The following is a 57,492-nucleotide window of genomic DNA, read 5'->3' as shown; positions in this document are numbered from 1 at the left end:
AGGGTGAAGGCGATGTGACCGTAGCGGGGGGAGACGATAAGTTCGCGGGCGAGCAGGTGGGCGCGCCGCACCGATATCGCGTTCGGTTTCACGCCGAGGGCCTTGGCGAGCTCGCCGGTGGATACGGGATTGTCGCCGTCCATAAGGGTGGCCATGGTTTTGAGCATGGCCACTTGGCTATCGGGCGCATTGGCTATCGCGGGCCGGTGCACTTGGGCACCCATGCGTCGAATGACTTGGGGGCGGGCTTCGCGCACATCGCTCAGGGTGATCTCGTCTCGGTGTTCGAGGGTGGCGTAGGTCCAGATCACGGAACCGACGAGCTGGATGAGGTACGGATACCCTTGGCTGAGCTCGGCGGCGGCGTCCGCGGCGTCGTCAGTAATGCTTTTGCCGCCCTCGTGGACGGTATGCACGATCGCCTGGCGGGCCTCGGGAATGGTCACGGGCGCGAGTTCCACGCGTTCGGCGCGGCGCAGAAAGGTGGTGCCATCGTGTTGGAGGAGTTGCTGAATGCCCAGCGGCAAGCCGGCGGCCACGAACGCAATATCGAACTCGTCGCGGATTAGGTCTTGGACGGCGGTGGCCAGCTGATGCATGAGTTCGGGGTCGGCGCTTTGCACCTCATCCACGGTAACGAGCACCCCGGCCTCGTACTTGCGTACGAATGTGGCGAGTTCGCGGAGCCGGGAAATCAGGGTGGGCGCGGGCTGCTCGGCGGCTTGGACAGAGGTAGAAATTGAACCGATGCCCGCGATGGAGGCGCCGGTAAAGCTGTGCTTGCTGCCGGTTTCCCCAAGACTTTTCATGATTTTGGGAATGGTGGAGTCCACTAGGGTATCCACGAGGTGAGCGTCGGGGTAGGCGCGGGCCACCACCCATCCGGCTTGGGTGGCTACGTCTTCAACCTCATTGAGGAACACAGTTTTGCCGATGCCGCGAGCTCCGGAAACAAGGAGCGCGCGATAGGGGCTGCCGAGGCCCTCTGCCAATCCGAGGCGAAAGTCCTGCAGGGATTCCTCGCGGCCAGCCAAATACAGGGGCGAAACGCCGAAACTCGGTCGGAAGGGGTTGCGTTGGGTCATACAAACTCCTTTCGGTGGAGCAGATCCTATAGAACTCCACCCGGAGCTAAGAACTTATAGATCTCTCTGAATTAGGTTGAATTCTTCGATTGTGGCCAATGACTCTAGCGCAGACGCTTCATCCATAATAGACATCGCAAAGCCGTTCTGAATGAGGACATAGTCCCCGACCTGAGCCTCGGGGACATACGCCAAGGAACAGGCGCGGTTTTGGCCTGCGAAATCGAGCACCGCATGAGGCAGCGGTCCGGACGTAATTTCGATAATCTTCGCGGGGATTCCTAGGCACATGGGACGGTCCTAACGTTCATTTGGCCCTCCGGGGCCGAGGTGCAGGGCAGGCACGGATCGGCGGCGCGAATCGCCGCCTCGGGATCAAGGGCACCGAGCATAGCCGCCAACCAGGGTTCGTTTTGCGCGGTCGGCGTCAGGATTTGGCAAGAAACCAGCACCCCATCGGCGGCCGTATATACGTGGGCGAGGATGCCACGGGGGCCGTCGACAAGCCCCACGCCGGTGCCGTCGCGCAAGCTGCCGGGGGTGACCCACGGGCCGGAATAATCGGCGCGGAGAAGGCGTTTGACCTGGGCTAATGCGTGATTAAGCTGGGTGGCTTGCGCGGCCAGGGGGTGCATGGAACCGAATTGCGCCAGCGGGCCCACGCGGTACGGGCGACCCCGGTAGAGCGGGCGCGGGGCGGGCTGGTCGGGGTCGGTCTCGGTAATCAGCTGCGGCCATTCGGCGACGGGTTCGCCCGTGGACAACCAGCCACCGAGCGGGTCGAACTCACCTTCGGTTTCCAGGCGGAGGGAAAGGCCCGTAAAACCATCCTCCCAATCCAAATCAGGAACGAACACAGGTTCGGGAACCTCGAGCGACCCAAGACGCGGCTCCCGCACGCCGCCGGGGATCGCCACGTCCGGGAAATGCCCCGGGCAGCCCGCTAACGCCAACACCGCCTTGCCAAAGCGCTTGAGCTCCACGGCGCGCTCCGGCGCGTGGCCAAATAGCTTAGGGGCCACGGCGTCCAGCACCGAGCCATAATGCAGCAGCGCGCGCACGTTCCGGGCGGCCGGCGGGGGCGGGGCATCGAACAAGCTATCTAGGGCGCGCATGCCCGCCAAGTGATGCGTCACCGGGCAAATCCCGCACAGGCGCTTCACTATATCGGGCACCTCAAGCACATTGCGGCCAAGCAGCATATGGTCCAGCCGCGGCAGGGCGGAAAGGTCGAACCTAGGTCCGTGCTCGGTGACCACGACGCGGGCCTCGAACGGGTCCAGAAAGTGGTCGAGCCGCAAGGTTGTACTCATGGCTAAAGCCTTTCCATAATGAGAGTGTGCATGAACTTGGCCTGCTCACTGGTGTCATCGGCGCCGCAAAGAAAGCCGCTGGTGACCGCCCCATTCTACGCGTCGCACTGCGGGTAGGCACCCGCTCGGGCGTGGTCGAAGACGCCCTCTACGCCGCCTGGCAGGTGGTCGGCGAAGGCGAACTCGTATTAGAGCTCATCCCCGCCACCGTGTTCTGCCCCAGCTGTGCCTGCGAGCAGGAAATCGATGAATTTTTCGCATTGACCTGTCCGGCGTGTGGCACCCCGACCGCGGACCTGCGCCACGGGCGGGAATTCGAGATCACCTATGTGGATCTCGCCACCGATCCATAACCTCCCGCGCGGCCGCAACCGCGTTCGGGAGGGCGTTTTGCGCGGCGTCGCTAAGCCCGACGTGGAGCTCGGCAGAGGCGGGCACAATACCCACCACCGCAACCCGGCGCGGCTCGTGGCCCAATAACTTCGCCGTGGCCAGCAGGTCCAGCAGGCCGACCTGGTGCGGCGACAACTTGGAATTAAGCAGGCGCGGCACCTGATCGCCCTCGAGCACCACCACCGTACCGGGGGCGGCACCGGGGGCGGCAACGGCGTCCAAAACGATCAAATCTTCGGCCTGTTGGATCACCGGAAGCAGCTCTATGCCGCTCGTGCCGCCATCGATGAATTCGACAGTATCTTCGGCTGCGACGCTGTGCCGGCTGGGCACCCAATCAAGGTCATCCACCGGCGCATCCGCGGCCGCGCGCAACCGCCGCATAATGGCCAGGCCGATGCCGTCATCGCCCATGATCGGGTTGCCAATGCCAAGGACAATCATCCGATCTCCGGGGCATCCACGGGGCGGGCGCCGCGGCGCAACCACACGCCACCGTTAAACATGGAGGACACGCCGCCGTGGCGCTCCAAGGCGTCCGCACGAATGGCCAAATATACGTGCAGCCACACGAACGCCCACAAGATAAACATGATCAGCGAGTGAATCAGCCGGATCACCGGAATGCCAAACCAGTGCACCGGGTAAGAAACCAGCATCCAGAACATATTGTCCTGGTGATACAGGCCGTACAGCATCAACCCGGTAAGCATTTGAATAAAGCACATCGCATAGATGCCCGTATAGGACAATTGCTGCAGCGGGTTATGCGCCAAGTACAGCGGGCCGTGTTTGCGCAGGAACATGTAGTACTGCATGGTCCCCCACAGGTTCTTCACGTCCTCCTTGGAATTCAGCGGCCACAGCGAACGCCACCGCAGCTGCCGGTCCTTCGCCGTAAAGCTCAACACCAGCCGGGAAAACCCGAGCCCCAGCCACAAAAACGCCGACACATAGTGGATCATCCGGATCCACCCCATGAGATAGCCAACGTCCGGGCCGGCCTCCGCCGCCGGGCCGAAGAACGGGCGCATGATGTAGTACCCGGAAAGGCTCATCAGCACGATCAGCACCATGTTCGCCCAGTGCTGGAAGCGCAGCGTGGCGGACCAGATATTTACGCGCACCCATTCATTGGGGTTCGCGGCAACATTGGAGGCCAGCTCCTGCGGGTTTTCCAGCGAAAGCGCCACAAACCCTTCCATGTAGTACTCCCCCACCGTGCCATCGGGGGCGATATCCGCGCGCGCCACGGCGAGGCAACGGCGCCCCGCCTTGTCCTGGATATCGGCGTTGCGGACGATCAAGGCGCGCTCCTCGCGCGTCATATTCGCCTGCTCCATGACGGCCTGCAGGTCGCCCCGCATCACCATCACGTGCCCCACCTGGGGCAGCTCCACCTGCGCCAGCGAATATTTCCGCTGCGGCCTGGCCGGGCTAAAATCGCTGGTAAACGTCGGCGTAATATCGGGGCGGTTCACTTTCAGCGAGGCGTCCAGCGCCATATCCACCGGATCCTGGGACCCTTCCGGCGATACCGCCGCCATGGCCAGCAGCCGCCCCGGGCTGAGCTTGCGCACGGGGTAACTGGTGGCCACGCGAATCACTTTGGTGCTCATGGCGTGACCACCTGCACCTGGATATTTCCGTCCTCGTCCATGATGTGCACTGCGCAGGACATGCACGGGTCGAAGCTGTGAATGGTGCGCAGCGCCTCCAATGGCTGTTCGGGGTCCACCAGCGGGTGCTTTCCATTGCCCGCCAATGATTCCTCGTACGGCCCCATATTGCCCTGCGGGTCGCGCCCGCCGGCCAGCCAGGTAGTTGGCACCACCGCCTGGTAGTTGCGCACCCTGCCGTCTTCGATGCTCACCCAGTGGCTCAGGCAACCGCGCGCCACCTCCTGCAGGGCGAAACCATCCGCCTTGTGCGGCCACGAGGAGGGCTCCCATTTGGTGGGGTCGAACACGTTGTAGTCGCCGTGCCGCAGGCCCTCAATAAACTTTGGCAGCAACTCTTCCGAAAGGTGGTGCGCATTGGTCATCGCCTCGACAGCGCGTGCGAAGGTTCGGCCGCCCGTGGAATTCAGCTGCTCCACCTTGATGCCCAGCTTCGCCGCCGCCTCGTCGACGAGTTTTTTGGTCAGTTCCTCGCCCTGGATATAGGCGGAGAGCACGCGAGCGATCGGGCCGACCTGCATCGGGCGGCCGTCGTAACGCGGGGCCTTCGACCACGTGTACTTATCGTTGTCGGCGAGCCACGTGTATGGCGGCTGCGGGCCCGTGTACTTCACCTTCGTCTCGCCGACCGCGGGGTGCACGCCAGCGGAATCGCCGTCGCGGTAGACGTACCAGGCGGAGGAAATGTATTCGCGGATTTTGGATATTTCCAGCGGGTGCACCTTGGTGTAGTCGCCGTCCAAAATAACGCCCGGCTTCACCGACCTGTTTGTGTTAGACACGGGCTGCTTATCGACGTCCCCCGCATACCGCGTCCCAGACATGCCCACCGCCAAGAAATTCGGCGAGGAGGCCCCGATATCAAAATAATCCTTGTACACGGACATAATGGCCACCGCGTCCGGATAGTAGCAGTGCTCCACAAAGTCCACGATCTCATCGACCCACGAGCCGATCTGGTCCAGCTGCACCTGGTTCACCGTCTCCGACTTATTCGGATCGATGGAGCACGCCATGCCGCCGACCAGGAAGTTCGGGTGCGGGTTCTTGCCGCCAAACACGGTGTTCACCCGGATAATTGAACGCTGGAATTCCAGCGCATCCAGGTAGTGCGAAACCGCCATCAGGTTCGCCTCCGGGGGCAGCCGGTAATCCGGGTGATCCCAATACCCGCCGGTGAAAATGGAAAGCTGCCCGGACGCGAGCACGCCCTGCAGCGTCTCCTTCACGCGGGCGAACTTTTCTTCGGAATTGCCCACCCACTTGGATCCGATAGACTTTGCGAATTCCACGGCCTTTGCCGGGTCCGCCTCCGCCGCCGATACCACGTTCACCCAGTCCAGCGCGTGCAGGTGGTAGAAGTGCACCACATGGTCGTGCACCTCCTGGCTGGCCATCACCAGATCCCGGATCAGCTGCGCCTGCACCGGCGGCTTCGACCCGATGGCATCCTCCACCGCGGTGATCGAGGCGACGGAGTGGGTGCCGGTGCACACGCCGCAGATACGTCCGACGAACGCCCACACATCGCGCGGGTCGCGCCCCTCAACAATGGTTTCGATGCCGCGGAATTGGGTGGTTTCGCTCCACGCCTTCGCAATGGAATCGCCTTCGCGTTCCAATTCGATGCGCAGGTGCCCCTCGATCCGGGTCAACGGGTCAATGACAACGCGTTCGGCCATTATTGCTCAGTTTCCTTTCCAGGCACGGTGGGCATGGGCAGCGGCACGGGTTCGCCGAAGGCCGCCAAAAGTTCTTCATCCTCGCGGTGCCGCGACTTCCGCACGGCCGTAATGCCCGCGTGGACAGCCGCACCCGCAGCAGCGGCACCAACAAGACCCCACCCCAGCTTTTCGACGCTCGCTTCTACCCCCACGCCCACAACATGCGGCAACGTGGCATAGAACGGGGTGAACTTATCAAAGAAATCCTTCTCCGTGCACCCGATGCACGGGTGCCCCGCCCCGATCGGCCAGCCAGACTTCAAATTCCACTGGATGATCGGGCAGGGGCTAAACGTGGACGGTCCCTTGCACCCAACCTCATAGAGGCACCACCCGTTGCGCGCGCCCGCATCGTCGAAGGAACGGACGAATTGCCCGGCGTCGAAATGCGCACGCCGCGGGCAGGAATCGTGGATGCGCTGATCGTAGGCAAACAACGGACGCCCCTCCGCATCCACCTTCGGCGCCGTGCCATGCGTGAGCACATACGTAATGGTGGCGGTGATCACCTCGCCGATCGGCGGGCAGCCGGACACATTGATCACCGGCTTATCCCGAATAATCTCATCCACCCCCACCGCGCCCGTCGGATTCGGACGCGCAGCCTGCACCGAACCATACACCGCGCAGGCGCCCACCGCGAGGATCACAGTGGCGTTGGCCGCGGCGTCGCGAAGCACCTGCTCAGCCGTTTTGCCGCCAATCATGCAAAACACGCCGTTCTCGTCCACCGGCACAGAACCGTTGACCACCAAAATATGCGGCTGTTCGTTCAGGTCATGCAACGCCTTCTCCGCCGCCTCCCCGGAAGCCGCCATCACCAGCTCGTTATAGTTCATGCTCAGCATGCCCAGCACCAAATCCTCCACGGTGGTGCCGCCCGAACGCAACACGGACTCCATGCAGCCCGTGCACTCCTGCAATTGCAGCCACGCCACGTTCGGCTTCTCCACCGCGCCGAGCTTATCGGCGATCTCCTGGGCCTGGGTGGATATCTCTTCCGCATGGGCTTTCGGAACCTCCGGAACACCGTACGCGAACAAAGCTGCGAGCCCGCCGCAGAGCTTCATAAAATCACGGCGCGATACCCCCCGCCGCTCCAGGTTTTCGCGCAAGGAAGAACCCTGCCAACTTGTGCCGAAATCCATTGCGATCCATCCTTATGCCTACCAATAAGACGTCTGATTGCAGACTATCGCCCCCAGAACAGAACAGCCACCCACGAATGTCAGCTAGCGCTCCTCCTTATTTCTGCACTTCCCCCGCCCCGAACTGCACGAATATTATTCCCATCACTGCAGGTCAGCTCGTCCCCGCTCAGCACAATGCAACAAATCTCACAGGATAGGTTCACCCCCGCAGCACCCCTTTGCTCAGGATAGGGGTACTCGGGGGTGCAAATTCACTATAAAAACACCTGGGCCAGCAGGCTGCCGACCACGCAGGAGGTGATCACGCCGATCAAACCCGGAATGATAAAGGAGTGGTTGATAATAAACCGGCCGATGCGGGTCGTGCCGGTGCGGTCGAACCCAATACACGCCAGATCCGACGGGTACGTGGGCAGGATAAAGTAGCCATACGCCGCGCCATAGAACCCGACCAGCACCTCCGGCGCCACGCCTAGCTGCAGGCCGATCGGGGCGATAGCCACCAACGCCGCCGCCTGCGAATTCACCAGCTTGGACACCACGAACAGCACCAGCGCATATGCCCACGGTGCCTGCTGCACCACGGAACCAAGGCTGCCCTCCAGCGCCTCCACGTGGGTTTGGAAAAACGTATCCGCCATCCAGGCGACGCCGAACACGGAAAACACCGCGGTCATGCCCGCCTTAAACACGGCGGTGGATGCGATCTTGCTATTGTCCACGTGGCAGAAGATCAGGATGGTCGCGCCGGCGACCAGCATCAGCATCTGGATCACCAGGTTCATGGAAAGCGGCTCCATGCCGCCGTCTTTGCCGGGGAATTCTGGGCGGAGCATTTCAAAGGCGCCGAGAATAACAACGAGGCCAATGGCAACAAAGAATATAATCACCGCATTATAGGCAGAGCGGGGAAATACTTTGTCCAAAAGCGTTTCGCCGGAACCGTATACGGCGTCCCGGAACGTCTGATCTTTAAGCCGTTCCTGAAACTCTTCGTCTTTGTCCAAATCCTTGCCGCGGCGCATGGACCATAATGCAGCCAAGAGAACACCGCACAAGGAAGCCGGAATTGCCACGGTAAGAATTTGCGGAATTGAAAACGCCTTTCCCGTGATCCCCGCATTTTCGGCCAGGATAGAAGCCAACGATACCGTAGCCACCGAGACGGGCGAGGCCGTAATGCCCATCTGCGATGCCGTAGACGCCACCGCCATGGGGCGCTCGGGACGGATATTCTTCTTAATCGCAATGTCCTCGATGATCGGGAACATCGTGTACACCACATGGCCGGTGCCGCAGAGCACGGTCAGCGTCCACGTGGTCAACGGCGCCATGATCGTAATCATCTCCGGCTTCTTGCGCAGGAGTCTTTCCGCAAATTGCATCATCACGTCGAGCCCTTGTGATTGCTGCAGCGCGGATGCGCAGCCGATCACCGCGATAATGGTCAACATGACCGATACAGGCGGTTCGCCCGGCTCCAAGCCGAAGATGAACACCATGATCAGCAGACCAAAACCGGATATTAACCCAAGTCCGATTCCACCGTAGTGAGTTCCACGAAGCAGGCAGGCCAAAATGACCACAACTTGTAGAACAATCGCAACTGTGGAAGTGGGTTCCAAAACCGAAGCCAGCATTTCGCTTGCCTTCCACTAGAAAATAAAAACGCGAATTAGTTAGACGGATATTTGCCTCAATGCTAGCAGTCGGTCCCGAAACGGTCTATGGGATCACAACGGGGTACCCTTTGTGAGAAGCGCCACTAATTGGGGCATTGCGGGAGGGGTGCAATCGACCGCGACTAAGTTTCGGAAGATATGAATTAAAATGCCCCGTGGTGGGCACTTAGCGTTGAATAATGCAGGCCGAATAAAAATGAATCTGCTACAAAACAAACCTGCAAATCGGGCGAATGATTAAACCCTCTCGGGTAGGCCGTGGGTGCGCGGTCGGAGGGGGCTGCCGGCAAGGCCGTGGGTGCGCGGTCGGAGGGGGCTGCCGGCAAGGCCGAGAAGCACGTTGCAGTTCGAAGTTTTTCGAACCATCGGCCGTGTCGAATCTGCCTGAGGCAGATCTAACGGGGCAAGTTCGGCGTCCTGCGGAAACACCACCGCGCGGCGGCCCGCATGTCGAATCTGCCTGAGTACAGAAAATCGTCGGCTGATTTCGGCCCCCAAACCACCTCGGCGCCGATGGGTTGCACACGACCGCCTAGGTCGCCGATGGGTTGCACACGACCGCCTAGGTCGCCGATGGGTTGCACACGACCGCCTAGGTCGCCGATGGGTTGTGCGCAACCGCCGACCTGGGCTGGTCTTTCTATTCTTCATTCGGGGGTCTCACGAAGAAATTCCGGACGAATCTGGGCCGAAAACGCTGCAAATCGTCTTTTTATTCTTCGTTGAGCGCTCCAAAGAAGAAATTCAGGACGATCGCAGGTCAGCCATTGTGCGCAACCTGTCGACCCTAGCTCGGCCCTCCCCAGGCCCCGTCGATCCCGGCCTCGGCCGAGCCCTGGCCCAGCCCAGGCCGCTCCCCCATCGGCCCGGGCCAACAATTGCTCACAACCTATCCGCCCTGGTCCTAGCGGCAGCTACTCCTTTTCGCCAGCGAGCTTAGGAGATAGCCAGTTCAGCCACTGCTCCATGCCTTGGGAGGTCTTCGCGGAGACTTCGAACACCGGTACGCCGGGGTTGACCTTCTCTAGGTTCGCGCGGAACAAGGCCATATCGAAATCCAGGTACGGCAGCAGGTCAATCTTGTTCACCACGACGGCATCCACGGAACGGAACATCACTGGGTACTTGAGCGGCTTGTCCTCACCCTCGGTCACGGAAAAGACCATCGCTTTGCGGTGCTCGCCTACCTCGAATTCGGCGGGGCACACCAAATTACCCACGTTTTCGATCAATACGAGGTCCAGCTCGTGCAGATCCAAACCCTGCAGCGCCCGGGACACCATCGGCGCATCCAGATGGCACTCCCCGCCGAATCCATTGCCGGTGTTCAGCAGTGAAATCTGCGCCCCGAAGCCAGCGAGCCTGTCGGCATCCAAGGAGGTTTCGATATCACCTTCGATCACGCCGATGCGCACCTTGCCCTCCGCCGCGCGCAAAACGTGCTGCAGCACGGCGGTTTTTCCGGCACCCGGCGAGCTCATCACATTTACGGCCTGCACCTGGTGGGCGTCGAAGGCCTCCCGATTGTGCGCCGCGCAATGATCGTTCTCCGTAAAAATATCCTCCAGCACGGAAATTCGTTCGCGCCCGGTGGCGTACCCCGAATGATCACCGTGCTCATGCTCATGCTCATGAACGTGCTCGTGCCCATGATGATGGTGATGGTCATCACCGTCGTGGCGATGGAAGCGACCCATTGTTCTTGTTACCTTTCAGTCGACGTCGATGTCTACGACGCGGAACTCTTCGCCCGAAACAATGTGCGTCGGGGCGTCGCAACGCGGGCAAGAAAAATCTAACTCCCCGGAAACCTCCGTGAGATGGCCGGCCACGCATTGCAGGCGCAACGGAACCGGCAAAATCTGCAGGCGTGCGGTATGCAGCGGAGTGTCCTGGATCACGAATCGCCAAGCGTACGCGAGGGTTTCCGGCACGACCTGACGCAAAGCGCCGACCTCGACACGCACCTGGCGAACGGTACGCCCCGCGGCGGCACGCGAAACCACCTGCGCCAACTGGGTACTCAACGCCACTTCATGCACAATTCGAACGTAACAAGGTTCGCGCCCAACGCCCAATCAGCGTTTCCGGCGGACGAGCGCGACCAGCCCGAAGCCGAGGCCGATGATAAAGCCCAGCGCCATGATGCCAAGGAGCACTTTGACCACCAAGCTGACCACGCCTTGATTTTCCCCGGCGCCGCGCAAGCTCGGCATGTCTTCGAACATTTGTCCGTAAGCAAAGCTGGGGCTTTCCTGCGCCTGGCCCTGGGTCTCCACGGCGACCTTGAAACGCAACGGCAGCGGCGGCCCGTCCTCGGTAGCAAAACCGTTGTAGCGGATGGCCACGTATTGTTCGCCGGAAAGGAAACCCTTAGCGTACTTCCCAACCTCGGCGTTGTCCCACGTCAGCGGCGGCGTCACGGAGACGGCCTGTTTCGGCTGTTCCGCATTGGCAAAGAGTGCGGTGATGTGCTGCCATTGATTGTCGGTAAAGGTTTCGGCGTCCACCGGCGCGTACACCGGATTCAGGAACACCCATTCTAAGAATCCGCCAGCTGTTCGAATACCTTCCGGCTCCAGGGGCACCGGCTCCTCGGCCTCCACCGGGGGCGTGTCGGCGGCCACGGGCGGGGTTTCCAGCTTCATCTGCACGCGCTGCCCTTCCTTGGCGGGCACCTTAAACCACAGCGTGTCGCCCGATGCGAGTTCCGCGTCGTACACCCCGGGCTGCACCACCGGCGCCTCGCTTGGCCCGGCCGCAGCGGCGATTGGCCCGACGGAATTGCCGATTTCCAGGTTCGGCACCGTAGTTTCGCTTGTCGACGCCCCACCAGCCCCCGGCGTTTCCGATAAACTCAGCTGCGCGGTATCCGAAGTGCTCTGCGCACTTTCCGCGCTGGTCTGCGGCATCACGGTTTTTTGCTCCGCATGGGGCAACCGCCAGAGCTTAAATTCCACCGGCAATTCGGTTTCCGCGCCGAGCGCCCCCTCGCGGGACATGACCACATCCAGCTCGCCGGGTTTGCAGGCGAACAGGTCCTTTTCATCCACATCCTTGGACACGGTAAACCCGGCGGAGGGTTTGCTAAAGCCGTCCGCGATGGAGGAAACCCACTGGTCCTCGGCGCAGGCGCGGCCGGTGGAATCGAAGATATCTATCTTTTGGTTCATGTAAATGCCCACGTCATTGCCCGCGATTGCCGGCGGCGGGGTGATAAACCCGACGATAAAACGCTCGCCGGGCTCCACCTTCACCTTGTAATGCAGGGGCTCGTTGCGCGGGAGCACGTCCTGGTAGTGCGTGGGCTGCGGGTTGCCGCCGCCGTCCAAACCCCCAAGGTCCAGCCGGGGCGCATCCTTGGCTTCCCGGGTGCCTTTCACCGGCACGCCGCCGACCTTGTATTTCTGTTGCACGCGGCTGGATTTCAGCACGAGTTGCTTGCGCAGCGACTCCGCATCGCTCGCATCTGCGTACGAACCTCCGCCCTCCTGTGCGATGCATTGCAGCTCCCCGCGCGCCTGCTCATCCACGTTCAGGCCGATCACATTGATCACCAGGTCCCCGCCGCGGCCGCGGATCTCCTTGGCCACCTCGCACGCCGGCGGCGGGGCGCAGGTATCCGCGCCGTTTGCCACCAGCACAATATGGCGCGGCCCATCCGGGGGTAGCTCCCGTTCGGCCGCGAGCAAGGCCTCCCCTAGGGGCCGGTACCCGCGCGGATTCAGCTCCCGCACCTGGTCGCTGGCGGCCACACGATCACCCCCGAGGGGCATCACGATGCGGGTATCGCGGCAGCCGGCCTCCCGTTCCTCCGGGGCGGTGCCGGTTTCCGTGCCGTATGCCACCAAGGCGAGCTGCTGTTCCGGGGGTAGTTCCTCAAGTAACCCCGTTATAGCCTGCCGTTCGGCGTCGATGGGGTCGGGGCCGCCGAGGTTGTTTACGAGCAGTGAGGCGGAGGCGTCGATAATCACCGCGGTAGCGGGGGCAACGTCCTGGGCAACGGCGGGCGGCGCTATGGTCAGCGCACACACGGAGCCCACGGATGCCGCCAACGCCACAGATTGGCGCGCCCAAAACGCGCCTTTCGAACTCAGCATGTGTACAGCGTAACAAAGTAGAAGTCCTACCTCGCGCGCAAAACAACATTAATGTTTACGCCGCAATAACAGGAATGCGCCAAGCACAATAGCGGCGAAAATACCCACGCCCAGCAAACCCAATAACACCTTTGAAATTAAGCTATAACTGGGGTTGGTTTGCGTGCTTGCTGCCGTACTCGCATGCTCCGTGCTTGTCGACGCCGCCGTGCCCGACGAGTGCGAATACGTAAACGCCGGCCGCTCCCTGGCCTCGCCCAAAGTTTCAATTCCCAGCTTGAATTTCACGGGGAAGGATTGTGTGCTTTCATCTGCGGATCGATAGAAGGTGTTATAGCGAATACCCACGTATTGTTCCCCGGATAAACCATTGCCATGGAACTCGTGCGCGCCCGAAGTTCGGCCCCACAATAGCGGCGGCGTTTGCATCATCGCCTTCACTTCTTCGGTTGGGCTCAAAGTTACCGTCTCTATATCGGACCAAGTTTCGCCGCCTTTATTCCCGCGAACAGCAACCTCGGAATACACCGGGCTTAACACCGTGGTTTTCAAATCCCGCAACAGGCCGGCGGTGACGTTATTGCGGGTCGGCTCAATATCAATCGGCGGGGCCTGCACCTTTAATTGCAATTGCTGCCCCTCCTGAACATCCACCTTAAACCACAGCGTTTCCCCGGGGACGATCTCAGCGTCATACACCCCGGGCTGGACCAGCTGCGCATGACTCGGGCCGCGGGCACTGGGCACGCTACCTGCGGCATCGGAGAGATCGAAATCCAATGCGGGGGCGGTGGTGTTGGTGGCGGTGGTGGTGTCTGGGGTGGCGTCGGTGGTGGCCTCGGGGATCTTCCACAGCATAAATTCCATGGGCAATTCCGCCGCGTTTTCGAAATGATTTTCGCGCGTAATATTGATGTAAAAATCCCCCGGCTCGCAATTCTTGGACGTGGCCGAGTTGCCTGGGGCGGCGGAAATTGCAAAGCCAGTCATCGGCTTATCAAACGAATTCGATGCGTTGTTGTGGTCCCTATCGTCCGTGCAGAGATTGCCGTTCGCATCGCGGATTTCCACTCGCGAAATGGACCACGAGCCGACGTTATTGCCTGCTACGTCCGGCGGGAAGATCACATAATTCAGCATGACCCGTTCGCCGGCCTGCAGGTTTATCTTGTACGTCAGCGGCTTATCCGCAACGCTGGTATCCAGGTAATGCGTGGGGTCCGGTTTCCCGTCCTGCAGCCCGCCAACCTCAAGCAGCGGCGCATTTTCCGGGGTTTCCGTGCCCTTAACCGGGGTGCCGCCGGGCTCGTATTTCAGCAGGCTACGCGTGGATTTCAACACCAGCTGTTCTGTTAACGACGCCGCGTCCTTCGCGTCCGCGTACGTCCCGCCGCCCGCTTGGGCCACGCATTGCAATTCCGCGCGGGCCTGCTCATCCACATTCAGGCCGATCACATTGATCACCACGTCGACGCCGCGGGCGCGGATCTGTTTGGCCACCTCGCACACCGGCGGCGGCGCGCAGGTATCAATGCCGTCCGAGACCAGCACGATTTGCCGCGGCCCTTCCTTGGGCAGTTCCCGTTCTGCCTGCAATAACGACGCCCCGATGGGCGTGTAGCCGCGCGGGTTCAGGCCGCCTATCTGGTTCGCCATGTCCTCGCGGCTGCCGCCTAATGGAACTAGCGTACGAACGTCCCGACAGCCCGCTTCCTTTTCCTCATCGCCGCTGCCGGTTTCCGTCCCATAGGTGAGCAATGCGAGCTTCTGTTCGGATGGAAGCTCGCGGATCAGGGCTTGGGTCGCCTCCTTAGCGGCATCCATGCGCGTCTGCCCGCCCGCATCTTCGGCCAGCATGGAACCGGATGCGTCGATAATCACGGCGGTGGCGGGCTGTTCGGCCGCATTCGCGAACGGCGTTGGGCACAACACAAACGCTACGCAGAGCGAAATTAGCAGCGCCAAGGCCTGCCGAAAACGTGGCATGGTTTTGGGTTTCAACATAAACCATACGCTATCAATAGTGTGGCCTTAATAACTGTGTAAGTTATCACAATGACTCTGGCAAGGTCAGCGGGCGGCCTTTTGCGTGGTCGCGGGGCGGGCAGCGATTACGATTGGTGAATATGGGAATCATTCGAATGCGCTTTGTGCTGCGAGGCGTTGTGCAAGGCGTGGGGTTCCGCCCGCACGTTGCGCAAACAGCCGCGCGCTTCGACGTCTCCGGATTTTGCGGAAACGATGATTCCAGCGTGTTTATCGAGGTTCAAGGCAGCGCCGAAACAATCGATGAATTCGTGGATACATTGCTAGCCACATTGCCGCCGCTTGCGCACGTCATTGAAATTACGAAAGACCAGATTGCGTGCAAAGAGGAGGACAATTTTCGCATTGTCGCCTCCGAACGCAGCGATACCTCGCGTACCTTTATTCCACCGGATGTGGGCATGTGCGCGGATTGCCGGCGTGAAATGTTGGACCCTAATAACCGGCGCTTTGGGTACCCCTTTATTACCTGCACAAATTGCGGCCCGCGGCTCAGCATTATCACCGACCTCCCCTACGACCGGCCGCACACAACCATGCGGAAATTCCCGATGTGCCCCGCGTGTGCCGCCGAATATTCCGACCCCACAGACCGGCGCTTTCACGCACAACCGATCAGCTGTTGGGATTGCGGGCCCAAGCTATGGCTCGAATACGCTGGCGAACTGCTTTTCGACGCCCCGATCGGCACCGCACAGCAGCTCCTTGCGGCGGGCAAAATTCTGGCGGTGAAAGGGCTCGGCGGATTCCACCTGATGTGCGATGCCTCGAACCCCGCTGCCGTCGCCGAGCTGCGGGCTCGGAAGCGACGCCCCGCAAAACCCTTCGCACTGATGGTCCCCTTTGACGGGAGCGAGGACCCCGTGCGGCCAATTCGCATCGCCCCCGGCGAGGTCCCCGAAGGGATCGCCCCTGGCCTGCGGGAAGTGGGCACGATGTTGCCCTATACGCCGCTGCACGAGCTTTTGGTCACCATGCCGCTGGTGGCCACTTCCGGCAATGCACCCGGCGAACCACTGTGCTACACAAACGAGGATGCGCGGGCGAAGCTCGGCCACCTTGCGGACGCGTTTCTGATGCACGATCGGGATATCCATATCCCCGTCGAGGATTCTGTGCTGCGCGGGGACACGCCAGTTCGCCGCAGCCGGGGGCTGGCTCCCCTGCCGATCCCGATCGGCGATGGCCCGACCGTCTTAGCGGTTGGCGGTGAACTCAAAAATACATTCGCCTTGGCGGTGGAAGGTTTCGCCCATATCTCAGCCCACGTCGGGGAAATGGCCTCGCTGGCTTCCCAACAAGCTTTCGAGCGCGCCGTCGCACAGCTGCTGAGCATGCACCGCAGCGCGCCCAAGCTCGTGGTGTGCGATCTGCACCCGAACTACGCCACCACCGCATGGGCCGAACGCTATTGCGATGCCCACGATGTGCCCCTACTCCAAGTGCAGCATCACGCGGCGCACGCCTATTCCCTACTTGCGGAACACGGTCTGACCAGCGGTGTCGTGGCAACTCTCGACGGCACGGGCTATGGCACCGACGGCACCATTTGGGGCGGCGAAATCCTGCGGGTTTCCGGCGCGACCTGGGAGCGCCTCTGGCACGTGCCAAAGTTTCCGCTGGTAGGCGGGGATCTCGCCGTCACCGAGCCGGGGCGGGTACTGCACGGATTGGCGCACGCATGGGGGCTGGATCTACCCCACCACAGCCCACTGGTTGAATCGCAATTACGTTCAGGTTTCGGTGTGGTGGAATCGACTTCCTTGGGGCGGATTTTCGACGCCGCCGCGATACTGCTCAACCCCGAGCTCGAAGTGACCTACGAGGCTCAGGCAGCGATGTGGTTCGAGCAACAGGCGACCTCCGGAATACCCAGCGGCGCGCACACATTCGCAGCGGCCTTTACGGAGCTTGCACAGACCCAAGATGCGTTCCGCTTTCACCACGCTATCGCCCGCATCATCGCCCGTGAACTGCGCAAATCAGGGGAATCCGTGGTGGGCGTGAGCGGCGGCTGCGCGCTAAATCAGGTGCTGGTCACGCTGCTGCGGGAAGAACTCCAAGGAATCGAACTGCTCACCCATCGCGTGGTGCCGCCGAACGATGGCGGGTTGAGCCTTGGGCAGGTCGTCGCGGGGCGCCTCGCATGGGCAACCGAGATGGGCGAAAACACCCCCGACGCGATCAACAACTAACGGTACTCTCGCGGCCGTACGAATCGCCTTTGTGGGGATTTTATGCGATTCGAAAAGAGTTTGCGAGCGGGCGAGGGCGACCCAATATCCACCACAATGAGTACCGAACGCGTGAGCTGTATAAACAAAGACTGCTTATTGGATTGCGCTATTCCTCGCGCTAGCACATATGTAAAAATCGGCCGGTAGCGTCAAATTCACCATCTGCTTAATCATTGCAGCTAGGGCACTGTATTGCGAACGTACCCCCGCCTATTGATTGCTATGTAACATTGCTTCGCGAACGCTTCGATCGAGCCCACAGCCATTTTGGTGTTCCGCGCAGCGAAAGGCACTTTACCGATGACAATGAGTTATTCTCGCACCAAATGCATCGCGAACAGACACGTTAATACCCATGCCACGTTCTGATCCATGTAACTGACCCCTTGATTGGAAGTATGTGAATGTGTAGCGAGTCTGTAGCGGCGATTCGTGTTTTGGTGGTAGACAACGATCCCCTCGCAATCTCAACGATTAAACGCTATCTATCCTGCGAAAACGACATCAGCATCATCGACGAAGCCCAAGACGGTTTCGATGCATTGGACAAACTCAAACAAAAGGCCGTCGATATAGTCCTCGCGGCAATTCGAATGCCCGCCATGAGTGGCGTATCCCTGCTCCAAGAAATGCGGCTGCGAAATATTCCAGCCAACTTTATCGCCATGACCGCGCTGGATAGCGACAACACCATGATCGAAGTGCTTACCGGAGGTGGCTCCGGCTACCTAGTAAAAAGCTCTACCCCACGAGAATTAGTCACCGCCATCAGGAGCGTTGCCGCAGGTGGTGTGGCGGTTTCCCCGAAACCACTCAGCCGACTCGTGTCATATATTTCCGATAAGCAGCCCCAGCCGAAAAACGCCTCCCCCGTTGCCAGCACCTACGAAAACCTCAATGCGATGGAGAAAAAGGTGCTAGACAATTTGTGTTGCGGCAAATCCAATGCGGATATCGCCCGCACTTTGCAATATTCCGAGGCCACCGTAAAGAAATACATTTCTTCGCTGATTGCCCAATTTCACGCGAGTTCCCGGCTGGACCTCGCCATACTGGTCATCGAATCAGGGGTAATAACCAAATGAGAGCCCACATTTTCTGGGTCGGCGGCGTATTGCTGCTCGTCGGCACGCTGGCGGCCTGCAGCGCGGATAGTACCTCGCTGCCGAACCCAGACGACCTATTCCTGGGCCGGAACCCTGACGAGCCGGTGATCAAGGAAGTTGACCATACGGGGCATTGCGCCTCCACCGTAATTAAGTTCGAAGAAGCCGGCGACGGCGCGAACCTTACGTATTACGGCCAGCCCGGCGATCGCGTCACCTACACCTTCCAGTACGCGGACGGAACGGAAACCGAACGCGGAGCCGAAAACAATGACGCGATGACCAAGATCGTGCAACTTAGCGCCGAGGAGATCCGAGACCTGACACGCATTACCGCCGCCGCCACGGGCCAAGTGGGTATTGCGAACTCTTGTGTGATCGAGGTCGCGGGCAGCGACTAAGCTCCACTACTCATTACGGCGATGCCTCCGCAACGAAGCACCCAGCAGGTAGCTACTGACCACGCATGCGGCCGCCGCGAGCGGCAACGCGATCAGGAATCGACCAGGTGTGCTAGCCAATTGTGGCCACACGGGGAATGCCACGATCCAAAGGAAGGTATCCGCCAACACATCTCCGCCCAGCGTCATGCCGATAATCGTCCAGAGGATCATCGCCGAGATCGCCCCGCCTGCGCCGTAGCGAACCATCAGCGCCAAGGCCGTAAATAGCAGACATGTTCCAACGATGATCCAGAGGACGCTGAGCCCGAGGACCCGCACCACATCTTCCCCACCCGCCAGCAGCGCTAGGGCCATAACCATCACCAGAACGGCCAATACCAACACATGCACGACCCCAAACGCCACGCTAATCCGCGGGTTTTCCGTATATGTTTGCGTATGTGTCTCGGCGTTTGCGCGCCAGGTAAGTACCGGCAGGATTCCCACGCCGATCGGGAAAATGGCAAACCCAAAGAAACTCGTCACAATGCTTGGCGAATACATGATCGAAGCGAAAGCAATCGCCACCACCGATAGCACCACGGCCGTCAGCACGCCGCTACCCCGCAGCGAGGAGAGCGCCGCGCCAATCGGCACTGTTTTCGGATTACGATGCGCCTGGGAAACCGCCGACGCCAACGCGAACGGGGCCGCCAACTCCACCCGCTGATCAACTCTTTGAACTGCTTTTCGACGCCGCGACGGCTGGCGTTCCTGAACACGTGTGGCCACTGCGAACATAACGAAAGCAAAGAATGTGCAAAGTACGAGCCCAAGCATCGGGGATTCCTGCGCCGCCGGATAATCCGGTGTGATCGGCACCCCATTAACCTGCACACCCACCGGGACCAGCATGATTCGGATCGGCCACGCCGGTGGGAACAGCCACCAAAGGGAAAACTCGGCACTCATCACTCCGATAAACTGCCACACGATCCCCACCAATAAGGCCGCGATCGTGCCGAATTTACGAGCCACAATAGCCCCTAAACCCAAGAGGCCGAGCGAACCCAAGAGTGCGTACAAACCTGCGATTGTCGCGGTAGCCGCATGGGATCCGATCAACAGGGCTACCCCACCGAAACTCAACGCCTGAAACGCCGCCGACACAGCCGCCACGCCGCACAGCCGAGCCAAGCGATCGGCAGGTTCGGAAGCACCTCGCCAACTGATGCCGCCGTTTCGGGCCGCGCGTTCCCGCTGCTCAGACAGCGCAGCCAAGAGCATCATGAGCGGCGCCGCCATACCTGTCACATACATCACCTGCCACGAGAAGGGCATCGAATCGTACCCCGCGCCGCGCGCCCCGGTAGAAAGCACCACGCTCAATACACTGAGAAGCAGGCCAATCAGCGAAAAGTACAAAACCGACGAAGATTTCAACCGTATCGCTTCCGCACGGAGATACCTTGGGAAAGCGATTACTGCGGTATTCATAGCAACCCCTCCTGGGCTTGTGGCACGCCGAACATGCTTTCGGCCGTTGGGGTTGGCGACGTCGCTAAGCGAGTTGGTGCGTTTGACATTGCGGTGGCGTCGAGGAAGCGCGCCTCCAAATCGCCGCCCTGACGGAACTCGTCCGCGGTGCCCGAAAACACGGTCGTACCGCCGTTAATGACGGTGATATCGTCCGCGAGCCGGGAAACCTCGCCCAGCTGGTGGGAACTGACGAGGACCGTGCCGCCCGCGTGCGCCCACTGCTTAAGAAACTGGCGGAGATCCGAAATCCCTTGCGGATCAAGGCCGTTTTGGGGCTCGTCAAGGATCAGAATCGGCGGCGAGCCAAGCATCGCAATCGCCAACGCCAGGCGAGCGCGCATACCTGTGGAAAACGAACGCGCTTTCTTCTTCCCCGTTTGGGACAATCCCACCAAAGTAAGCACACGATCAATCTCCGACTTTGGCAGACCGAGAAGCGACGCATGAATCTTTAAATTGTCGCGAGCGGAAAGATGATCGTACAAAGCCGGACCATTAATTGAGGAACCAATTTGCTTCAAGCTTTCCTGGCTGACCGGCCCACCAAACACTGAAATTGTGCCCGATTGGACTGGGATCAGGCCGAGAAGCGCCTTGAAAGTAGTGGATTTACCCGCACCGTTGCGCCCTAGCAAGGCATGCACCCGTCCTGGATAGACGCGCAACGAAAGGTCTTCAAGAATCGTGGTTCCGCCGAGTGCAACGGAAATTCCCTGGATTTCAATTGCTGCTTGCATACTTTTAGTATTGGTTATATGCGAGCAAATGTAATCCGACCGTAGTGCCAACTTTGATCTCATACCGTGGTAGGAGAAACTATCTTAAAATCCAAGGTTGATTGGTACTCGACTGCTGCGGATTATTGTTGGCGAATGTTTATTCGCTATGAAGCCCGGCTTCACGAGCCAGAATAACCAATGCGATGCGATCTCTGCAATGCAATTTCGATAATAGATGCGAGACGTGGGTTTTTACGGTAGTGCCGGATATAACTAATTGTTTTGCTATCTCGGGATTAGTTTTGCCCTGCGCGATTAAGGTAAGGATTTCGGCTTCGCGGGGCGTGAGCAGGCTTAATCCTTGTTGCACCTCGGCCGCCAAAGGCTGGGCGGGGTTATTGAGTTTGCGGCGCCACGCTTCGATCACATGTCCGGTAACGCCAGAACTCAAAACGGATTCCCCGCGATACACCGAACGTACCGCCGATAGCAGCACCTCCGGCTCGGCGTCTTTTAACAAAAATCCGTGCGCACCAGCAGCCAACGCACGTTCGATGAGATCCGGGACATTAAAGGTTGTGAGCATCAATACGCGGACTTGCGGGGCAATGCGCCTGATCTCCTGTAGCGCACCGATTCCATCTAGCACGGGCATTCGGATATCGAGGATCGCAATATCAATCGGCTCACTCCGAATGGCGGAAACGGCCGCATGGCCATCGGCGCAGGTAGCCGCGACCTCGATATCTGGTTGGCTATTCAGTATGGTAGCGAGCGCGGAAAGAAGCAGCGGTTGGTCATCGGCAAGCAACACGCGAATTGTCATTGGGGGTCCTTTGGCAGCCAAGCATAGGTGGAAGCGGTGTTTTGATCGAGCTTGAATTCGAAATCCCCACCGAGCGCCGTGCACCGTTCCTTGATGCCTTCAAGCCCAAAACCGCCTGATGAGGCGAAACGCTGCCCAGAGTTTGCGGAAACCCTACTGGTTGCCCGCAATTCGATACGATCTTCGAGTTCATTAATGCGCAAGGTCACGCGCGTGCCCACGCCCTGATGCTTCAATGCATTGGTCAAAGTTTCGGTAAGCACGCGATGCAGCGCAAGCTGGACAATCGGCGAATATCCATGGGTATCGGCATCGAACTCACAGTCGATATACAACCCCGCTTCGCGGAATCGCTCGACCACGTCATGCAGACGCATCGTCTGGGGCACATCAACATTCCCGGAACGCAGGGCGTTTACAATCATGCGCACCTCCGCGATGCCCTCGCCCGACACCTTGTGGATCGTCTCTAGGCTCGCCTTCGCCGACGCCTCATCGAACATACCTGCGGCGGCCTGCATGCGAATCAGCGTGAGTGAATGCGCCAACACATCATGAATCTCGGAGGCTATTCGCAAATGTTCTCGCTCGCGGCTGCGCTGAATCGCATCGTGGCGCGCGGCTTCCAGCGCTTTCCGCCGCAGCCCAAGGAGCACCAACGCCAAAATCGTGATCCAATGCAACGCCAACCACGTGAAGCGGTCCTCACCGCTGCGATACTCAATCCCACCGCTATCGGACAAACGCCACATAAAAGGCGAAATAACGGAACCAATTGCCGCAAGAACGGACACCACAATGATCGCCCGTTGTTGGACTTTGTGGGATCTGGCCAGGCAATACAGCGCCCATGGAGCCAGCAGCAACGCCAGTGGATACCCCATATTCGTGGGCAGCACGCTTATCGACGCCGCAGACCACACCCCCAACAACACCAGCGTAGCGCTCGCACAAAACAGCGGATTTGTCCGCAAATACAATGCGACACCAATTAGCAACACAGAAATAACGGCGTGCAACCACGCTACAGCGATCACGGTTGGATCCGGTATTTCTTCACTAACGCTCGCGGAATACGCAATCAGTATTTGAAACGCTGCCGCAATAGCGGCCACCACAGCAATTGCTATGTCTCCGCGGAGAGGTCGTTTCATAAACACGCAATCCAGTCTAACTACCGGCCCGCAGAAGCGCCTTTTAGCGATCTCCACAGGCCGGCAGTTCGAAATCAGTTTCTTACTTAAATGTAGAGGTGGGCCGCCTGCAATCGTCTTCGTATTTGACGGCCTCGCAGCAATCGCACCGCTCCAAAATGCGCTCCGCAATGGATGAAACGGGCTGCACGATCACATCGCGTGACTTTTTAGATACCCCGACAACGATGCCCGCCAACAGATAGTCCCCATGCTCATTCTTTCGAAACACCGGGGAGCCGGAATCGCCCGGCCGCGTTGGGGAACCGTCAAGCGCCGTCGCCCGAATCAGATCGTAGGAAATGATCCCCAAATCAGGATTCCTTCCCGCATAGTCCAGTTGTTCGACGCGCAGCTGCTCTTCTTGGACCCCGCCGGTGGCAAGGTCAACGGTATATAGATCCAGCTCTTCACCCTGATCCGCCTGCTCGTCAGAGATCCGGGCACAAGGTGCGTGGAACGAATCTCGGTCCATTGTCACAACGGCGGCGTCCATGCCTGGAATCTCGTCCACGCGTTCGACTTCGGCCTCGGCGTTATCACCGGCCAACGTGATATCCGCGAGCGAGTCAACCGCCTTTGTGCAGTGCTGGGAGGTAAGGAATTGATTCGCACTTAAAGACACACCGCTGCAATGTACATTGCCCGATTCCGTCTTTAATTGATATAGCACGAATTGCGAACCATTTGATTCGGCACTTTCAAGAGTTAACTGATCCGCCCCCTGCTGGAATACCTGCAGCGGAAATTCCTCCAGCCCGCCGACGATATCATTTGCAGCTTCTTGCGCGCTCGCGCTTGCAGTACCAAGCACGATCATTGCCACGGCACTTACCGCCATCTTTGCAAATGAATTCAATACCCTCATGAGCGCACACCTTCCTGACCAAACAGCAAGTCATGCAGGCCCGTGCTCGAGGAATACTGCTGATTAAAGCACGTGATCCCTTGCTCCGATTCTGGGTCCAAATGCACACAAGCATTGTTAACATTGCCCATCATCAACAGTGTGGCAGCACCCGCAAAGGCAACACCAACGACGTTTAACGCCAGCGCACCAAAGGCCAATTTCCGACGCCCCGACTTCCGCTCGTTCATGGCCGCAACAACGCTTGGAGCAAACAATACAACGACGACTACTCCAGCTAAGATCGCAAACCAGCAAGCGATGGTTGAAATCAATGAGACAACAAACAGGATCGGAGTCAAAAGTGACACAATACGACTCAATGCAAACACTCCTTTGTACGGTGATTTTGGTTTAGTATCCGCCGATGGTCCCATTCACCCGGCACCGCCGCATTCCCCAATAGAAAACGTAAATGCTTAATGGTGCGAGGAAAAGAATCCACATCAGGGCGGGCAGCAATACGGTAAAGGTTTCTGAAAACCTTGAGCCCGTGAGCGTCGATAAACGCAATGCAGACATGACGGAAGTAGTGGGGACGTAGAAAGCGAGCTCTTGAATCCACCTCGGGTAAAACTCGACCGGAAACATGACGCCGGAAAACAATCCGACTACCACGGTAACTGCCCAGGTAAACGGCTCGCCGGACTTGGAATTCAGGATGTAACCTGCGGCGCAGAGGCCGATCGAGGACATCAACACGAATCCGATAATGATCGTGACAACCAGGTTGAGCCAGTTCACGCTCGATGACACATTGAACACAACGAAGAAGCACGTCATGATCAAAGAAGTGCTTATCAGCGTGGATAGTAAGCTCACAAATAACCGCGCCATGATAATGGTTGGCAATCCGAGCTTGGACATAATGATCAATTCCAGCGTGCCCGTGCGCTGCTCTTCGCGGATCGTCTCTTTGGGTACATTCATCAGCATAAATAAGATGGAAGAACCCATAGCGCCAGTGACCATGAACCCAATAACGTTTCCCCCATAGGCTTCCAGTCCGGGGAGCGAGCCACCTTGAGAGAGGAAGAGCCCGAGCAATCCGAATTGGATCAGCCCGACTATGGAGGACAACGAAGTCAAGACGAGTTGCGTCTTATAGGTTCGCTTCTCACGCCAAAACCGCCTCATTTGCGGGATGATTAGGAATACGGCGTCGGAGATCATTGCAGGAACTCCTCGGACGTGATCACATAGTCACTCACCTCGGCTAACTCCATGTCGTGCGTAGAGACGATCACAATGTGGCCACCTGCCGTCAATGCGCTGATCATGGCGTACACGACTCGACGGTTTTTGGCGTCCAACGTGCTGGTTGGCTCGTCAAGAATCACAATGCCGTGTGAGGTCAGCGCGGCCACGAGCAACCCATAAATGCTGCGCTGGCCGAGAGACAGGTCGCTGAAGCGGCATTCGAAAAACCGAGCGGCGTCAAAACGGGAGAATAATTCCTCGATCCGCTCGTGCACCTCGTGTTTATGCAGGCCGTTGAGGGCGCCGATAAACTCCGCGTTCTGATACCCGTCGAGCCGGAAATTAAAGCTCCGCTCGGAATACAAACTAAGACCGATTTTGGAACGAAATTTCTTCCAATCATCGGCGGTGTTCCAGCGTCCGAAATAGACACGGCCGCTCGAAGGGATCACCAAGCCGGTGAGCAATTTAAGCAGCGTTGTCTTGCCAGAACCATTTGGGCCAATGATTGCCGATGATGTCCCCGGCGGAAAATCTTTGGTCCAGTGGTATAGCACTGGGCGGTCTGGGTAGGAAAAGCTCACGTCATCACAGCGCAATGTTTCCACAAGGCACCCCCAAAATCAGCAATTGTTTCGGCAAAGGTTGCGCGGTAGCAATCGCATGCATAACGATGTGCAAACCATGAATGCCATCCCAAAAGCCGAATTCCGCCTCGGGAATGGCCCCATCGCTCACTTCGAACTCACGGGCTAGTGCACCCATAACGTTTTCTGCGTGTTCCCACCAACTACCCGGGATCGGTTTGCCCATAAGGTAGTTCAGTGCCATGCGCCCAGCCAATCCATGGCAAAGCCCGGGCCCGTCGAACGCGCCGCTTGCCGGATCGAGGTAGCTCGGGGCGTCGAAACTCATTTTGATTCGGTCTGGGATCTCGAGGCCGTAGATGCGCCAATAGACTTCGAGCATCGGCAGGCCGTAGCACCAACCGTTGCGGGCGAGCGGTCCCGGAACAAAGTGTTCGATATCTTGTTCGGAATCGCCGTCGCTGGACGGGTGTCCACACAAGTAGTACGGGAGGCTCGGCACGATGGCGGCATCGTAGCCGCTTTGAATTGCTGAAATCAGCGGCGCGATCGCCGGTTCGACTCGTGATCGATCATCCGTTCCAAGTTTGGCGAGCATCAGACCGAGCACTCCGGTGATACCGTGCGCCTGACCGAAATCAAGGATTCCGAACGCGGCTCGCGGCTCTTGTTGGATCACCTCCGCAGGCACGGCGATCGATGGCGTCCAGAAAAAGTCTTCGAAATCGGAGGTAGCCACTTGCGCCAAAAACTCGGTGGCTTCACGCACGAGCTGCTGGCAAGGCGCGGCGGCGGGCGGATACAACGTGAAGTAGTAGAGGCCCCCGGTGAGCCCGATGGCGAAGTCGTAATCAAAGCGCGACATGCCCACATTCTGTTGCAATTGCTCGAGGTTGCGGCGTACATGGCGCAGCATGCGATGCTCGAGTTTATCCAACGCACCTGCGAATTGCTCCGGTGAAGTCTTGACCGATTGCAATAACAATGCAAGCCCGGTCAAACCACCGAGAATGCCCGCATGCACGTAGTTATTGGTGCCGAGGCTGCTGAACACGCGATTGAGGTGCAAGTCAGTGAGACGCATCCAATCGTACGAATCATCGATAGCCGCCATCGCGGCGGCGGAATAGGCCTTGCCCAAATTGCCATCATTGATGCCCAACGGGTCCTGCGAAGCACTTTCCGCGCGCAGCGCTTGATATAGCGCGGCCGCGCATTGCTCTTGAACCCGATAGGCGGGGATATTGAGTGTCTTCATTCCAGCTCACGCCCTTTCCAACGCTGGCGCGGTTTTCGCCAATGCTTTCCAGACTTGTCGCTCATCGTCGGTGGAGATTCCCAAGCGATTGCAGAACAAGTGCGCCGCCACGGCCCACGGTTCGGCATGATCCTGCGTTACCGGCGCAATTGTCCCCATCGCACCGGATATCGCTTCGAAATATTGATCGATCTGACCGTTGTACGGGCGAAGCAATTCTGGAAGTTCCCCCGGAATTTCCACTCGCTGCTTCCCACCGCGCCTCATCTGCCTTTCTGCCTGCTGTTCTGCAGCCTGAATCTGGGTGCCGTAACTCAGGGGACTTGCATGAAGCCACCGACGCAAGAGAAATGCACGCTCCCCCGCGGACAAAGGTTCGAGTAGCTTCTTGGCGGACAGCCAGCTGACCAAAGCAGATTCTGCGATAAACAGTTCGGTAAACGCGGCGAATGCGGCGCTGCCACCGTAGCGTTCCACTTCGAGGCGATGCTGCTGCTCGCTGATCGTGCTCACCCAGCCGTCCCACACCAATTTGCCAAAGAAGTCTCGAACGTCGTTCCGCATAATGTGTTCGCGTAACAGCCGCAGCCGGAGGCAAGTCTTGCCAGCCTGGGTCGTATAGCGCACAAAGTAGAACGGTATTGGCAATTTCGCCAACAGCGCGATCAGCGGATTCACATCCCCTCCCCTAGGCACAATCTCTAGGTTGCACCACTCGCTGATCGCGGGGATCAATTGCTCGAAGCCATATGTATTCACATCGCCAAACTTCGGCCGTTCCACTGGACCACCCACAGCGTTGTCCTGCACATGAGAGTTCGCAGCATTGCCCGCCGCACGCTCGCGATGCACGCATTGAAACGACACCACCAATTCGCTATGCACCGCGAACCCATCGGAATCAGTACACAATGGAATTCCAGAATCGGCGCCTGCGTCTTCCACCCAGTTATCGCCCGAGCCCAAGAGCCGTCGCAGCGTAGAAATATCGGAAATCGTATTCCGATTCACCAACACTTTGCGGTCGCTAGTACCCAAGCGGAGCTCGATCGAAATGCCGAGTTTATCGCACCACGCATTAAATACCTCCAGCGTCTTTTCGCCGCGATAACGGTACTTGGGGCGTTGCAGAATAACGTTGTCAAAACGAATTCCAGGCAAGAAATCGTGATAGCGCTCCATGGTTCCCCAATGCCATTGCATCGCCGGCCAATTTGCGGTGGACACAAGGTACAAGAGCCGCACCCAATCGGGATACAAATGAATAGACACCATGGAAGCGGGTTCGAAGTTTAACCTCGTACCGTCTGCATGCTCGAGGAACACTCGCTCGCCATCCGACCAAAGGTACAGATCCTGGCACACCATTTCCTCACCGGCGGTGGCAAATGCATTGACGTTTAACATGCATTCCTGCCCCTGTTTGAATTCGCGGATCGCGTTTACCTTGCGGTCATTGCTCATCCAATCAAGCCCAACCGTCATGCTGTCTAAGGAGCCGTGGTGCATCGCTGCATCCGCACCCGAGTTATCCAACAAACGGTACCTTGCGGTCAGCGTATTGCTCGGCGTAGCAACAACCCCATCGCACACAATGAATTGAACGGTGCCGCCATTGTGTGATCCCTCGTTATAGCTGGTCGCCCCAACCACCTGCGGCACCACCGGCACCGCGAATGACTCAAATTGATCCGAGTATTCAACATCAAATGCGCGATCACCGCGCGCCACAATGTCCCTCACCTCGGGTGCATTGAGATCAATCCAGCGCTTGTCGTTTCCAACCGCCCACGCGCACAATTCGACGAATACAGGAGACACTTCCGCGCGACGCCTAGCGCTAAACTCATCGATCACATCCTGATACGAAACACCGAATGCGGGGTGAATAAGATCCACGAAAGAAATACGGCTGTACCCGTAGCGCTCATGTAACATTTCCGCGAAATGCTTGGCCACACCCTGATCAGAAGTATCCACAAGCCGATGGCGCAATATATACGCAAAGCATTTCTCTAAGCTGTCCAATGCTTGCGCACCCACATAGCCCCAGGCATCGCGCCTAGTTTCGAACTCAGCGTCGCGGTTCTCCACAACCCACTGCCGCACACTTCCGTCCAGCCGATCCCACGGACGCACCCGCTTGTCTACGCCCTGCTCACTGCAGTTTTCCACGTACCCAACGCTGTGAGTGGAAAGCAAGAATTCTTTCTTGACCAGCTGCAATACCGCCTTTTCCACCACCCGAACCTCACCCACGTGAAACTCTTCAGCAAGCCTTCCAACAAGCCGATCCCACAGGATGGGTTGTTGCGCAAGCGCCACGATTCGATCGATGACATCGTTTTTCCCCACCGATTCGAACACTTCTTTGCGTGTTCGCGGGGCGGTAACAAAGTACCGCGCCCCAACAGCGATCACACTGGGGTTCCAACGCACCGCCGACGGCGCGCCGCCCACAGGATTCTCCACGGTGATTGGCGTCGCACAGCCAATCTCCAGCTCGTCCCGAAGCACAATCTCCAACAGACGTTCGGTTGAATCTCCTGATTCGGCTTTCGAACCCAATGTTTCATAGACCTGCCCAACTCGGCCAACCAAGCGCGACGGAGTTGCACGGCTAGCCGCCCGCGCCATGAGCGTAGACACGTGGCGCAGGGTTTTGCGCCCTTTCTTGGAATCCAATCGCAATTCCCCGGCTAGAACCGCACGCACATTCGCATCAATGATTGGGCTAAACGCCGCCAACATCGTGCGAATCGTCGGATTTTCATACGCCAACCGAATCTGCGCCAAACCATCCTGCTCGCCGAGAAACCGCTGATATTCCTCCCACCGAACGGCGGCCGATCGAATTCCCTGCACCGTTGCCTGCAATTGATACGTCACAGTACGACGCCCCGTTCCTCAAGGTTAGCCGCGATGATCTGCTGCTCCTCGGGGTCGGCGGCGGCCATTACTTCCGCCAAGCACTCATTTAGTGCGGTACGCATATTATCCGCAAACCAATCTTGACACCCAGGCAGCACGGGCCCGCGCAAGAAAAACAAGGCCCGCCAGATATCACCCTGACCAAGGCTGGTAAAAACCTTGCCGAGATCGCTCGTGATTTGAGCCGTGGTGGAATATTCACGGCTCTCGGCGTTGTACTCGACATCAACCCCCAGTGAACTGCACCCTTTCACCGGGTACCATAGTGCATTCTTTGAACAGAAATTGTTGTACAGCTCGCAAAGCACCTTTTTCTTTGCGATCTTCCCATCGTTTTCAGAAAGCAAATACGCAAGCTCCAGGGCCTTAATATTGCTTACTGAGTTACCATTGACACTCGGTTTACCGGTCAAAGTGATGGTCAGCAACACGTTCTCCCTTCCATAACGGCCGATCACGAACATCGAATTACCACAAGCCTGAGGCGCCTTATGGCTTGGGTAAGTAGTTGATCAATCGATCGGAACCGACTTTATAAAGGGCGTTACATCGGAACAAGGATTTTACACAGGAATATTCTTAAGTCTACGCACGTATACACTAAAGTACATTTCCATCTACTTTTTGCGAATTTCGTCATCGGCTTTCGAACAAAAGTCTTTTCAAAACTCGACAACGACCATCGCAATCAACCCCCACTCGATAATGCGTTTGCCATTATTTCACCCCCTAAACCCCACGTAATCCCACCCCACTCGCCCACCAACAGCAGCTCGGAGCCCCAAAAGAAACTGACCCCAGCATCAAGACTTAAACACGTTTAGGGGCGCGGACCTTGCGTTGGTCCGCGCCCCTAAAAGCAACGTATTACTTGGAGATGTTCACATTGCACGTAATGGACCGCAATGCGCATCCCTGCAGCACGCCGGTAATGCAACCGGGCGTGCACATGACCACCGAAGTGATCTGGGGTTCGATGTCGCCCTGTGCGTCACCTTCAGCAAAATCGAATTCGTAATCAGCCATGACAATCAACCTTTCAAATACCAGAAATGAAATCGAGGAGGAAAATACTTCATCGCATTCGCCGTTGCGTTGCTTGCGACAATTTCAAATATAGCGGGATTTCTACGGTTGAAAAGGGCAACTGGAAGCAAACAGTTTAAAGCGAATACAGCACCTTTCAACCGTGCACAATCTGCGGCAATTAAAAACAAGTGGCTTGCAATTTTCCCCGAAATATGACAACTACACACCCATCAATTCCCCTACCCCCAAATCCCGCCTGTATCCATAATCAGCACCGCAATCACCGGCACCACCAAAACCCAAAGGGGTCGCAGCACAAAAGTGCCACGACCCCTTTGGGTACGTAAAGTTCACCCCCGAGAAAAGAACCCCGACCTAGACGCGCTCGACCTAGATATGAATCGTATACACCGGCGGCGTCGGCCTAATGCAATTCGCGGTGCTCGGGCAACAAATAACACTCGTAAAGTCGAAAACTCCGGGCGGGAACTGGTCACCTTCGGCGAAATCAAATTCGTAATTGGGCATTGCTCTTGCTCCTCCAATACTCTTCGGGCAGAGCGCTTCCGCACTCCTTGGACGATTTGGCAGGCCCCAATCTATCCAAGGGGAAAAGGACCATGCAGCACAATGCGGCGCAAATCGGCACAAATCAAGTAAAACCACCCGCGTCAAAAGGCCCCGCCTCTCCCGCATATGCTTTCGCGATGGCCCCTGCGCTGCTCCCCCAGGCTCCTTGGGTTTCGCGCCCGCGAAAGTACGCAGTTATGGCCACGGAAACGCAGGTGACGTGCACGAACAACACCGATGCCGTGCGCCATGTGTGCTACCGGGGCAACCACATGGCGAATCGGTAATTATTGCGCCACGGATTACGCTGTGACCATGACGATGGTGATAAACAAACTTGTTGCTGCTGCGGTCTTGCTCGCGGTGGTTGGCTCGTACGTCGTGGTGTTTTCCGGCCCCACGATCCGCGGGCTTATTGATTTCTTTTTGCTATCGCTGGCGACCGTGATCCTCGCGGCGCTCAATGCCCTCATCGCGCTGATTCAGCGCAACCAAAAGTCCGCACCCAGGCACCCCTTCACCTTGATCACCAATGTGACCTCAATCGGCGTGTTGCTGCTGATTGCCGCCCTCATTTTCATGGTCACGGGCGGCTCCCCGACAGACGAAAACGGCAGCAATATCGGCGCGGGCTTAGTGATGCTCGGCGTGCACCTATTTGCGTTTTTCAACGCCATCCTGGTCCTGGTTACCCCGCGCGCTCGCGCCGCACAACCCGATGCCCATCCAGAGCCCCAACAAATCTCCACACCGCACCCGATGCCCGAGCCAACTTCAGAACCCGCGCCGAACTCCGGCAATTAACAAATTCGGGGTAGGGGATCGCCGACAAGCATGTCTACCATGCGGGTCCCCCCAAACCCCGTTCTGAGCACCACCGAGGCCGCTGGCTGTTCGACAACATGGCCGATTACCCGCCCGGCGGGCAGGCAGGATACCGCCGCATCGGCCTGTTCAGCGGGAACAATCGTGACAAAGGTTCCCTCGTTTGCCACGTAAAGCGGGTCGATCCCGAGCATGTCGCAGGCGGCCCGCGTCATGTCTCGGACGGGAATCTGGGCGTCTTCAAGCACCACGCCCAGCCCCGTGCCATTCGCAAATTCGTTCATTACTGTGGCGAGCCCGCCGCGGGTTGCGTCACGCATCCAGCGCGGATCGCAAACCTCGAACAAGGATTCCACTAAGCCGTTCACAGCGCGCGTGTCGGATTCAATGGGAGCCACAATCGCCAAATCCCCGCGGGCCAACATCACCGCCATCCCGTGGTCCGCTATGGGGCCGGAAACTATCACTGCATCGCCGGGCTGGGCGGGCGTCGAAAAGCGCCCCGCTGGGACGACGCCGACGCCGGCGGTGGTGATATACAGCTGATCACCTGCGCCTTTGGGCACAACCTTCGTGTCACCGGCGACGATCTGCACGCCCGCTGCGTCGGCGGCATCGCGCATGGAGGCCACGATTTTGCGCAATACATCGATATCCAAGCCCTCTTCGAGAATAAAGGCCGCGGACAAATATTTCGGCCGCGCGCCGCCCACGGCGAGGTCATTTACCGTGCCATTCACCGCGAGTTCGCCAATATTTCCGCCTGGGAATTCGATCGGGCTCACCACGTAAGAATCGGTCGAAAATGCAAGCGAACTGCCGGGGTCCTGGGCAAGCTCGGCGAGCGGGAACACCGCGGAGTCGCCGCGCTGGTCGAGCACGGCGTTGCCATAGGCGTCGTAAAACACCGCCTCCACGAGCGCGGCCGAAGCCTTGCCTCCCGCGCCGTGGGCGAGCGTCACATGACTATCCGTAAGCCTGTGCCCTCTCGAACGCACTCGCGATATGTTGAGGTTGACTCGGCGTTCGTCCTGATTGAGACGGTTTTTGGGTTCCATGATGCTCCTTGCATGCCAGCGTTCAAATCAATGGTAGCCCCGCTGGTAACGTGAAACATGGCGAAAGGAGCTGCGTTATGTGCCTTGGCGTTCCGGCGCAGGTGGTGGAGATTCAAGATGGCGCTCGCGCTACCGTAAGTATTAGCGGAGTGTCCCGCATGATCTCAACAGAACTATTGATCGGGGAAGAACTGGCCCTCGGGGACTGGGTGCTCGTGCACGTCGGCTTCGCGCTCAGCACCATCGACGAAGAAGAAGCCCAAATTACGCTGCAGCAAATCAAACAGCTCGGCGGCGATACGTTCGAAGACGAGCTCGAATCGTTTACCTCATCTGACATCACTTAGTAGGCACCCCAGCATGAAATACGTTGATGAATTCCGCGACCCCGAGGCGGCGAAGGCGCTCCTTCGGCGCATTGAAAACGACGCCGAAAAAGTAGGAAAAACCATCCATTTAATGGAGGTTTGCGGCGGACACACGCACACGATTTACAGGTACGGCTTGGAAAACCTACTGCCGGAGTCGATAAATCTTGTGCACGGCCCGGGCTGTCCGGTGTGCGTGATTCCGATGGGCCGCGTGGACGACGCCCTCTGGCTGGCCGAACAAAGTAACGTAATCCTGACTACCTTCGGCGATATGATGCGCGTGCCCGGCTCGAAGGATTCGCTGCTTGCCTCCCGCGCCCGGGGTGCTGACGTCCGCTTTGTCTACTCCCCACTCGATGCGCTCAAACTTGCGAAAGATAACCCGACGAAGCACGTTGTTTTCTTCGCAGTTGGGTTCGAAACCACCGCGCCTTCCACCGCCGTCACCCTGGAAACCGCGCGCCGCGAAAAGCTCCCAAACTTCTCCGTCTTTTCCAATCACGTGACCATCGAACCACCCCTGCGCGCCCTGGTAAACGACGGCAAAACACAGGTCAACGGCTTTATCGGGCCCGGCCACGTAGCCACGATCGTAGGCACACAAGCATTCGAATTCCTGCCACGCGAGTTCGGCCGCCCAGTGGTTGTCGCGGGCTTTGAGCCGCTGGACATTCTGCAATCCGTGGACATGTTGCTGCAACAATTTATCGACGGCCGCGCGGAAGTGGGCAACCAGTACGCTCGCGTAGTCCGCGCCGCGGGCAATCCTGGCGCGCTGCGGCTCATGTCCCGAGTGTTCCAAATCAGAGATACGTTCGAATGGCGCGGACTCGGATGGTTGGACCGGTCCGGTCTTGGCATCGCCCCCGAATACGCCCCGTGGGACGCCGAACAAATCTTCGATATTCCGGGAAATCGCGTTGCCGACCCCGCGGCCTGCGAATGCGGTTCCGTACTGACCGGCCAAATCAAACCCTGGCAATGCCGCGTCTTCGGCACCGCCTGCAACCCAGCGACCCCGATCGGCACCTGCATGGTCTCCCCCGAAGGGGCCTGCGCCGCCTACTACAACTTTGGTCGAATCGACCGCGAAGCCAATGCCGCTCTCGCACACACGTAGCAATTAAGGAACCCGCCATGACCCCGCGCTATAACGAATTCGGCCAAATTATCGGCCCCGCGATGCCACATTGGACGCCCGCCGAACCGCCGGCTCGGGTGACGCTTCAGGGCACATTTTGCCACCTCACGCCCCTCGACCCCGCCGCGCACTCCGAAGACTTATTCGAATCCTACGCCGCCGCCCCCGACGACAGCCTCTGGACCTACCTGCGCCACGGCCCCTTCCCCACGCTGCAAAGTTTCCGCGCGTGGGCCGATTCCACACCGTGCTTCTCGACGACCCGTTCACCTTCACCGTTGTAGAAAACGCGACCGGAAATGCGGTTGGCACAATTGCGCTCATGCGTATCGACTGCGCGAATGGTTCCATCGAGGTCGGCAACGTTACTTTTTCTCCGGCGATTCAACGGACGGCAATTTCCACCGAAGCACAATTTCTTTTAATGAATTACATATTCGAATCTCTGGGCTACCGGCGATACGAATGGAAGTGCGACTCTTACAATGCTCCCTCGATCAATGCGGCGAAGCGGCTGGGGTTCCAATATGAAGGAACTTTTAGAAACGCCGTGGTATATAACGGGCGCAGTCGGGACACCGCTTGGTTTTCCATAACCGATTCGGAATGGCAAATCCTTCGCCCTGGTTACCGCCGTTGGCTTTCCCCTGATAATTTTAAAAACGGGAAACAGGTGATGCGATTACAACAAGTTTTCAGCTCGCGTAACTGATAACTTTTTGTGCTTCATCGTATCGTTGCGCTTAAATTTTACCTATAGTATCCTGCGATTAGAAGCCCGATGCACCTACGATCGACTGAAAATAAGTGCACCGCACTTGCTAATCCCAAGGGTATTTGATGAGGTTTATTTCTGAAGCGCGACGAGTTATTTACGATAGTATTACCATCGGGGCTAACGATTTCCTTCGTGGCCATTTCCTTCTTGCAGAAAGCCAACGAAGCAATTTTCATCTTCTCGGGGCAAAAGCGGCGATTTTATCTCACCGCGTCGCCCCGCATTTCATTTGGAACACGGTCACAAGGAATTACCAAAACCAAGGGCTTGACGTGCTTGGACTGGGTTACCATTCGGTTGTTCTCGGGGACGGCGCCGATCGGGTCCGCAAAATCCATCACCGCACCCTGCATATGTTGCCGGAACATCGAAATGCCTACATCGACCGGCTGTACCGAAAACAAAGTATCCTGTACGAGTTTTTCCCCGAAGGAATGATCAAACGCCAAGAATTCGTTGTGGAAGAATTCCCCCTCAACCCATCGCTGCCAGTTGTCGTTGCTAAGCAGCCCCGCGTCTACGGAGAATTCCTCACCCGCGACCAGGTGCTAACCAATGACCTCGTCACCGACCCCAGCAAGGAAATGCACGACGAGGCGCGCACCTTGCCGGACATCGTCGGTAGTGACAACATGCTCATTCCCCAGGGCGAGAAAACCCCGGTGCTCATCGACACCATCCCCCTTTCCCAACACGATCCAAACGACTACGCCGCCTACCGCGCTGCCCGCGAAATCATGCACGAAGCCCTCAACGTTGACGCCTCCCAAGAGATCCAAAGCAAACCCGACTAACCGCCTCACTACCGCCGGCCTGTCGAATTTACCTGAGCGCGCAGACCGGCACCTCTCTAAATCACTGCACCGCCGGTAGGTTGTGGTCGCGCGCCCCACATACCGAAAGGTTGCATGCGACCGCCTAGGTCGATGGGTTGCACGCAACCGCCGACCTGGGGCTGGTCTTTCTATTCTTCATTAGGGGGTCTTACGAAGAAATTCCGGACGAATCTGGCCCAAAAACCTCGCAGCTCGTCTTTCCATTCTTCGTTAAGCACCCCAATGAAGAAATTCAGGACGATCGCAGGTCAACGGCAGCACACAACCCATCCGCCACAACCCATCCGCCGCAAACCCCCCGCCGCAACCCATCCTCGCCCGCAGAACCTACCCGCCGCGCTGGTAAGCCACCCAGCGTCTCCAGATCACGCGCGCGCCGGAGTGCAAAAAGGCCAGGGCTTCGCGCGCGAGGTGTTTGGCCAGCACGTTCCGGGGTGTCGGCGCGCCCACCACCCGCATGGGGATTTTGTGGTGCCAGGCCCAGAGTCGAACACGTGGTAGGTGATAGGTATTGGTCACCACGAGCCAGCCGCCGCCGCCAAGCAAGGCGTGCACGCGTTCGAGGTTTTCGTTGGTGGAGGTCGCGTGTTCTTCCAAAATAATGGCCTCCAAGGGCACGCCGCGCGCCACCAACCAGTCCCGCATATAGGGCGCTTCCCCATATCCGGTGACCACAACACAATGCCCAATATGCGGCAGTGCCGCCTCCAGCCTGCGGTCTAGCGCAGGTCCGGGGCGGCATCCCAGGATCACTACGGGTGTGCTCATTGGCCAAGCAGCCGATTGCGCAGCGCTTGATCCTTCTTCAATACCTCGTCACGCATGTTTTCCTGGTATTTCGCCATGCGTTCCAGCAATTCCGGCTGCCCGGCACCCAGGATGCGCACCGCCAATAGCCCGGCGTTTTTTGCCCCGCCGATAGAAACGGTGGCCACCGGCACCCCGCCGGGCATTTGCACGATGGATAGCAGCGAGTCCAGGCCATCGAGGTCCTGCAAGGCCCGCGGGATCCCAATCACCGGCAGCGGCGTCGCCGCGGCAACCATTCCGGGCAGGTGCGCGGCCCCGCCGGCGCAGGCGATGATGCATTTCAGTCCGCGCGTGTGTGCGTTGCGGGCGTAGTCCAGCATGCGCTCGGGCGTGCGGTGCGCGGACACCACCCCAACCTCGAATGGAATAACGAATTCTCGGAGGACCTCGGCGGCGGGTTCCACCGTGGGCCAATCGGAGTCGGAGCCCATAATCAGGCCGACCAAAGGCGACATATTAGTCCTTTCGTGCAAGGTGCCCGTCCGCCCAAACGGCGTGGACAAGGAAGTGAGCGGCGAGCTCGGCGCGGCGTCGTAACTCGTCGATGGGTTCGTCGGAGCAAATGTTAACGTGGCCGATTTTACGTCCCGGGCGCCAACCTTTGCCGTACAGGTGCACCTTCGCATCCGGGAACCGCTCCCACACCTTGCGGACGCGCTCCGTCATGGGCAGCGCGGGGTCCTCCTCGCCGCCCAGCACGTTTGCCATCACGGTCCACGTGCCCAGGCAACGGGTGGCGCCCAGCGGCCGGTCCAGCACCGCACGCAGGTGTTGTTCGAACTGGCTTGTTACGCACCCATCCTGGGTCCAGTGCCCCGTATTGTGGGGGCGCATGGCCAGCTCGTTCACCCAAATCCCGTCAACGGTTTCAAACAATTCCACCGCCATAACGCCGGTCACTTCGAGCGCTTCGGCGATGCGCCGGGCCAGGTCCGACGCGGCGTCGGCAAACACGCATTCGGGAGCCGGGGCAATGGCTTCTACGCAAATCCCGTCGCGCTGCACGGATTGCACCACCGGCCACGTGGCCACGGCGCCGCTCGGGGTGCGGGCGACCATCGCGGAGAGCTCGCGCACCAGCGGCATTTTGCGTTCGGCGAGCAGCGGCACGTGTTGGATCAATAGGGCGTCCACAAGCTTGATCAATTCGGTGCGGCTTCCCGGGAACCATACGCCCTTGCCGTCGTAGCCGCCGCGGCGGGCTTTCAGGCATACCTCGCCGCCCACGGAATCCCAGAATTCGAGCGCATCTTCGCGTGAGGCGATATCGGAAAACTCCGGCACCGGCGCGCCGATTTCCGCCAAACGCTGGCGCATCAGCAGCTTATCCTGCGCGTTTACCAGGGCTTCGGGCCCGGGCTGCACGTTCACCCCCTCCGCAACCAATTGGCGCAGGTGTTCGGTTGGCACGTGTTCGTGGTCGAAGGTGACCACGCTGGTTCCGGCGGCTACCCGGCGCAGCGCATCCAAATCGAGGTAATCGCCGAGCACCACGTCGGCTGCGACTTGCGCTGCGGAGGCGTCCCGCGCGCCTGCCAAAAGCCGGACGGATTGGCCGAGTTCGATGGCCTCGGTGTGCATCATGCGGGCCAGTTGGCCGTCGCCAATCACGGCGACTACGGGCATGCCCGGCGCGTGGGCGTCGGAGTTGCCGATATGAAGGTGGGCGTCAGTGGGGTGGTTACTCACGCGACTAACTATAGGCCAGCTGGTTAATCGTATCCGTAATTTTTTTCGCTTTGGGCACGCCCTCCACATAAACGGGGCCCGAACGCGTGTGCAAAGTGATCATGTTTCGGTAGCGCCCCGCCCCGCGCACCGCCGGCAGCGGAATGGTCACCGTGCGGGAAAACAACCCGGCGTTGCGCATTCGAATCTCTGTATCAGTAACCACGAAGCGGCGGCGGCGTTGCTTGATCAGCGGCAGCACGAAGCGCCACAGCACGCACAGCGCCCAGGCAAGCACCACCAGGTTGCGCCACCAATACCCCTCCCCATACACATCGCGGTCAAGGTATCCCACGCCGATCCAAAACAGGCCAGTGAGCGCCAGCAGCTCCAGCACCGGCAGCGCCATCGAACGTAGCGGCGAAGTCACGTCAACGTAGGTCATTGCAACCTCAGGTGCGTGACGTCGCCCGCCGCCAAGACATGGCTTACCCCGCGCTTATCGACGACGCGCAACCTACCGTCATCGGCCACGCCCACCGCCTCCCCGAGCAGCGTCTCATCCCCCGGTAAGAGTACTTTCACCTGCTGGCCGATGGAGGAGCACACCGAGCGATAATCCCTGATAAGCGTGGGATCATCATTGATCCACTGGGTTAGCCGCCGATGCAGCGCCAATAAGATTTGGGCCGTAAGTTCGGTGCGGTCAAACTCCATGCCGGGGAAGGCGAGGTCCAGGGAGATCGCGTGCGGCACGGGCAACTCGGCCTCCGTCAAGGAAACATTGAGCCCCAGGCCCATGACCAGCGCGGGATGCTCATCTAGGGCGACGGCCTCGCCGAGGATCCCACATAGTTTGCGCCCTTGCACGAGCACGTCGTTGGGCCATTTCAGGCGGGCGTCGATGGGCAGGGCGTCGAGAATCGCCAGCCCGGTAACCAGCGGCAGGGTGCCTAAACGTTGGCGCGTTTCCGCTGGTGGGCGCAGCAAAATCGAAAGGATAACCTGGCTTGACTTGGGTGCCGTCCAGACGCGCCCGTGCCTGCCGCGCCCGGCGCTTTGGTATTCCGTAACGGCCGCGGTCCACGCCGGAGCACCCTGCTGAGCTGCGGAAACGAGGTCCGCATTGGTGGATCCGGTGGATTCGGTATGCGTCACGTGCGCGTATGTTCCGGCCACGGCGGCGCGTAACCGGGGCATATCGAGCGGGTTGCGATCAGTCATGTGACCACTCTAACTGAGATGCGACTTGGCCAACACAATTTCTTTTCGCCGCCCCAAGCTTTGCATCGCTTAACGTTTTCCCTGCTCACGCCTAGTCGGCATTGAGCGGGAGCACACCGGGCTCTGCAACGTGTCATAAATCACTGGCGTTTTGTGGTGGAAACAAACGGGGTCATGGTCTAGTATTCCGAAACATGACTATTTCCTCACGTTTGATCGAGATCGCGCCAATGACCACTGCCGACAAGATCGCTGATCTGAAGGCACGTCGCGCAGAGGCGCAATACCCGGTCGGCCACCGCCCGGTGGCAAAGGTACACGACGCAGGTCGCCTCACCGCACGGGAACGCCTAGACTACCTTCTCGACGAGGGCTCCTTCATGGAGACGGATCAACTGACCCGCCACCGCACCCATGCGTTCGGTATGCAAAAGCGCCGCCCCACCACCGATGGCGTGATTACCGGCTGGGGCACCATTGACGGCCGTGAGGTGTGCATTTTCTCCCAGGACGGCACCGTGTTCGGCGGCGCGCTCGGCGAGGTGTACGGCGAGAAAATGATCAAGATCATGGAATTGGCCGTGGCTACCGGCCGCCCGCTCATCGGCCTGTACGAGGGTGCCGGCGCCCGCATCCAGGACGGCGCCGTGTCCCTGGACCTGATCGCCCAAACCTTCTACCACAACATCAACGCTTCCGGCGTGGTGCCGCAGATCTCCGTGATCATGGGTTCCTGCGCCGGCGGCAACGCCTACTCCCCCGCGCTGACGGACTTTGTGGTGATGGTGGACCAGACCTCCAAGATGTTTGTCACCGGCCCGGACGTGATCAAGACCGTGACCAGCGAGGACATTAGCCAGGAAGAGCTCGGCGGCGCCAGCGTGCACATGGAAAAGGCCGGTAACTCCCACTTCACCGCCACCAGCGATGAGGAGGCCTTGGATTGGGTGCAGGACCTGGTTTCCTTCCTGCCCTCCAATAACCGCATGCAGGCGCCGCTCGAAGATTACGAGCGCGAAGATGGCACCATCGAGGAGAACATGACCCCCGATGACCTCAAGCTGGATCACATCATCCCGGATTCCCCGACGATCCCTTACGATATCCGCGAGGTGATCGAAAGCATCACCGACGACGGCACCTATCTGGAGATCCAGGAGGACCGCGCGCCGAACGTGGTGATCGCCTTTGGCCGCGTGGAGGGGCAGTCCGTGGGCTTCGTGGCCAACCAGCCGATGCACTTCGCCGGTTGCTTGGACATTGACGCTTCGGAAAAGGCCGCGCGCTTCGTCCGCACTTGCGATGCCTTTAATATTCCTATCGTAATGCTGGTGGACGTCCCCGGTTTCCTCCCCGGCTCCGGCCAGGAGTATGACGGCATTCTGCGCCGCGGTGCGAAGCTGTTGTACGCCTATGGTGAGGCTACCGTTCCGAAGATCACTGTCACCCTGCGCAAGGCCTACGGCGGCGCGTATTGCGTCATGGGCTCCAAGGGCTTGGGCGCGGATGTGAACTTGGCGTGGCCGACCGCGCAGATCGCCGTGATGGGCGCTGCGGGCGCCGTGGGCTTCCTGTACCGCCGCGAGATTGCCGACGCCGCGGCTCGCGGTTTGGACGTTGCCGAGCTCACCAAGTCCTTCGAACGCGAGTACGAGGATTACATGCTCACCCCGTACCTCGCCGCCGAGCGTGGGCTTATCGACGCCGTGATTGTGCCCTCCGAAACCCGCGGCCAGATTGCGCGCAACCTGCGCCTGCTACGGGACAAGAATGTGGCTCGTCCGGCCCGTAAACACGGCAATATTCCACTGTAAACAACCACCCCCAGGGTTACCCCTGGGGTTTTGTGTGATCTACTGCGGTTACCCCCAAATATGTGGGAAAAACCACGTAAGTTCGCAGTAGTTCCCCCACACTGGCAAAAAACAGCGAACAAAGATTTACACTGATTGCCATGACTGCTGCCAACACCGGCGCCGAAGCGCCTGATCTCACCACTACCGCCGGCAAGCTGGCTGACCTACGCGCCCGCATTGCCGAGACCCAAGCCCCGATGGGCCAAGCCGCTGTGGAGAAGTCCCACACGGCTGGGAAGAAGACCGCGCGCGAGCGCATCGAATACCTCCTTGACGAAGGTTCGTTCGTAGAGATCGACGCCCTCGCACGCCACCGCTCCAAGAACTTCGGGCTCGACGCGAAGCGCCCCGTAACGGACGGTGTTGTGACCGGTTATGGCACCATCGATGGCCGCAAGGTCTGTGTGTTCTCCCAGGACGGCGCGATTTTCGGCGGCGCCCTCGGTGAGGTGTATGGCGAGAAGATCGTCAAGATCATGGACATGGCCATCAAGACCGGTGTGCCGCTCATCGGCATCAATGAAGGCGCCGGCGCCCGCATCCAGGAGGGCGTGGTTTCGCTGGGCCTGTATTCCCAGATCTTCTTCCGCAATACCCAGGCTTCCGGTGTGATCCCGCAGATCTCCCTCATTATGGGTGCCTGCGCCGGTGGCCACGTGTACTCCCCCGCGCTGACCGACTTCATCATCATGGTGGACAAGACCTCCAAGATGTTTATCACCGGCCCGGACGTGATCAAGACCGTGACCGGCGAGGAAGTCACGCAGGAAGAGCTGGGTGGCGCGCACACCCATATGGCCACCTCCGGTACCTCCCACTACACCGCTTCCGACGATGCCGACGCCCTCGATTGGGTGCGCGAACTGGTGTCCTACCTGCCGCAGAACAACCGTGCGGAAGCCCCGCGCGCGGAGGCGGACATCATGGTGGGCTCCATCCAGGAAAACATCAACGATTCCGACCTTGAGCTGGATACCCTGATCCCGGATTCCCCGAACCAGCCGTACGACATGAAGGATGTGATCACCCGCATCGTCGACGATGGCGAATTCTTTGAAATCCAGGAAGGCTACGCGGAGAACATCCTTATCGGCTTTGGCCGCGTGGAGGGTCGTTCCGTGGGCATCGTGGCCAACCAGCCGATGCAATTCGCGGGCTGCTTGGACATCAAGGCTTCCGAAAAGGCCGCCCGCTTCGTCCGCACTTGCGACGCCTTTAATATCCCGATCATCGAATTCGTTGACGTCCCCGGCTTCCTGCCCGGCACCAACGAAGAGTACAACGGCATTATCCGCCGCGGTGCGAAGCTGCTCTACGCATATTGCGAGGCCACGGTTGGCAAGATCACCGTGATCACCCGCAAGTCCTACGGCGGCGCGTATTGCGTGATGGGCGGCAAGGAAATGGGTGCGGACCTTGTCCTGGCATGGCCCACCGCCCAGATCGCCGTCATGGGTGCCGCCGGTGCCGTTGGCTTTATCTACCGCAAGGAGATCAAGGCCGCCGCCGCCGAGGGCAAGGACGTGATGAAGGTGATGAAGGAGTACGAGCGCACGTACGAAGACACCCTGGTCAACCCCTATATGGCCGCCGAGCGTGGCTACGTGGATGCGGTTATCCCGCCGTCCGAAACCCGCGGCCAGATCATCGAAGGCCTGCGTCTGCTGGACCGCAAGGTTGTTCAGGTTCCGGCCAAGAAGCACGGCAATATCCCGCTGTAAACCGAAAGGCTCTCTATGTCCGAGGACATCACCACGAGTGAGGTCAAGAAACCCTTCCTGACCATTGTCAACGGGAACCCCGATGACACCCAGGTGGCAGCGCTGACCGCGCTGTTTGCAACCATGGCTTCCAACGCCGTTGCCCAGGAAGCGGAACGCGAGCGCAACATGTGGGGCAGCTACGACGATCGCCTGCGCATGCACGCCTCCTACAACCCCGCCTCATTCCGCAACGTGAGCTTCTACTAGCAGTAGACGCCGCAGAATACACCGAACTCCCCCGCTTGTTGGCCGGGGGAGTTTTTTATTGCCAAGGCATAAGGTCATCGGATTTGATGCCCCCTATTCTTGGGCTTGAGTATTTCAGACAAATCTGAGTGATACCACAATGAATAACAAAATGGTTTCAGCTTTTGAGCTGTGTAATATTCGCAGCCGGGCCTTCGATACACTGAGTGAATAGCTCGAGAAGTACTTCCCTATCCTGAATCTTCCACCCATAAAGATTCTGGGCTATTTCATTGTTTTGTAACTCGAACCGGAGGACACCATGATCAGCAAATTCTACCGCCGCGTCATGACCGCGGGCGCCACCGCCCTCGTCGCAGGCACCGCGCTTATCCCCCAAGCCGCCGCCGCTGACCTCAGCCAGACCGTTAAGGAATCAATTCAGGAGTTCCTCTGGAACGCCCTGAACACCATCTTCTGGATTCCCGCAGGCATTTCCATGGAGCTCGGCATCTTCGACCTGCTCGGCAAACTGTCCGGCAACTAAAACCTAAGGCCATTACACAAACCGGCCGCAGATTAACCAGCAAAAGGGCACCAACGTGTAGTTTGGTGCCCTTTTGCCGTGCCAACCTATCTCGAATACACAGCTCCCCTGTACATCATCTATTTTTGGGAGCACTGCAGTGACGGCGATAGCGACTATTACAGCCAGCGGACCGAGATCGTACGTGGTGCCTCCAATGTTCTTCGGGTCATCGATTTGGCGAACTAGGAAATCTCCAAGGAAGAAGGGGACGTGACGTTCGGCGTCTTCGCGATAGCACCGGACCCGAGCGGAACGAGCGGGGACATTGAGCTGATCCCCGTGAGGCCCGATTGCTACGGGCACTATCGCAAGACTAGTGGGCTGGGCGGCCTTTCCCGCCTGCTCCGCCGGAAATATTCATAACCAATAAAATTCATAGCCAATAATGATTAATAGCCTGTACACTGGCCCGCAAGCTCACCCTAGGTGAATCCAACTCACGAGATGGAGGTGCTCTATATTCAGCACATTGAAACTTGGAAGAGTTTTAGCCAACTCGTCTTCCTCGTTCGACACCATTTGAACTAGCTATTATTTTCTACCCGATTGGAGAAAACCCATGTTCACCAAACTCGGACGACGCGCCCTCACTGCCTCCGCAACCGCCATCACCGCTGGCGCGGTACTGATCCCAGCCGCCGCCGCTGACGACGGAGGCTCTAACTTCGATATCGTCACCTCCATCTGGTATGGCAGCGCATACGCACTTGAATTCATCTACCAACTAGGCCTCGGGCCAGTGCTTGAACTGCTGTCCACTGGCCGGTAGAGACGATCTGATGTGATCGCACCAACGTTGAGGCTTATTCGGTACCAGCTGAATAAGCCTCAACGCATGTTTGTGCGCAATTCCCGAAGGTGGCAAACCAAACGGGGCACTGCTGTCGAACAAACCTTCCCAACGTCATTGTAATCGCACAAATCTACCTGCCCAATTGCGTCGTCCACCTTTGAAATTGGAAACTTATCGCTCAAACTTTTACCTTTAGCACCCACTAAGAGATGCTGTTTTTTCAGAATTTGCTGAATTTCTTTACGCCCCATACTACGCCGACGAATGTCTTGTACATGGCCCAGCAACCAAGTCTCAAAGCTCTCATTAGACACCACAAACGTGTAACGAGTTTTACGTCGACTTGCACGTCGCGCTGCCCGAAAAGCCTGCTCAAACTGTTTGTCACTAGTATCATCGACATCGACAACCAAAAACACTTCGGAATATCGAGCGTTACTATCTCGATCAATTTTGACAAGTGCCGAGTCAATCATCCTCTCGGGCGATTCGGAAATCGGCAAAATCCGCAGACTCGGTATCTCCCACTGTTTACGCAGCCGCTCGAAGTACTCAACTTCAGTCACTTTGCCTTGGACTACGAGCATCAATGCAACTTTTGGCTGTCGGGAGGCTTTAGGTTTTTTACGCCGATTACTCCGCCGATTCACCACTTGCCTCGAAATCCTTACGCCGCATCGATTCCAACGCCAATTTCAACCCGCTCCCTTCCGTAATTGGTACTGCCCCAAAAACGCCTTGAAAATACCTACGCTCAATGTTATGAGGTTCACGCAAAGCAAACTCGTCAAGGGCTACCAGCGTTGATTCAACCCCATGCTTTTCTGCAAACCAGACCTCTTCACGATCAAGTGCTTCTATGGGATGCTTCCCCAACAGCGTGATGTCATGTGTAGTAAAGATCAGTTGCGCCCCATTCGTATTTAATTCAGGATCTCCGAAATAGCCGATGAGCTCTCGTACAAGTGCTGGGTGTAAACTACTGTCAATTTCATCAATCACGAGCACGGAACCTTTTTGCAAAGCCAAATATGCAGGAATCGCGACATCCATCCAAACGCGCGTGCCTTGAGATTCATCGTCCTCACTAAGGCTAAATGCATCATCACCTTCGCCATGACGGAATTCGATGTATTTTATATAGTTTTCAATATCTTCAATTCCCAGCTTCGAAGGATCGTCGAGAATTTCTAAATCGCCACTCTCACGATTCACTATAAAATGAATTCGCTTGATATCCTCAGGTAACTTTTCCTCAACTACGCGAACATCTGACACCCCAACATCAGCAGTACTCAATGCAAGTTTTAGCAGCTTCAGCCAATGGCCATGTTTTGCTGCAATGTCAATAACCCACGCATGACGGGTGTCGCGATCCTCATCATCGCAAGTCACCATCGGCAGTAGCGAGTCTATCCACCACCGAGCGCCACCTATAAAACGTCCTGGAGTCTTTACCGTTAGCCATGCAGAAAACGTCAACACCCAGGGCGTCATAAATTCAGAAATATTATCGCGCGCAGCTTTTGGGATATCCAGATTCTTATTGAATTGAATTTCGTCTCGCGTACGATGAAAAACCTCCTTCCATGAACGCTTCTCGTTTGCATCGAGAATTTCACTCACCACGCCTTGAGCATCTAAGGTCAAAACCCATCGGTATCGAATATCATCCGCGACATATTCAAGATCAAACACGACATCATCCCCCATCTTGTGGCGATGGGGATCATAGAGCCTCTTCAGCACATCAGGATTGCGAAGCGACGACAGCACTGCCGTCTTCAAATGCCCCAAAGGCGCAATTACGTTCGATTTTCCGGCTGCGTTCGCCCCAAAGATCGCCGCTCGGGGTAGCACCAACGCTCGCCAGTGTTCACCCAGTCGAGGACGCAACGTGTGAAAGCTACGCCGTTGCAAGTCTAGCGTCACTTCCTCGGCGAATGAACGATAGTTCTCCAAAGTCATAGAAAGTAACATGCACTTAGAATAGGCATAAAAGTCTGGTTTTTGCATATTTTATGCGAAATTACCCCTTAATTAGCGCATTCTCCCAACATAGCAGGTGCACTGAACGTCGCGGCGCAGACAAGCAGCGATCGGCCAACCCCCTGGCGAACCCTACAGCAGCGAATTATCAGAGCAGTGCAACGTTTCGGCCCGTCGCTCCGATAGCGTAAATAGCAGCCCAAACGCATTTGATTTTCTGAGATTGCCACCCCTCAGCTTTTGGGCTGCGTCCCTATTCTTGGGTTGATTTCCGGCGGCAGACGCCTACGCGCGCCCTTGCTCTCACACACCCCCATCAGCGGAATTAACCAAGCCCAGTCTCACGCCCACCCTCGAGGTTATTCAGCCTCGGGGAAGTAATGTGCTGCGGCAAACAGATCTTCCTTCGCAATCACCTTGCGCTTCATGGGACGTGATACCACCGTATATTGCATCATCTACTCCGCCTTTGTTGCGGTTTTGCTAGGACAGTGCGTTGAGGATGCGTTGGGCTTCCTTGTTGTGGTCATGTTGCTGCGATCGCCAGCTCACGAAACCATGGTCAGGCAGATTCGACACGCCGGAACTCTGGAGCCGGTGTTTCCGCAGGAACGCAAAACACCCTTGTTACATCTGCCTCAGGCAGATCTGACAGGGCCTGACGCTTCGAAAAGATTCAAACTGTAGAAGGGGTGAGCAGTGCGACAGCTGGTATCCAGGCCGGTTGAGCCACCGCCCACACGGCATGAGCGGAGCAACAACCAAAAACAGCGAACCGAACCACTGTGCAACCCGGGAGTCACACTCCCCCTCCGCATTATTCCGCCTCTCTAAACCCCTCCACCTCAGCAAACAGCGTTTCCTCCGGAATCGCCTCACGTTCAATTGGCCGCGATACCACCGTGTATTGCATGAGGTGCTCCACTCCCATATTCACGCTTGTGCTGCAACCTCCCCATGTGCCTGTGGAAACCACGGAGGTATAGGTCAAGCCGTTACAAGTTGCGCCCGCATTGCCCATTGTGGATTGATTGACCATTACTCGGGAGGTTTCCACCTGGGCGATCACTTCAGCGATTTTGGCTGCGGCTTTTTCGTCTTCCCTGATACATAGGCCACAGGAATGGCCCCGCCCGCAGGCCCGCAGAATCTCCGCCGCATGGGCGCAGGCGTGGCTGAAATCCTCCCACGACTGCACTGTAATCACCGGCGCTAGTTTTTCCCCGAGCTCAGGGCCGAGACTATCACCGCCACGAGGCAGCACGATAGGTGCATGATCACCTTCTAGTTCCGCGTCGATGCCCGCCGCAGCTAAGATCCGGCCGGCGGCCACACCCAAAAGGTTTCGGCAAGCCTTCCCATCAGGCCAAAGAGTTTCTATGACGCGCTCTGTTTCTTCTTCGGTGCAGACATACGCTCCGTGGCTGCTTAAAAGTTCGAGTAATTGAGGGTAGCGGCGTCGGTGAACAAGGATATTGCTCTCTGAGGAACAAGACGTGCCGTTATTGTAGGCCGCACCGCGCGTAATGGTGCGGGCGATCTCGTCCAAATCAACGCCTTCGTCAACGATCACAGTCGCATTCCCAGTCCCAGAGCTAATCGCGGGTGTTCCGCTGTGGTAGGCGCGTTGGACTACGCCCTTGCCGCCGGTGGCGATAACAAAGTCGGCCGCCTCCATGAGTGTTGCCACGCCTTTCCGGTCAAGGGGTGGTGCGAGCTGCACGAGGTATGGTGATGCCCCGCTTGCGGCGAGCGCGTGTTGAATCCAGGCAACCAGCCTTTCGATCACCGCCCTAGTAGCCGGGTGTGGGCTCACGATAATCGCATTGCCTGCTTTCAGCGCCATAAGCACCGTGGTGGCCACCGCCGAGGTGGGTGCGGTGGTAGGCGTGATCAGCGCAATCACTCCAAGAGGGCGGGCCCACCATTCCAGCCCTCGTGCGTGGTCAACGCGGATTTTCCCTACCGTTGCCTGACCGTAAAGGTCTGCGAGCGTCCCCAAAACCCTGTTCCTGTGGAGCTCTTCAATATCATCCGCATCCCCAAGCCCGGTGGCCCCCACAACATCCCGCCCCAAACCCGCGACATGGTCGGGCCGGTAACATGCCCAGCCCACATGAGCGACGATGCGGTCGATGTGGTGTTGGTTCGCGTCGAGGGCGCGATGGGCGGTGTGGGCGGCGTCGATAAGCGTGTCTATGTCCTCCATCATCGAAAAGAGTCCCCCTTTTCGTGGTTTAGACGGTGCATGGGGCTAGTGCGTTGGAGGCGAGTTGGCACAGGCTAGCGTTGCTGAGTTTCCAGCGCCCGTCGATGGCAATAAACGTGAGCTGTTGTTCGCGGCTGCCCATACCAACAAGGGTGGTCACCAATGTGGCGTGCATGGCGGACCCGTCCACATACACGGAGCCTTCTTTAATGCTCCAGCTGTAGACGGCCTTGGAGAGCTCGAGCGCTTGGGCGATTGCGCTCACGGTGGGCAGACCCGCTTCCCCGCCCTCGAGATTGCTGGCGATATCCCCGGCGGGGGTGTGCGGGTGCAATAGTGCGCCCAGATGTCCCTGGAGCTGCGCGGCATCCATGCCGGGCGGAATTGCTGGCTCCGCTGCGGGGGCTGGTGCCTCGGGTTGCGCAACGGGAGCCACCGCAGCACCAGCATCGCCGCCACCAGCCGCCGGAGCCACCGGAGCGACCGCCGCAGTCTGCGTATTTTGGGCGGGAGCCGCAGCTCGTGGCGTCGCGGCAACTCCTGCGGTTTGCGTGCGTTCGGTTGTCGCGCCCCCTAGGGTGATTTCCGCGACGGGCCGCTGGGCTGCTTGCGATTGCGCCACCAGGTCCGTGCTGTAGCGCAGGATCCCGAACGCGCCCCCAACGATCACCACGGCGGAAATCAGCGCGGAACAGCCCATCGCGGTGAGCACGGTGGGCCAGTTCACCTCCCCCGCCGTGCGTCCGCCGCGGCGGGCTGTGCTGGTATCCGTGGTCATTTCAGGTCCTCCCTTTTGCTCACAATCTAATTAGGGCAGCCTTGCCTAACACTGAAAAGATTAGGTGGTTTCGATGTTTGGATCAACCGTTCGTCTCCCGGCGCCAGCTTTCCTGCCTTATGGTCCAGCACGCCGCCGATCACCATGTCTGCAAGGGTTCCCAGGCAGCTGAGGTTAGGAAAACCCGGCCCTTGCGCCATGGCGGAAAGCTGCGGCAGGACAAGGCGCGGCGTAGACCCGCCAAGCCCGAGCCCCCGATCGATCGCGTTTTCGATGCTTTCCACGCAGACCGGCCACCCGGTAACAAGCTCGATCACATCGCGGGCGGAAGGCTCGAAGAGATCCAAAAACCACAGGGGGTTGCCGCCGCGCGCGTCGATAACGATGTTCGCCTCTAGCGTTCCCGTCACCATATGGGCCCGCACGCTGTCTCCGTTTCCTGGGGTACAGTTCCGCACGCGACCGCTGTGGTGGAATACGCGCATGTCCGAGGCCATACGCTGTTGCACACGTTGACTGACGACGCCGCGGTCAGTGCGCTCGATCAAATCTCGCCGTTGTGCGGCGGGTAACTCTTGCCATTGGCCAGCATCGGTATACAAAGAGTTCTCAAAATACCCTTCCCCACGGGAGAACACGGCCGCACCGGGGGCGATAAGGTCGATGCGCTCAACATCCATATCAAGCAATTGATTGACTATCGAGCCCGCGGTTTCGCCGCCGCCGACCACCATGATGCTGCCGCGAAGCTGATCCCCGTGTACCAGCCGGGTCCAAAAATCCCGCACCCCGAACACTCGCCCGCTGCTATCCGGCAGGTCGGTATCCCCGGGGCCGGGCCCTGTGATCATCAGCGCGTCCGCCACGATGCGGTGCTCCCCGGTGGCTTTCAGCTCCCAGCACGTGCCCGCCGTGGACACCTTGATAACCTCCGCCTGGATAACGGTCAGCCCGGCGCGATCGGCCACCCATGCGAGGTAGCGTTGCCATTGGTTGTGGGTGGGGGCGATACGTCCGCGGTCGATCCATTGGCCAAGTGCCCCGATATCGGCGAGGTGGGCGTTCCAGGAGTATGCCAAAAGTTTCTTATCCACGTCGCGGTCGGGCGTGGCGTAGGGGAATCCGACGTCCTTTTCTGGCGGGGTACCCAGGCGATGTTTGCCGTCGGTCCAACCGCCGGCGGCGGTCCAGTTGGCACCCACGCCGTGCTTATCAACGAGCACCACGCGCAAGCTCGGCCGATCGCATTCCGTAAGCATGGCGGCGCGCAATGCGGTGGCAATACCTTTGGGCCCGGCACCCACGACCGCGAGGTCGGCGTACGTTGTGTGACTGTCCATTGGTTATCCTTTCGCTCGTGCGGCCACGGTATCGAGCCAGCGTTGCGCCAATGCGGCGGCGTCATGGTGGTTCAGCCGGGTGTTGGGCGCGACGTCGATACTCGCTGCTAGCTGCGGCGGCTGTCCCGGTGCGGGGGTGTGGATTGCCGCTTGGATATCCAGGGCAAAGCGCGTAGGTGCCTGCCCCGGGCAAAGCGCTGCGATATCGGCGATCAGCGCGCGGTCGAGGACCACGGTCCAGGTATCCTGCTGGTCGAGCGCGCCGGTGAGCGCATCGATGCGCCCCAGGTAATTCATGCGAACAAGCCCGCGTGAAGGTGCGTTCTCCAGCTCTGTTGCACCGGGTTGCTGGTGGATCTCTTGGGTAAACCAACCCACCGCTTCCGCATTGGTGGCATCGCGCCCGTGGCGTTCCGTGGTCACGACGCTGCCGAAACCAGCGCGTTCGGCGACCGTGGAAAGCGCCGAGACAAGGATCGATTCCACATCAGATGTGGCAATAAGCTCCGCGGTGGCGCGGGGATCAAGATCCACTTGGATTCGCCTGCACTGGCTGGCAAGACCAAAGGTCTGCGGCAATGCTGCGGGAGTGCTGCCATCGGCCGGCATACCTTGGGCATCGGAGGCGATCATGGGCTCCCCTGCCGCGCCGCGCGCGCAATTCGCGAGGATGAACTGCCAGCTCACGGCGTCCACGACCAAGTGGCTGATGCACAGCACAAGGTAGTTCCCTTCCGTGCTGTTCGCCCGCGCTGCCACGAACATCACCCCGCCCGGTGGGTCGAGGCTTGCCGCTGCCGCACGCGCCGCCTCCATGATCGTGGGATAGACCGCATCGAGCAGCCGCTCGCGCCGCCGATCGGGCAGCTGCAATTTGGGTGCGCCTTCCGCATCAATAAGCGCGCTTGCAAGGATTGGGTGCGCGCGCACCACATTGCGTAGGACTGCGCCGATGCCTTCCGCGGTGGTCTCGGCGGGGATGGACAGCACCTGGATTTGGCACATTTTTTCATATCCGCCCAGGGCGATCGTTTCCCGCGCCAGCGCCGACAGGTTCCAGGATTCTGGCGCCTGATCCCCTCCGGCCGCCTCTTCGTGCCCCTGTGCGAGCAATACAGCAAGCTCACGGATCGTGCGAGCCTCAAACACGGCGCGGGTTGATACGGCATACCCGCGCCCGCGCAGCGCGGAAATAATGGCGATCAGCGCGATGCTATCCAGCCCAAGGTCGAGGAAATCATCATCTACCCGGATACGTTGCTGCGGCAATTGCGCGGCGACGGTGCCGTAAATCTCGGCGAGCACGGGGTCGGCGTCGATAAGCTCGTGCTCAGTGCTCGCTGGCGCGTACGCTTTGGACACGTGGCGGGCGATGGCGGCTTCATCGACCTTATCGTTGCGGGTGCGCGGCACCTCTTCGAGATGCGCCCAGCGGGTGGGCACCATATAGCGCGGCAGGCGCGTGAGAAGCTGTCGCCGCAGCTGCCTTATGTCCACGTCGCCAACCACCACGGCGGCAAGGCGGGTATGCGCCTGCTCCTCAATGCCGCACACCGCGGCATCCGTAACGCCCGGCAGGCCGCGCAGCACCGCTCCGACCTCGTCGGGTTCGATGCGATTGCCGTGGATTTTCAGCTGCCGATCGGCCCTGCCCCACAAGCGGACCATGCCGTGGGCATCGATGCTGGCGATATCACCCGTGCGGTAGCCGACGCTGCCTTGTGCATCCACGATGCGGCGCTGCTCTGTAAGCTCCTTCCGCCCGATATAGCCCGCGAATACCTGGGGGCCGTACACCACCAGCTCCCCTTTCCCGCCTGGGGGCGTGGGGCGATTGCGGTGATCGATAATCGCGGCGCTCATCCCGTCAAGCGGGCGGCCGATCACGGGGTGCACGCTGGCAGAAAGCGGTGCGCTGAGCGCATCAACGGTTGCCTCCGTGGGGCCATAGAAGTTATACACGGCGGTGCCGTCGAGCGCGCCGAGCAGCCGCCACGTATCCGCTGCGATGGGTTCCCCGCCAAGGCCCAACACGGCAAGGGGGCAGGCGCGTTGCCCGGTATCGGTAGAGGTGACAAGCCCAGCCGCATGGAGCCGGTGAAACATGGTGGGTGAGGTTTCCATCACGTCGATGCCGTGGGCGTGAATCGCGGCAACGATCGCCTCGGGGTCGCGGCGGGTATCGTCGTCGCACAGCACAATGGTGTGTCCGCCGAGCAAACCGATGGTAGGTTGCCAGGACGCATCGAAGCCGGTTGACCACAGGTGCCCGATGCGCACGGGGCGGCCCAGGCGCGCGGCCGTGGGTCGATGGATATTCGCATCGTGGTGCCGCCAAAGGTTAAACAGCCCGCGGTGGGTGCACACCGCCCCCTTGGGTTCGCCGGTGGTGCCGGAGGTAAAGATCGCATAGAGCGCATCGGGGTGGAAGGCGGGATCGTCTTCGGCGAGGGCATCGGGGATAAACTCCTGCCCGTCAGCGGGTAGGGTGCGCCCAGCGATGGTGCCGTCTTCGGCGATGTGCAGCACGGGCACCGGGCAGGACGGGGTTTCCTCCCCGAGCACCGCGACCGCCCCCGATTGCCGCAGGATACTGTGCAGGCGATCGGCGGGTGTGTGCGGGTCGATGTGCACGCACAATGCCCCGGCCTCGGCCAGGGCGAAGGGGGCAAGGATCGCCCTAAAGTCGCGCGGTAGCATCATGCCCACCGCGTGCCCCGTCGCCCCTTCGGCCCGCAGACTTGCGGCAAGGGCGTGTACGAACCGCCCGGCTTGGGCGTAGCTGAGCGCATGATTGCTATCGATCACGGCTGTGCGCTGCGGGTATTGCGCGCACACCTGCGCCCACTGCGTATCCACGCGCGCGCCAGGCTGCGGTGCGCCGGCACCATTGACGCGTTCTTCCGCTGGGCGGGTGCACTCGATCGACGCTAATGGCCGGTCGGCGGCGTCCGGGGCTGCCATGCGAAGTGCCGTATCAACGATGCGCTGGGCCATCGCCGTTGGATCAATATCGTCTACTAAATCGGCGCGCACCTCCACGCTGACATGCACAATCCCCTCATCCAACCACGGCACCACCGCCACGGGATAGTGGGTAAACGAACCCATGGATAGCGGCTGAACCACGATTCCCCCAGGCAATGTGTGGGTGTGCGCCACCGTGCCGCGGGGTGCGTTCTGAAACACAAAGAGGCTATCGGATTGGGCGCTATCTCCCGCCGCGGCGATAACCCCTTCCAACCCGAGGTGGTGGTGCGGCAGCATGGCCAATGCGTGACGCTGCGCCTGCGCGATCACATCTTTGACCGTTCCGGCGGCAGTATTCACGCGCACGGGCGTGGTGGTGATCAGCGCGCCCACCATGTTTTCAATGCCGGGGACGGGGGCATCGCGCCCGGAGGAGGTCTGCTGGAAGATAACGTCATCGCGCGCGGTCAGGGAAGACAACACCCGCGCCCACGCCACCTGCAACACCGTGGCTACGGTTGCCCCGAGGCTGCGGGCAAGCCGGTGGATTTCGCGGCTGCCTGCATCGCCTGCGTTCGCGTAACCCGGAACGGGCAATGCCGCGGATTCCGCCGGGGGCGCCAACCTGGGCATGGGTTCGGCATCGTGTAAATACTTCTCCCACGCCGAAGCCGCGGCGGCGGTATCGCAGGACAGCCGCCAGGCCGCATAGTCGCGCAACTTAGGCGCCTCACCACCCCAGCCCGCGCCGGAAAGCTCGGTGACAAAATCGGCGAACAGGATCGGAATGGACCACCCATCAACGGCGCAGTGGTGGGCCGTCATCAGCAGCAGGTAATCATCGTCGGCGATCTGCACGAGCTGCGCGCGAATCAGCGGGCCTTGCTCGAGGTCAAACCGCCGCAACCACAGTTTTTCAAGCAAGGCTTCCGCGATCGCCGCTGGGTCATCCGCCGGACGATCCAGCTTACGATAATCAAGCGTTGACCACTCCCCGTGCCCCGCGGCCGGGATAATCAGCACCGGCTCGCCCGCACCGCGCGCCCAAATCAATCCGCGTAGGTGCGGGTGGCGGTCCACGAGCCGGTCGTACGCCTGCCGCAACCGCTCCGGATCCACCGAACCCGAGAGCCGAATGCTCCACGCCACCACGTACGGGTCAACCCCAGTGGTGGTCATAGCCAATGAATACAGGCCTTTTTGCAGCGGCGAAAGCGCAATAATATCCGCAATATCAGACGCGCCCACGGTCTACCTCCCAAACTCGTCCAAGATCGCGGCCAACTCATCGGCGGCAAGCCCCGAAGCCGACATCGGGGCGCTTTCCGATACCTCAACCGCTGCAGCCTGCGGCGGGCGCTGCGCCGTCACGCGATCAATCTCGGCCGCCAGGGTGGCAATCGTCGGCGATGCGAACACGTCCTGCACGTTCAATGCATCGGGAGCCACCCCCAGTTGCGCGCGGAGCGCATTGAGCAGCCGCAGCACCGCAATGCTATCGCCGCCGGCGTCGAAGAAATTATCCTCGCACCCCAGCGAACCGAGCTCGCGGCCCAACACCTCGGCCATTTCTTGCGCCACGATCTTCTCGGTGGCGGTGCGCGGTTCGCGCCCCGACATCGCACGCGTGGCCGCCTGCGGTTCGGGAAGCGCGAGCCGATCGATCTTCCCCGACTGGGTGGTGGGCAACACCGGAACCACCGTGAGCAAAACCGGAACCGCGGCCGAGGGCAGGATTTGGCGCAATTGCGCCATGGCGGCAAGCTCGTCCCAGCCTTGGTCTGACGCAAGTACCACATAGCCGTAGATTCCCGCGCCCTGGTCCGTGGTTGCCACCCGCGCGGCCGCTGCAACCACACCGTCGAGAGTGCGCATCGCCGCATCCACTTCGCCCAGCTCCACGCGCTGGCCGCGGATCTTCACCTGATGATCCGTACGCCCCACAAAACGAATTTCGCCCTGTGCGGTCCAGAACCCACGGTCCCCGGTACGGTACGTCCGCCCGCTAAATCGCTCTTCAGTCAGCTCCGGCCGGCGCAAATAGCCGGTAGCCACCTGCGGGCCGGTGACCACCAGCTCCCCGATCACGCCAACCGGGGTGGGGCGGCCGAAATCGTCGCACAGCTGAAGCTGCGTGCCGCGCACCGGGCGGCCCAACACCAACCTCCCCGGTTCCAGGGTGGTGCGCACGATAGAACCGGCCGATTCAGTGGTGCCATAGGCGTTTACTACCTGCGTATTCGGCGCCGTTGCCTGAATCAGATCAAGCACGTCCTGCGTCAAGGGCTCGCCGCTGCATACCCAGCGCTCAACGCGCGCCACCGCCTGCGGGGCAAGCCTGCACAGCAGCGCCGACACCCCGGCCACCGCGGTCACCTGCCTGATCGGATATTCCTCCAGCAGCCCGGCGATGGCTTCCACGTCCACCATTTGCGCATCGTCGGCCATCACCAGCTGCGCACCCGCCACAACACCGGCGATCACCTCGATCACGCCGTCCAAAAACGAGAGCGCCCCTTGCGCAAGCCGCACGTCGGGTTCAGAGATGGGGTAATCAAGGGGCTGCCACCTCACCCTGGCCGCCAGTGCTCGCTGCGGCCCCACCACGCCCTTCGGTCGGCCCGTAGAGCCCGAGGTATACACGATGTAC

Annotated in this window: 53 protein-coding genes (2 of these 53 only partly in view); 16 read left to right on the top strand and 37 right to left on the bottom strand. The window is 59.3% G+C overall.

Annotated features, from left to right (window positions below; genetic code table 11):
- The 3 genes in view from CCANI_RS03060 to CCANI_RS03050 are tightly spaced (at most 54 nt apart) and all read right to left on the bottom strand, a layout consistent with a single transcriptional unit that may run on beyond the window.
- Window positions 1-1,085, bottom strand: partial view of an ATP-binding protein gene (locus CCANI_RS03060; protein WP_146323868.1) — the 5' portion only. 34 nt of this gene lie to the left of the window's left edge; 1,085 of the gene's 1,119 nt are visible here — the first part of the coding sequence; its start codon is at window positions 1,083-1,085; its stop codon lies beyond the left edge, outside the window.
- Window positions 1,086-1,139: 54 nt separating this feature from the next.
- Window positions 1,140-1,376 carry a HypC/HybG/HupF family hydrogenase formation chaperone gene (locus tag CCANI_RS03055; protein WP_146323869.1) on the bottom strand — a complete coding sequence of 79 codons (237 nt, stop codon included), beginning with the start codon at window positions 1,374-1,376 and terminating at the stop codon, window positions 1,140-1,142.
- Complete coding sequence (locus tag CCANI_RS03050) at window positions 1,367-2,398, bottom strand: nickel-dependent hydrogenase large subunit (RefSeq protein WP_146323870.1); 1,032 nt, start codon at window positions 2,396-2,398, stop codon at window positions 1,367-1,369. Before CCANI_RS03050 ends, CCANI_RS03055 begins: the two co-directional genes overlap by 10 nt.
- A gap of 26 nt (window positions 2,399-2,424) precedes the next feature.
- Here CCANI_RS03050 and CCANI_RS03045 point away from each other — a divergent pair, with 26 nt between their 5' ends.
- Window positions 2,425-2,751, top strand: a complete 327-nt coding sequence (locus CCANI_RS03045; protein ID WP_146323871.1) for a hydrogenase maturation nickel metallochaperone HypA/HybF — start codon at window positions 2,425-2,427, stop codon at window positions 2,749-2,751.
- On the opposite strand, the gene CCANI_RS03040 is transcribed toward CCANI_RS03045, so the two are convergent.
- The 9 genes from CCANI_RS03040 to CCANI_RS03000 all read right to left on the bottom strand — a co-directional run bounded on the left by CCANI_RS03040 (window position 2,720) and on the right by CCANI_RS03000 (window position 15,131).
- A complete protein-coding gene (locus CCANI_RS03040; RefSeq protein WP_146323872.1) occupies window positions 2,720-3,235 on the bottom strand; it encodes a HyaD/HybD family hydrogenase maturation endopeptidase in 516 nt (171 codons plus the stop codon). The genes CCANI_RS03045 and CCANI_RS03040 overlap by 32 nt on opposite strands.
- Window positions 3,232-4,410: a Ni/Fe-hydrogenase, b-type cytochrome subunit gene (cybH, locus tag CCANI_RS03035; RefSeq protein WP_146323873.1), complete on the bottom strand. Its 1,179-nt coding sequence runs from the start codon at window positions 4,408-4,410 to the stop codon at window positions 3,232-3,234. Before cybH ends, CCANI_RS03040 begins: the two co-directional genes overlap by 4 nt.
- The gene (locus CCANI_RS03030) at window positions 4,407-6,152 is read right to left on the bottom strand and encodes a nickel-dependent hydrogenase large subunit (RefSeq protein WP_186750141.1); all 1,746 of its coding nucleotides are present in this window, start codon (window positions 6,150-6,152) and stop codon (window positions 4,407-4,409) included. The genes cybH and CCANI_RS03030 overlap by 4 nt, the downstream gene beginning before the upstream one ends.
- Window positions 6,152-7,342 (bottom strand): hydrogenase small subunit, encoded by a 1,191-nt coding sequence (locus tag CCANI_RS03025; protein WP_146323875.1) that lies wholly within the window; start codon window positions 7,340-7,342, stop codon window positions 6,152-6,154. Before CCANI_RS03025 ends, CCANI_RS03030 begins: the two co-directional genes overlap by 1 nt.
- Window positions 7,343-7,599: 257 nt before the next feature.
- Entirely contained in the window at window positions 7,600-8,985 is a 1,386-nt protein-coding gene (locus tag CCANI_RS03020; protein WP_146323876.1) for an anaerobic C4-dicarboxylate transporter, read from the bottom strand.
- Between the two features lie 956 nt (window positions 8,986-9,941).
- A complete protein-coding gene (gene hypB / locus CCANI_RS03015) occupies window positions 9,942-10,724 on the bottom strand; it encodes a hydrogenase nickel incorporation protein HypB (RefSeq protein ID WP_146323877.1) in 783 nt (260 codons plus the stop codon).
- A gap of 15 nt (window positions 10,725-10,739) precedes the next feature.
- Window positions 10,740-11,060 carry a hydrogenase maturation nickel metallochaperone HypA gene (locus CCANI_RS03010; protein ID WP_246118178.1) on the bottom strand — a complete coding sequence of 107 codons (321 nt, stop codon included), beginning with the start codon at window positions 11,058-11,060 and terminating at the stop codon, window positions 10,740-10,742.
- Window positions 11,061-11,105: 45 nt separating this feature from the next.
- Window positions 11,106-13,127, bottom strand: a complete 2,022-nt coding sequence (locus CCANI_RS03005) for a vWA domain-containing protein (protein WP_146323879.1) — start codon at window positions 13,125-13,127, stop codon at window positions 11,106-11,108.
- Window positions 13,128-13,175: 48 nt separating this feature from the next.
- Window positions 13,176-15,131 carry a vWA domain-containing protein gene (locus CCANI_RS03000; protein WP_146323880.1) on the bottom strand — a complete coding sequence of 652 codons (1,956 nt, stop codon included), beginning with the start codon at window positions 15,129-15,131 and terminating at the stop codon, window positions 13,176-13,178.
- Between the two features lie 122 nt (window positions 15,132-15,253).
- On the opposite strand from CCANI_RS03000, the gene hypF reads away from it, so the two are divergent.
- The 3 genes from hypF (at window position 15,254) to CCANI_RS02985 (ending at window position 18,917) form a co-directional block, all read left to right on the top strand.
- A complete protein-coding gene (hypF, locus tag CCANI_RS02995; RefSeq protein WP_146323881.1) occupies window positions 15,254-17,368 on the top strand; it encodes a carbamoyltransferase HypF in 2,115 nt (704 codons plus the stop codon).
- Between the two features lie 446 nt (window positions 17,369-17,814).
- Entirely contained in the window at window positions 17,815-18,495 is a 681-nt protein-coding gene (locus tag CCANI_RS02990) for a response regulator transcription factor (protein WP_146323882.1), read from the top strand.
- Window positions 18,492-18,917 carry a hypothetical protein gene (locus CCANI_RS02985; RefSeq protein WP_146323883.1) on the top strand — a complete coding sequence of 142 codons (426 nt, stop codon included), beginning with the start codon at window positions 18,492-18,494 and terminating at the stop codon, window positions 18,915-18,917. Before CCANI_RS02990 ends, CCANI_RS02985 begins: the two co-directional genes overlap by 4 nt.
- Window positions 18,918-18,923: 6 nt before the next feature.
- Here the strand turns inward: CCANI_RS02985 and CCANI_RS02980 are convergent, their stop codons facing one another.
- From CCANI_RS02980 to CCANI_RS02925, 12 genes are all read right to left on the bottom strand, one after another.
- A complete protein-coding gene (locus tag CCANI_RS02980) occupies window positions 18,924-20,396 on the bottom strand; it encodes an ABC-2 family transporter permease (RefSeq protein ID WP_146323884.1) in 1,473 nt (490 codons plus the stop codon).
- On the bottom strand, window positions 20,393-21,175 hold the full coding sequence (locus CCANI_RS02975; RefSeq protein WP_146323885.1) for an ATP-binding cassette domain-containing protein: 783 nt from the start codon (window positions 21,173-21,175) through the stop codon (window positions 20,393-20,395). The genes CCANI_RS02980 and CCANI_RS02975 overlap by 4 nt, the downstream gene beginning before the upstream one ends.
- Before the next feature lie 139 nt (window positions 21,176-21,314).
- Complete coding sequence (locus CCANI_RS02970) at window positions 21,315-21,983, bottom strand: response regulator transcription factor (RefSeq protein ID WP_146323886.1); 669 nt, start codon at window positions 21,981-21,983, stop codon at window positions 21,315-21,317.
- Window positions 21,980-23,137 (bottom strand): sensor histidine kinase, encoded by a 1,158-nt coding sequence (locus CCANI_RS02965; RefSeq protein ID WP_146323887.1) that lies wholly within the window; start codon window positions 23,135-23,137, stop codon window positions 21,980-21,982. Before CCANI_RS02965 ends, CCANI_RS02970 begins: the two co-directional genes overlap by 4 nt.
- An 82-nt stretch (window positions 23,138-23,219) precedes the next feature.
- Complete coding sequence (locus CCANI_RS02960) at window positions 23,220-24,044, bottom strand: trypsin-like serine protease (RefSeq protein WP_146323888.1); 825 nt, start codon at window positions 24,042-24,044, stop codon at window positions 23,220-23,222.
- Window positions 24,041-24,406 carry a hypothetical protein gene (locus CCANI_RS02955; protein WP_146323889.1) on the bottom strand — a complete coding sequence of 122 codons (366 nt, stop codon included), beginning with the start codon at window positions 24,404-24,406 and terminating at the stop codon, window positions 24,041-24,043. The genes CCANI_RS02960 and CCANI_RS02955 overlap by 4 nt, the downstream gene beginning before the upstream one ends.
- A 31-nt stretch (window positions 24,407-24,437) precedes the next feature.
- Window positions 24,438-25,256 (bottom strand): ABC transporter permease, encoded by an 819-nt coding sequence (locus CCANI_RS02950; RefSeq protein ID WP_146323890.1) that lies wholly within the window; start codon window positions 25,254-25,256, stop codon window positions 24,438-24,440.
- A complete protein-coding gene (locus CCANI_RS02945; protein ID WP_186750148.1) occupies window positions 25,253-25,867 on the bottom strand; it encodes an ATP-binding cassette domain-containing protein in 615 nt (204 codons plus the stop codon). Before CCANI_RS02945 ends, CCANI_RS02950 begins: the two co-directional genes overlap by 4 nt.
- Window positions 25,868-25,871: 4 nt before the next feature.
- Window positions 25,872-27,128: a lanthionine synthetase LanC family protein gene (locus CCANI_RS02940; protein ID WP_146323892.1), complete on the bottom strand. Its 1,257-nt coding sequence runs from the start codon at window positions 27,126-27,128 to the stop codon at window positions 25,872-25,874.
- A 6-nt stretch (window positions 27,129-27,134) separates the two neighbouring features.
- A complete protein-coding gene (locus CCANI_RS02935) occupies window positions 27,135-30,017 on the bottom strand; it encodes a thiopeptide-type bacteriocin biosynthesis protein (RefSeq protein ID WP_146323893.1) in 2,883 nt (960 codons plus the stop codon).
- Window positions 30,014-30,490, bottom strand: coding sequence for a hypothetical protein (locus tag CCANI_RS02930; protein ID WP_146323894.1), 477 nt, complete (start codon window positions 30,488-30,490; stop codon window positions 30,014-30,016). The genes CCANI_RS02935 and CCANI_RS02930 overlap by 4 nt, the downstream gene beginning before the upstream one ends.
- Before the next feature lie 436 nt (window positions 30,491-30,926).
- Complete coding sequence (locus CCANI_RS02925; RefSeq protein ID WP_146323895.1) at window positions 30,927-31,085, bottom strand: gallidermin/nisin family lantibiotic; 159 nt, start codon at window positions 31,083-31,085, stop codon at window positions 30,927-30,929.
- A gap of 888 nt (window positions 31,086-31,973) precedes the next feature.
- Between CCANI_RS02925 and CCANI_RS02920 the strand changes: the two genes are divergently transcribed.
- Entirely contained in the window at window positions 31,974-32,462 is a 489-nt protein-coding gene (locus CCANI_RS02920; RefSeq protein ID WP_146323896.1) for a hypothetical protein, read from the top strand.
- On the opposite strand, the gene hypE is transcribed toward CCANI_RS02920, so the two are convergent.
- Window positions 32,459-33,541 carry a hydrogenase expression/formation protein HypE gene (gene hypE, locus CCANI_RS02915; protein ID WP_146323897.1) on the bottom strand — a complete coding sequence of 361 codons (1,083 nt, stop codon included), beginning with the start codon at window positions 33,539-33,541 and terminating at the stop codon, window positions 32,459-32,461. The two genes, CCANI_RS02920 and hypE, sit on opposite strands and share 4 nt — an antisense overlap.
- A gap of 77 nt (window positions 33,542-33,618) precedes the next feature.
- Between hypE and CCANI_RS02910 the strand changes: the two genes are divergently transcribed.
- From CCANI_RS02910 to CCANI_RS02890, 5 genes are all read left to right on the top strand, one after another.
- A complete protein-coding gene (locus CCANI_RS02910) occupies window positions 33,619-33,888 on the top strand; it encodes a HypC/HybG/HupF family hydrogenase formation chaperone (RefSeq protein WP_146323898.1) in 270 nt (89 codons plus the stop codon).
- A 13-nt stretch (window positions 33,889-33,901) separates the two neighbouring features.
- Window positions 33,902-35,032 (top strand): hydrogenase formation protein HypD, encoded by a 1,131-nt coding sequence (gene hypD / locus CCANI_RS02905; protein ID WP_146323899.1) that lies wholly within the window; start codon window positions 33,902-33,904, stop codon window positions 35,030-35,032.
- A gap of 17 nt (window positions 35,033-35,049) precedes the next feature.
- Window positions 35,050-35,337, top strand: coding sequence for a hypothetical protein (locus CCANI_RS02900; protein WP_246118179.1), 288 nt, complete (start codon window positions 35,050-35,052; stop codon window positions 35,335-35,337).
- Window positions 35,301-35,765, top strand: a complete 465-nt coding sequence (locus tag CCANI_RS02895; protein ID WP_246118180.1) for a GNAT family N-acetyltransferase — start codon at window positions 35,301-35,303, stop codon at window positions 35,763-35,765. The genes CCANI_RS02900 and CCANI_RS02895 overlap by 37 nt, the downstream gene beginning before the upstream one ends.
- Before the next feature lie 128 nt (window positions 35,766-35,893).
- Complete coding sequence (locus CCANI_RS02890; RefSeq protein ID WP_146323900.1) at window positions 35,894-36,625, top strand: hypothetical protein; 732 nt, start codon at window positions 35,894-35,896, stop codon at window positions 36,623-36,625.
- Window positions 36,626-36,994: 369 nt separating this feature from the next.
- Here CCANI_RS02890 and CCANI_RS02885 read toward each other — a convergent pair whose 3' ends face one another.
- The 5 genes from CCANI_RS02885 to CCANI_RS02865 are packed head-to-tail and all read right to left on the bottom strand — an operon-like array spanning window position 36,995 to window position 40,369.
- A complete protein-coding gene (locus tag CCANI_RS02885) occupies window positions 36,995-37,435 on the bottom strand; it encodes a YdcF family protein (RefSeq protein WP_146323901.1) in 441 nt (146 codons plus the stop codon).
- The gene (gene purE / locus CCANI_RS02880) at window positions 37,432-37,932 is read right to left on the bottom strand and encodes a 5-(carboxyamino)imidazole ribonucleotide mutase (RefSeq protein ID WP_146323902.1); all 501 of its coding nucleotides are present in this window, start codon (window positions 37,930-37,932) and stop codon (window positions 37,432-37,434) included. The genes CCANI_RS02885 and purE overlap by 4 nt, the downstream gene beginning before the upstream one ends.
- 1 nt (window position 37,933) lies before the next feature.
- Entirely contained in the window at window positions 37,934-39,166 is a 1,233-nt protein-coding gene (locus tag CCANI_RS02875; protein WP_281284990.1) for a 5-(carboxyamino)imidazole ribonucleotide synthase, read from the bottom strand.
- A gap of 4 nt (window positions 39,167-39,170) precedes the next feature.
- Window positions 39,171-39,590 (bottom strand): PH domain-containing protein, encoded by a 420-nt coding sequence (locus tag CCANI_RS02870; RefSeq protein ID WP_146323904.1) that lies wholly within the window; start codon window positions 39,588-39,590, stop codon window positions 39,171-39,173.
- Window positions 39,587-40,369 carry a biotin--[acetyl-CoA-carboxylase] ligase gene (locus tag CCANI_RS02865; RefSeq protein ID WP_146323905.1) on the bottom strand — a complete coding sequence of 261 codons (783 nt, stop codon included), beginning with the start codon at window positions 40,367-40,369 and terminating at the stop codon, window positions 39,587-39,589. Before CCANI_RS02865 ends, CCANI_RS02870 begins: the two co-directional genes overlap by 4 nt.
- Before the next feature lie 194 nt (window positions 40,370-40,563).
- Here CCANI_RS02865 and CCANI_RS02860 point away from each other — a divergent pair, with 194 nt between their 5' ends.
- The 5 genes from CCANI_RS02860 (at window position 40,564) to CCANI_RS02840 (ending at window position 45,532) form a co-directional block, all read left to right on the top strand.
- Window positions 40,564-42,183 (top strand): acyl-CoA carboxylase subunit beta, encoded by a 1,620-nt coding sequence (locus CCANI_RS02860; RefSeq protein WP_146323906.1) that lies wholly within the window; start codon window positions 40,564-40,566, stop codon window positions 42,181-42,183.
- Window positions 42,184-42,323: 140 nt separating this feature from the next.
- The gene (locus CCANI_RS02855; protein WP_146323907.1) at window positions 42,324-43,946 is read left to right on the top strand and encodes an acyl-CoA carboxylase subunit beta; all 1,623 of its coding nucleotides are present in this window, start codon (window positions 42,324-42,326) and stop codon (window positions 43,944-43,946) included.
- A gap of 15 nt (window positions 43,947-43,961) precedes the next feature.
- Complete coding sequence (locus CCANI_RS02850; RefSeq protein ID WP_146323908.1) at window positions 43,962-44,195, top strand: acyl-CoA carboxylase subunit epsilon; 234 nt, start codon at window positions 43,962-43,964, stop codon at window positions 44,193-44,195.
- 301 nt (window positions 44,196-44,496) lie between these two features.
- Entirely contained in the window at window positions 44,497-44,721 is a 225-nt protein-coding gene (locus tag CCANI_RS02845; RefSeq protein ID WP_146323909.1) for a hypothetical protein, read from the top strand.
- A 601-nt stretch (window positions 44,722-45,322) separates the two neighbouring features.
- Window positions 45,323-45,532 (top strand): hypothetical protein, encoded by a 210-nt coding sequence (locus CCANI_RS02840; RefSeq protein ID WP_146323910.1) that lies wholly within the window; start codon window positions 45,323-45,325, stop codon window positions 45,530-45,532.
- Between the two features lie 59 nt (window positions 45,533-45,591).
- Here the strand turns inward: CCANI_RS02840 and CCANI_RS02835 are convergent, their stop codons facing one another.
- Both CCANI_RS02835 and CCANI_RS02830 read right to left on the bottom strand, forming a co-directional pair.
- The gene (locus CCANI_RS02835; RefSeq protein WP_146323911.1) at window positions 45,592-46,143 is read right to left on the bottom strand and encodes an RloB family protein; all 552 of its coding nucleotides are present in this window, start codon (window positions 46,141-46,143) and stop codon (window positions 45,592-45,594) included.
- 46 nt (window positions 46,144-46,189) lie between these two features.
- On the bottom strand, window positions 46,190-47,524 hold the full coding sequence (locus CCANI_RS02830) for an AAA family ATPase (RefSeq protein ID WP_290211535.1): 1,335 nt from the start codon (window positions 47,522-47,524) through the stop codon (window positions 46,190-46,192).
- Window positions 47,525-47,971: 447 nt separating this feature from the next.
- On the opposite strand from CCANI_RS02830, the gene CCANI_RS02825 reads away from it, so the two are divergent.
- Window positions 47,972-48,232: a hypothetical protein gene (locus CCANI_RS02825; RefSeq protein WP_146323913.1), complete on the top strand. Its 261-nt coding sequence runs from the start codon at window positions 47,972-47,974 to the stop codon at window positions 48,230-48,232.
- A 130-nt stretch (window positions 48,233-48,362) separates the two neighbouring features.
- Here CCANI_RS02825 and CCANI_RS02820 read toward each other — a convergent pair whose 3' ends face one another.
- The 5 genes in view from CCANI_RS02820 to CCANI_RS02800 are tightly spaced (at most 26 nt apart) and all read right to left on the bottom strand, a layout consistent with a single transcriptional unit that may run on beyond the window.
- Window positions 48,363-49,757 (bottom strand): aldehyde dehydrogenase family protein, encoded by a 1,395-nt coding sequence (locus CCANI_RS02820; RefSeq protein WP_146323914.1) that lies wholly within the window; start codon window positions 49,755-49,757, stop codon window positions 48,363-48,365.
- Between the two features lie 25 nt (window positions 49,758-49,782).
- Complete coding sequence (locus tag CCANI_RS02815) at window positions 49,783-50,532, bottom strand: MTB12 C-terminal domain-containing protein (protein ID WP_146323915.1); 750 nt, start codon at window positions 50,530-50,532, stop codon at window positions 49,783-49,785.
- 26 nt (window positions 50,533-50,558) lie between these two features.
- Window positions 50,559-51,872 carry a SidA/IucD/PvdA family monooxygenase gene (locus tag CCANI_RS02810; protein WP_146323916.1) on the bottom strand — a complete coding sequence of 438 codons (1,314 nt, stop codon included), beginning with the start codon at window positions 51,870-51,872 and terminating at the stop codon, window positions 50,559-50,561.
- A gap of 3 nt (window positions 51,873-51,875) precedes the next feature.
- A complete protein-coding gene (locus CCANI_RS02805; RefSeq protein WP_146323917.1) occupies window positions 51,876-56,090 on the bottom strand; it encodes an AMP-binding protein in 4,215 nt (1,404 codons plus the stop codon).
- Window positions 56,091-56,093: 3 nt separating this feature from the next.
- A protein-coding gene (locus CCANI_RS02800) for a non-ribosomal peptide synthetase (protein WP_186750153.1) crosses the window boundary here: on the bottom strand, window positions 56,094-57,492 show its 3' portion. Its footprint extends 5,123 nt past the window's final position; the window shows 1,399 of its 6,522 coding nt (coding positions 5,124-6,522); its start codon lies off the right edge, out of view; its stop codon occupies window positions 56,094-56,096.

It is taken from the genome of Corynebacterium canis (genome assembly GCF_030408595.1).
Classification (GTDB): Bacteria; Actinomycetota; Actinomycetes; order Mycobacteriales; family Mycobacteriaceae; genus Corynebacterium; species Corynebacterium canis.
This window is presented reverse-complemented; position numbering and strand designations above follow the sequence as displayed.

What these genes read in the sequence shown, in the direction of transcription:
- purE (WP_146323902.1), bottom strand. Translation starts at nt 37,932, where the DNA reads ATGTCGCCTTTGGTCGGCCTGATTATGGGCTCCGACTCCGATTGGCCC.
- CCANI_RS02845 (WP_146323909.1), top strand. Translation starts at nt 44,497, where the DNA reads ATGATCAGCAAATTCTACCGCCGCGTCATGACCGCGGGCGCCACCGCC.
- CCANI_RS02820 (WP_146323914.1), bottom strand. Translation starts at nt 49,757, where the DNA reads ATGATGGAGGACATAGACACGCTTATCGACGCCGCCCACACCGCCCAT.
- CCANI_RS02835 (WP_146323911.1), bottom strand. Translation starts at nt 46,143, where the DNA reads ATGCTCGTAGTCCAAGGCAAAGTGACTGAAGTTGAGTACTTCGAGCGG.
- CCANI_RS02860 (WP_146323906.1), top strand. Translation starts at nt 40,564, where the DNA reads ATGACTATTTCCTCACGTTTGATCGAGATCGCGCCAATGACCACTGCC.
- CCANI_RS02960 (WP_146323888.1), bottom strand. Translation starts at nt 24,044, where the DNA reads ATGAGGGTATTGAATTCATTTGCAAAGATGGCGGTAAGTGCCGTGGCA.
- CCANI_RS02825 (WP_146323913.1), top strand. Translation starts at nt 47,972, where the DNA reads ATGGGACGTGATACCACCGTATATTGCATCATCTACTCCGCCTTTGTT.
- CCANI_RS02810 (WP_146323916.1), bottom strand. Translation starts at nt 51,872, where the DNA reads ATGGACAGTCACACAACGTACGCCGACCTCGCGGTCGTGGGTGCCGGG.
- CCANI_RS03050 (WP_146323870.1), bottom strand. Translation starts at nt 2,398, where the DNA reads ATGAGTACAACCTTGCGGCTCGACCACTTTCTGGACCCGTTCGAGGCC.
- CCANI_RS02865 (WP_146323905.1), bottom strand. Translation starts at nt 40,369, where the DNA reads ATGACTGATCGCAACCCGCTCGATATGCCCCGGTTACGCGCCGCCGTG.
- CCANI_RS03055 (WP_146323869.1), bottom strand. Translation starts at nt 1,376, where the DNA reads ATGTGCCTAGGAATCCCCGCGAAGATTATCGAAATTACGTCCGGACCG.
- CCANI_RS02940 (WP_146323892.1), bottom strand. Translation starts at nt 27,128, where the DNA reads ATGAAGACACTCAATATCCCCGCCTATCGGGTTCAAGAGCAATGCGCG.
- CCANI_RS03005 (WP_146323879.1), bottom strand. Translation starts at nt 13,127, where the DNA reads ATGCTGAGTTCGAAAGGCGCGTTTTGGGCGCGCCAATCTGTGGCGTTG.
- CCANI_RS02950 (WP_146323890.1), bottom strand. Translation starts at nt 25,256, where the DNA reads ATGATCTCCGACGCCGTATTCCTAATCATCCCGCAAATGAGGCGGTTT.
- hypB (WP_146323877.1), bottom strand. Translation starts at nt 10,724, where the DNA reads ATGGGTCGCTTCCATCGCCACGACGGTGATGACCATCACCATCATCAT.
- CCANI_RS02985 (WP_146323883.1), top strand. Translation starts at nt 18,492, where the DNA reads ATGAGAGCCCACATTTTCTGGGTCGGCGGCGTATTGCTGCTCGTCGGC.
- CCANI_RS02925 (WP_146323895.1), bottom strand. Translation starts at nt 31,085, where the DNA reads ATGGCTGATTACGAATTCGATTTTGCTGAAGGTGACGCACAGGGCGAC.
- CCANI_RS02830 (WP_290211535.1), bottom strand. Translation starts at nt 47,524, where the DNA reads ATGACTTTGGAGAACTATCGTTCATTCGCCGAGGAAGTGACGCTAGAC.
- CCANI_RS02855 (WP_146323907.1), top strand. Translation starts at nt 42,324, where the DNA reads ATGACTGCTGCCAACACCGGCGCCGAAGCGCCTGATCTCACCACTACC.
- CCANI_RS03040 (WP_146323872.1), bottom strand. Translation starts at nt 3,235, where the DNA reads ATGATTGTCCTTGGCATTGGCAACCCGATCATGGGCGATGACGGCATC.
- CCANI_RS02980 (WP_146323884.1), bottom strand. Translation starts at nt 20,396, where the DNA reads ATGAATACCGCAGTAATCGCTTTCCCAAGGTATCTCCGTGCGGAAGCG.
- CCANI_RS02990 (WP_146323882.1), top strand. Translation starts at nt 17,815, where the DNA reads ATGTGTAGCGAGTCTGTAGCGGCGATTCGTGTTTTGGTGGTAGACAAC.
- CCANI_RS02850 (WP_146323908.1), top strand. Translation starts at nt 43,962, where the DNA reads ATGTCCGAGGACATCACCACGAGTGAGGTCAAGAAACCCTTCCTGACC.
- CCANI_RS02965 (WP_146323887.1), bottom strand. Translation starts at nt 23,137, where the DNA reads ATGAAACGACCTCTCCGCGGAGACATAGCAATTGCTGTGGTGGCCGCT.
- cybH (WP_146323873.1), bottom strand. Translation starts at nt 4,410, where the DNA reads ATGAGCACCAAAGTGATTCGCGTGGCCACCAGTTACCCCGTGCGCAAG.
- CCANI_RS02890 (WP_146323900.1), top strand. Translation starts at nt 35,894, where the DNA reads ATGAGGTTTATTTCTGAAGCGCGACGAGTTATTTACGATAGTATTACC.
- CCANI_RS02870 (WP_146323904.1), bottom strand. Translation starts at nt 39,590, where the DNA reads ATGACCTACGTTGACGTGACTTCGCCGCTACGTTCGATGGCGCTGCCG.
- hypF (WP_146323881.1), top strand. Translation starts at nt 15,254, where the DNA reads ATGGGAATCATTCGAATGCGCTTTGTGCTGCGAGGCGTTGTGCAAGGC.
- CCANI_RS02840 (WP_146323910.1), top strand. Translation starts at nt 45,323, where the DNA reads ATGTTCACCAAACTCGGACGACGCGCCCTCACTGCCTCCGCAACCGCC.
- CCANI_RS03025 (WP_146323875.1), bottom strand. Translation starts at nt 7,342, where the DNA reads ATGGATTTCGGCACAAGTTGGCAGGGTTCTTCCTTGCGCGAAAACCTG.
- CCANI_RS02815 (WP_146323915.1), bottom strand. Translation starts at nt 50,532, where the DNA reads ATGACCACGGATACCAGCACAGCCCGCCGCGGCGGACGCACGGCGGGG.
- CCANI_RS02900 (WP_246118179.1), top strand. Translation starts at nt 35,050, where the DNA reads ATGACCCCGCGCTATAACGAATTCGGCCAAATTATCGGCCCCGCGATG.
- CCANI_RS02975 (WP_146323885.1), bottom strand. Translation starts at nt 21,175, where the DNA reads ATGCAAGCAGCAATTGAAATCCAGGGAATTTCCGTTGCACTCGGCGGA.
- hypD (WP_146323899.1), top strand. Translation starts at nt 33,902, where the DNA reads ATGAAATACGTTGATGAATTCCGCGACCCCGAGGCGGCGAAGGCGCTC.
- CCANI_RS02970 (WP_146323886.1), bottom strand. Translation starts at nt 21,983, where the DNA reads ATGACAATTCGCGTGTTGCTTGCCGATGACCAACCGCTGCTTCTTTCC.
- CCANI_RS02885 (WP_146323901.1), bottom strand. Translation starts at nt 37,435, where the DNA reads ATGAGCACACCCGTAGTGATCCTGGGATGCCGCCCCGGACCTGCGCTA.
- CCANI_RS02910 (WP_146323898.1), top strand. Translation starts at nt 33,619, where the DNA reads ATGTGCCTTGGCGTTCCGGCGCAGGTGGTGGAGATTCAAGATGGCGCT.
- CCANI_RS03020 (WP_146323876.1), bottom strand. Translation starts at nt 8,985, where the DNA reads ATGCTGGCTTCGGTTTTGGAACCCACTTCCACAGTTGCGATTGTTCTA.
- CCANI_RS03030 (WP_186750141.1), bottom strand. Translation starts at nt 6,152, where the DNA reads ATGGCCGAACGCGTTGTCATTGACCCGTTGACCCGGATCGAGGGGCAC.
- CCANI_RS03000 (WP_146323880.1), bottom strand. Translation starts at nt 15,131, where the DNA reads ATGTTGAAACCCAAAACCATGCCACGTTTTCGGCAGGCCTTGGCGCTG.
- hypE (WP_146323897.1), bottom strand. Translation starts at nt 33,541, where the DNA reads ATGGAACCCAAAAACCGTCTCAATCAGGACGAACGCCGAGTCAACCTC.
- CCANI_RS02920 (WP_146323896.1), top strand. Translation starts at nt 31,974, where the DNA reads ATGACGATGGTGATAAACAAACTTGTTGCTGCTGCGGTCTTGCTCGCG.